The sequence below is a fragment of the Pseudonocardia parietis genome (assembly GCF_017876315.1).
In the GTDB taxonomy this organism is placed as follows: Bacteria; Actinomycetota; Actinomycetes; order Mycobacteriales; family Pseudonocardiaceae; genus Pseudonocardia; species Pseudonocardia parietis.
In genome coordinates, this window is the sequence record NZ_JAGINU010000001.1 from 4437397 (window position 1) to 4494202 (window position 56806).

A 56806-nucleotide genomic window follows, 5' to 3' on the forward strand; every position below is an offset into this window, starting at 1 on the left:
ATGCGCTTGCGCCCGACGCGCACGCCCTGGCGGCGCAGCTCCAGCCACACCCGCGGCGAGCCGTAGGTAGCGGCGTGCTCGTTCACGCTGCGCACCTTGACGATCTGCTCGAGCAGCGCCGCGTCGTCGAGCTCGCGCCGGCTCGGGGCGGCCTGGCGGGCCCGCCAGTCGTAGTAGGTCGAGGCCGGGATGCCCCGGACCCGCAGTACGAGACCGGCCGGGAAGCCATGGGCGTCGATGAAGCTCATGACCACCTCCGGGTCGGGCCGATCTCGCTGGCGAAATACGCACTCGCCGCGCGCAGGACCTCGTTGACCCGCCGCAGCTCAGCGTTCTCGGCCGCCAACCTGCGGTTCTCCTCAACCATGTCAGTGCTTGAGCGGTCATGCCGTTCGCCGGCGTCGGCCTCGGCCTGACGGACCCAGTTCCGCAAGGCCTCGGGGTGCACGTTGAGCTGCTCGGCCAGCCGCTTGAACGACGGCCGCGGCTCGGACTGTCGATACAGCCGAACCGCCCGTTCCCGCAGCTCATCGGGGTACTTCCTCGGTGCTGCCAACAGAGCCTTCCTTCCCAGTCCCTCACGATGGGACCAGTCTTCGAAGACTCCGGCGAAGCGGGGGAAGCTCATCGGGTGATCACGGAGTGTGTGCGGATCGGTGCCAGATATGGCACCGATCCGCACACACTCCGCGATCACCGGCTTCCGTCGGGCCTCGCCGGCTTCCGCCGAGCCTCGCCGGCCCTCGCCGGCCCTCGCCGGCCCTCGCCGGCCCTCGCCGGCCCTCGCCGGCCCTCGCCGAGCCTCGCCGGGTCTCACCGGGCCGGTGTTCCTCCGCCGGGACCGGCTCCGTCGTCGTTTGGTTGACGATCGGCTGGCGTCAATGAATCATTGACCACAGAGCGCCAACGCCCGCCGACGCAGGTCTCGACGACCGTGACCGGGCTCAGCGCGGCAGTCTGAAGCGCCCCGGCTCGACGAGCTCGCACCGCCCGTCGGCGACCAGGCGGGCCAGGTGCTGCTCGGCGGTGCGCCGTTCGACACTGTCCACCCAGGGCAGGTCGACATGCGGGCGGTACACGAGGCGGTGGGCCACGACGTCGTCCAGGGTGCGGGGCTCGTCGAGGAACTCCAGCAGCCGCTGTTCGCGGGTACGGATCACCTCGCGGTAGGCGCGCAGCTGGGTGCCGAACTCCGCGGCCCCGGTCACCACGCCCTTGTGGTGGAACGTGCCGTACCAGCGGGCCTGGACCTGCAGGCAGCGCTCGATCGACGCCTCGAACGCCTCCAGGTCGCTGCCCACGTCGCCGTAGTGCGGGCCGAACCGGCTCAGGTCGATGTCGCCGACGAAGAAGAAGTCGTCGGGCTCGACCAGCAGCCCGCAGTGCCCGGCCGTGTGCCCGGGCAGGTGCACCACGGTCACGGAGCGGTCGCCGAGGTCGAGCCGGGCGCCGTCGGCCAGTCCGGTCGCGTCCGGGCGGTCCACCAGCGCGAAGTCGCGCACGAGCTCCTGGCGGGTCTCCTCGTCGTGCTCCGGTGGCAGGCCGAAGCCCTCGACGAGCGCGTCCACCGAGCGCACCGCGGCCAGGTCCGCCTCGTGTGCGTGCACCGTGGCGCCGGGGAACCGGTGCAACCCGGCCAGGTGGTCCTCGTGTCCGTGGCTGACCACGACCGTGTCCACCCGGTCCCCGTCGAGCCCCTGCTCCCCCACCGCCAGGGACGGGTCGACCAGCACGGTCTGCGCGCTGCCCCGGATCAGCAGCGAGTTGCCGTACGGGTAGCGACCCCCGTTCTCGGGCACCAGGACGCCGACGGCGCCGTGATCGTGACGGCTCAGACCGGCCATTCGCACCTCCGTAGCACTGACTGCTCCGGACCCGACCCTAGTGCGGTGGTGCCACGCCGGTCACTGTCGCTCGCCGGCGTCGGCACGCTTGCAGTCCTCGACGGGGACGCGGGCGCGGCCCGGATGCTCCTATGGATGTCAAGCGGCGGGTTCGAGGTCGTGGGTGGTGAGTAGGGCGCGGTAGATGTCTCGGGCGATGTAGCGCTTGAGGCAGCGGATGATCTCTTTCTTGCTCATGCCTTCGGCGGTGCGGCGGTCGGCGTAGTCGCGGGTGCGTGGGTCCCAGCGCAGTCGGCAGAGCACGATCCGGTAGAGCGCGGCGTTGGCTTGTCGGTCCCCGCCGCGGTTGAGTCGGTGGCGGTGGGTGCGCCCGGACGACGCGGGCAGTGGTGCGGCCCCGCAGAGCATCGCGAACGCGGCCTCGGACCGCAGTCGGTGCGGGTTCTCGCCCGCGGTGACCAGGAGCTGTCCGGCGACGTCGGGACCAACCCCGTGCATCGCAGCCAGGCTCGGGTTGATCGCGGTCACCAGCGGCGCGATCAACGACTCGATGTCGTCGATCTCGGTGGTCAGCTCGCGGTGGCGGCGGGCCAGGCTGCGCAGCGCGATCAGAGTCGCGGTCTCGGGCTGGTCGGCGTGGGCGGGGTCGGGGCGTCGGGTGGCGCAGTGGGTCAGCAGCTCCCGCAGCCTCATGGGCGCGAGATGGGTGCGCAGCTCGTCGAGGGCAGTGATCAGCAGTGATCGGATCTGGGTCTGGGCCTCGGCGCGGGCGGCGACCGCGGAGCGGCGAGCCACGCGCAGCGCCCGCAGGGCTTCGACTCGTCCGTCGCGCTGCTTGGGGACACCGGTGGCGCGTCCGGCCAGGGCGGCGCGGGCGGCGGCCTCGGCGTCGACCGGGTCGGACTTGCCTTGCCAGCGGCGGGTCTTGCGGTCCGGGCGGTCGACCTCGACCACGGTGATCGCGGCGGTGTGTAGGTGGCGGGCCAGGCCGGCGCCGTAGACGCCGGTGCCCTCGACCCCGACCCGGACCAGCAGCCCGAAGGTCTGCAGCCAGGACACCAGCGCGGCGTAGCCGGCTGCGGTGGCCGGGAACTGGGCGTGTCCCAGTAGCTGGCCGGTGGCCTGGTCGAGGGCGGCGGCGGTGTGGGTGTCTTTGTGGGTGTCGACCCCGCCGGTGACCTGGCGGGGCTCGCCGGGGACGGCGGTGTCAGCGGGGTGGGGGTGTGTCATCGTGGGCATGACCGTCCTGTACTCGTTCGACCGGGCAGGGCGGCACGCACCAGCCGGGGCGAGCGGACAAGACAGTGATGGGTGCCTGCTGGCACAGGCTCCTATGAGGTCACAACCGCCGTCTGGTGAGTGCAAGCGAGCCCCGCAGCGGACCGGCCGACAGATCCGGTTGAGGACCAGGAGTCAGTCAGGCGGTGGGTCAGACCGACCGCTGCGGGGCTCACCTACATCATCCTCACTGTCAGGCGGGCAGCGAGTCGGTGTGCCGCTCCCACGCCCGGTGCAGGCCGAGCACCTCGCAGAAGGCGTCGACGAACTCGTCGGGCACCGAGTCCGTCACGGCCGGGGCCGAGACGACCCCGAGGTCGGTGCTGACCCGGTCGCCCTCGGCCTCGACCCTGGCCGTCCCGTTCGCCGCCCGCGCGACCAGGCGTGTCCCGGCACCGAGGGCGCCGATCGCCTTGGCGTGCTTGATCGCCTCGGTGACGAAGTGCGTCGCGTAGCCGTCCTGCCCGAGCGTCTCGGCGGAGTCCGGGCCGCCGGGCACGACCACCGCGTCGTAGACCACCGAGGCCATCGAGTTGATCGCCCGGTCGACCGCGACGTCCGCACCCTGCGAGTCGCGCACCGGGCCCGCGGTGGGCGCGAGCAGCTCGGGCAGCGCACCGCGCGCGCTCAGGGCCCGGGCCAGCTCGGCCGCGGCGGGGTCGGCGCCGTCGGCGACCAGGATCGCGACCTTGCGCGAGAGCACCGAGCCGAACGTGGTGTTGGCCTGGCTCAGCGCGGGCGAGGTGTGGCCGTGGTTGGGCTTCGGTACGTCGGCCGGGGCCGTGACGCCGACGCCCTCGGCGACGGCGACCGCCAGGTCGTGGTCGATGTGGTTGAGCTGCTCGATCTGCTGCTCCCGCACGTGCATGTGGTCGCATTTGTTCAGCTCGAAGCGGTAGGCGGCGACGATGTGCTCGCGCTCCCAGCCGGCCATGCTGTTCCAGAACAGCGTGGCCTGGCTGTAGTACTCCTGGAAGCTCGGGCTGCGCTTGCGGATCTTCTCGCCGTCCACCCGCTCCTGGTAGTGCCGGAACACCTCGCTGTCGGCGATCGCCGGGCAGCCGCCCTGGAGCGAGTTCTTGTAGTACGGCGCGCGTCCCTGGTGGATCTGCATCTGCATGAACCCGTCGCGCTGGTTGTTGCTGACCGGGGCGACCGCCCGGTTGACCGGCAAGTGATGGAAGTTCGCCGAGCCGAACCGGTTGAGCTGGGTGTCCAGATAGGAGAAGTTGCGGGTCTGCAGCAGCGGGTCGTTGGTGAAGTCGATGCCGGGCACGATGTTCGCCGTGTGGAACGCGACCTGCTCGGTCTCGGCGAAGAAGTTGTCCGGGTTGCGGTTGAGCACCATCTTCCCCACCGGGCGCACCGGCACCTGCTCCTCGGGGATGATCTTCGTCGCGTCCAGCAGGTCGAAGTCGAAGTTGTGCTCGTCGGACTCGGGCACCAGCTGCACGCCCAGCTCGTACTCCGGGAAGGCACCCTTCTCGATGGCCTCCCACAGGTCCCGGCGGTTGAAGTCCGGGTCCTTGCCCTGGATCTTCTGCGCCTCGTCCCACACCAGCGAGTGCGTGCCCAGCACCGGTGTCCAGTGGAACTTCACGAACGTGCCCTGCCCGTCGGCGTTGACGAAGCGGAACGTGTGCACCCCGAACCCCTGCATCGTCCGGTAGCTGCGCGGGATCGCCCGGTCCGACATCAGCCACATGATCGCGTGCTGCGCCTCGGGCTGCAGCGACACGAAGTCCCACAACGTGTCGTGCGCGGACTGCGCCTGCGGGATCGCGGCCTGTGGCTCCGGCTTCACCGCGTGCACGAAGTCCGGGAACTTGATCCCGTCGTGGATGAAGAAGACCGGGAAGTTGTTGCCGACCAGGTCGTAGTTGCCCTGCGCGGTGTAGAACTTCGTCGCGAACCCGCGCACGTCGCGCACCGTGTCGCCGGAGCCCTTGAACCCGGCCACCGTGGAGAACCGCACGAACACCGGCGTCTGCACAGCCGGCTCGGTGAGGAACCGGGCGACCGTGTACTCGGACAGCCGGTCGTCGTAGGGCTGGAAGTAGCCGTACGCCCCGGACCCCCTGGCGTGCACCACCCGCTCCGGGATCCGCTCGTGGTCGAAGTGCATGATCTTCTCGCGGGCGTGGAAGTCCTCGAGCAGCGTCGGGCCGCGCTCGCCGACGGTCAGCGAGTCATCGGTGTGGTCGACCCGCACCCCCTGGTTCGTGGTGAGGGCGGTGTCCTGCGGGTCGTACCGGGCACCGTCGAGCTGGCGCTGCTTGTCCTCGCCCCCGCTCCGCGGGTCCGGGTCGGGGATCGACTGGAACGACGTGGCCATCGGTGGGTTTCCTTCGCTGTCGCGCTTCGGGTCTCGGCTACCTGCTACCCGGCGCGACACGGAAATCACGTGGTGCCGCGGAGTCCGCACGTTCGTGGGGCCGTGAAGATCCCTGTTCCGGGAGCGCGGCGTACGCCCGGACGCACCCGGACGGGGATCATCGGCGCGTGTCGGTTCCCGCCCGGGCCCGGCCGTCCGGCACGATCGTCGGCGATGGCCGATCCCGCTGCGCTCACCCTGCTCTCCGCGCTGCCCCGCCGCCCGGAGCCCGAGGTCCCCGGGCCGCACACCGGGCCGGACTCGGACTGGCCCGGCGTCGACGACCCCGGGGCACTGCGCACCCTGGTCGCCCGCTGGCTGGCCGGTTACGGCGCGGCGCAGACCCGGCGCACCTACGCCTACGCGCTGGGCCTGCCGCCGGAGTGGGCCGACGCCGTCACCGGCGCCGACCGGTCCGTGCCCGAGAGGGACGGCGGCGGGCGCACCCCACCCCCGGCCCGCCGCGGACGGCTGCACCACCTGGCGTACTTCCGCTGGTGCGCCGGCCACGCGCTGGACCCGCGGGCGGCGACGGCCGCGCACGTCACGACCTGGCTGCACGCACTCGACGCCGCAGGCGCCGGCAAGCGGACCCGGGCCCGAATGCTGTCGACGGTGTCGGCGTTCTACGGGTTCCTGGCCGAGGACGGCGTGATCGACGCCAACCCGGCCGCGCTGCACCGGGGGCGGCTCGGCCTCACCGGGACGTCGCGGGACCCGTCCCCGACGATCCGGCTCACGGCCCCCCAGGTCCGTGCCCTGTGGACCTCGGCGGCCCAGCTGCCCAACCGCACCCGGCACCGCGAGCTCTACGCCCAACGGGCCGTCGCCTACGTCGCACTGCTCACCCTGGGCCTGCGGATCTCCGAGATCACCGGGCTGGACCGCGCCGACCTCGTCGTGACCGGTGGCGAGCGGGTGCTGCGGGTCCGCGGCAAGGGCGGCACGGAGCGCGAGGTGTTCCCCGGGGCGGCGACCGTCGACGCCCTGACCGCGTACCTGCTGCTGCGCGACCGCGAGTACGGCGACACGCTGCCGGCCCGCACCGCGGGTGCCCGCCGCTCCCCCATGCTCGCCACCCGCGACGGCGGCCGGTGCTCGCGGCACGACCTGTACCTGCTGCTGCGCCGGATCGCCCGCAACGCGGGCCCGGAGCTGGCCGACGTCGCCGAGCGGGTGCACCCGCACACGCTGCGCCACGCCTACGTCACCCTGGCCCTGGAGGCGGGCGCGCCGATCCAGCACGTCCAGGCCGACGTCGGGCACGCCAGCATCGCCACCACCCGGCACTACGACCGCTCGCTGCGCACCCGCTCCGGCAGTGCGGCCGACCTGGTCACCGGGCTCGTCACCGGTCCCACCGGCTGAGCCCGGCGCCCGGGGTCGCGGGTCAGGAGGGTTCGCGCTCCCGCTGCTCGACGACCTCGCCGTCCTCGATCTTCCGGCGGAACTTCCGCACCTCCTGCTTCACCACCGGAGCGAGGATGTAGAGCCCGAGGATGTTGAACAGCGCCAGCAGGAACAGCACCGCGTCGGCGAAGTTCAGCACGCTGTCCAGCGTGAGCACCGAGCCGACGACGATGAAGAAGCAGAACACGCCCTGGTAGATCCGCTCGGAGAGCAGGCTCTTGCCGAACAGGTACGTCCAGGCCTTCTGCCCGTAGTACCCCCAGGTGATCATCGTGGAGATCGCGAACAGCGCGACGGCCACCACCAGCACGTACGGGAACCAGGGCACGACGGTCTCGAACGCACTCGACGTGACCACGACGCCGTCGGGTTCCGTCCCGGTCGCCAGGTAGGTCGCCTGGGCCTCGTTCCAGAACGCCGAGCCGGCGATGATGATCGTCAGCGCGGTCATGGTGCAGATGATGACGGTGTCGACGAACGGTTCGAGCAACGCGACGTAGCCCTCGGTGACCGGGTTGTCGGTGCGCACCGCGGAGTGCGCGATCGGGGCCGAACCGAGACCGGCCTCGTTGGAGAACGCCGCCCGGGTGAACCCGACGATCATGGCGCCGACGATCCCGCCGACGACCCCCTCGGCGGCGAAGGCACCCGCGAAGATCGCTCCGATCGCCGCGGGGACCTGGTCGATGTTGACCAGGATGACGGTCAGGCATCCGAGCACGTAGATGATGCCCATCGCCGGCACGAGCCGGCTGGTGACCTTGCCGATCACCTTGATCCCGCCGAAGATCACGGCGCCGACCACGGCCGCGAGCACGACCCCGAAGATCGTGGCCGAACCCGCACCGCCGAGCAGTCCCTCCTCGCCGCCGGTGACGTCCTCCAGCAGGGCGAACGTCTGGTTGGCCTGGAACATGTTGCCGCCGCCGATGCCGAAACACAGCAGGAAGATCGCGGCGAGCACGGCGAGGGTCTTGCCCAACATCGCGCCGAAGCGGTTCGGGATCCGCTCGGCGACGCCCTTGCGCAGGTAGTGCATCGGCCCGCCGGATACGGTGCCGTCCTCGTGGATCTCGCGATACCGGACGCCGAGGGTGCACTCGACGAACTTGGTGCACATACCGAACAGGCCGGCCAGGACCATCCAGAAGGTCGCGCCCGGCCCGCCGATCGTCATCGCGACGCCGACACCGGCGATGTTGCCGAGCCCGACCGTCCCGGACAGCGCGGAGGACAGGGCCTGGAAGTGCGTGATCTCGCCCTGCTCGTCCTTGCGCGTGTACCTGCCGCGGACGATCTTCAACGCGAGCCCGAAGCTGCGCGCCTGGACGAACCCGAAGTAGACGGTGAACACGACTGCCGCGAGGATCAGCCAGGCGACGATCCAGGGGAACGTGGTACCGCCGACCGGGAAGCCCACGTCGAACACGAAGGTCGATACCGCGTCGGAGATCGGGGTGAAAGCGCTGTTGATCGCGTTCTCGATGGCGCCGAGCACCCCGGGTTGCGAGGACTCCTGCGCGAGAACGTCGGTGAGCGGCGGCGGGGTCGGAACCGCGGCCGCTGATGTGACGGGCGACATGGACCGGAACCTCAGCGGACAACCGGACGAGAGGCAACACTCACCCGGAACGGTTACCGAATCGTAGGCTCGCGGCGGCTTGAGCTGAACCCCGGTCGAGGTCGCAGGCTGTCCGCATGGAGTCCACACCACAGCCCGACTTCTTCGACCGCGCTTACGCCGAGGGCGATCCGCCCTGGGTGATCGGCGAGCCGCAGCCCGCCGTCGTCGCCCTCGCCGACCGCGGGGAACTCACCGGCCGGATTCTCGAGCCCGGCTGCGGGACCGGCGAGCACACCGTCCACCTCACCCGGCTCGGCCTGGACGTGCTGGGCACCGACGCCTCCCCCACCGCGATCGCCCGTGCCCGGGACCGGGCCCGCGACCACGGCGTCGCGGCCCGGTTCGCCGTCACCGACGCCCTGGACCCGGGCGACCTCGGCCGGTTCGACACCGTGCTCGACAGCGCCCTGTTCCACGTGTTCGACCCCGGCGACCAGGCCCGCTACGCCCGCGGGCTGGCCGGGCTCGTGCGCTCCGGCGGGGTCGTGCACCTGCTGGCGCTCGCCCGTACCGGCGCGGCCGCCGAGTTCGGGCCGGTGATCGACGCCGCCGCGATCCGGGCGGCGTTCACGGGTCCGGTGTGGACGGTCGAGGAGATCGCCTCCACCACCTACCGCGGCATCGTCACCACCGACCTCGCCGACGCCTACGGTCAACCGCCCGGCACGGTGGTGGACGTCCCCGCGCACCTGGCCCGCATCGTCCGCACCTGAGTACACAGCCTCCGTCCGGGACCTCGCCCCGCCGGGGTACCTCGCACCGGGTGCAGTCGGTGCGAGGTCGGCCGACGGGGTGCGACGTGCCGCACGCCGGGTACGGGGCGCGGGTCCGGGGGCGGCGTCAGCTCGGGCGCGCGGGGCGCTTCTGCGGCAGGCAGCAGTCCACGGCGCAGGGCGCGCCGTTGCGGGTGCAGCCGGTCGACGGCACGGAGCCGAGCCGGCGCACGTCCCCGCCGTCGGTGTGCTCGCGGACCAGCTCGATCACCATGTCGGCGAAGCGCGGGTCCGGCCCGGCAGTCGCCGCCCGGGCGAAGCCCATGCCGTGCTCGGCGGCGCGCTCGGCGGCCTCGGTGTCGAGGTCCCAGATGACCTCGACGTGGTCGGAGACGAACCCCACCGGCGCGACGACGACCGCCGGGACGCCCTTGGCGGCCAGGTCGTCGATGTGGTCGACCACGTCCGGCTCCAGCCACGGCACCTGCGGCGGGCCGGAGCGGGACTGCCAGACGACGTCGAAGTCGTCGGTCCCCAGCTCCGCGGCGACCAGCGCGGCCGCCTCGCCGACCTGGCGGGAGTAGCGGTGCCCGCCCTCGGCCGGGGTGCCGGCGGCGGCGTCGGCGGAGTTCGGGATCGAGTGCGCGGTGAACACCAGCCGGGCGGTGTCGCGCTGCTCCTCGGGCAGCTCCTGCAGGGCGGCGCGGACGCCGTCGGCGTTCGCGCGGACGAAGTCGGGGTGGTCGTGGAAGTGCCGCAGCTTCACCAGCTCCGGCGCGTCGTCCCCGGTCGCGGCCCGGGCCCGGGCGATGTCCTCGTGGTACTGGCGGCACGCCGAGTAGCCGCCGTAGGCGCTGGTGGCGAACACCAGCGCCCGGCCGATCCCGGCGCCGGCCATCTCGCGGACGGTGTCCTCGGCGAACGGGTGCCAGTTCCGGTTCCCGAAGTACACCGGGAGCTCGGTGCGGGCGGCGATCGCCAGGACCAGCTCCCGGTTGCGGGCGTTGATCGGTGAGACGCCGCCGAAGTGCTGGTAGTGCTCCTCGACGGCGTCGAGCCGCTCGGGCGGTACGCCGCGGCCCCGGGTCACGTTCTCCAGGAACGACCGGACCTCGTCGGGGGCCTCGGGCCCACCGAAGGACAGCACCAGGATGGCGTCGAACTGTTCGGGCACGTGTCCGATTATCGACCCCGCCCCGCGGCGCCGCCCGCGGGCCTCAGACCCCGACCGCGTGCACCCCGCCGTCGGCCATCACCATCGAGCCGGTGGTGGTCGGCATCCAGTCCGAGAGCACCGCGCAGACGGTCTTGGCGACCGGCACCGGGTCGTTCATGTCCCAGCCGAGCGGGGCCCGGGCGTCCCAGACGTCCTCGAACGCGTCGAAGCCCGGGATCGACTTGGCGGCCATCGTCTTCACCGGGCCGGCGGCGACCAGGTTGACCCGGATGCCGTCGCGGCCCAGGTCACGGGCCAGGTAGCGGGTGACCGACTCCAGCGCCGACTTCGCGACGCCCATCCAGTCGTAGGCCGGCCAGGCCTGCCGGTTGTCGAAGTCCATCCCGACGATCGAGCTGCCGGGTCCGAGCAGCGGCTTGCACGCCATCGCCAGGGACTTCAGCGAGAAGGCGCTGACCTGGATGGTGGTCGCGACGTCCGCCCACTCGGCCTTGAGGAACGCGCCCTCCCCCAGCGCACCGGGCGGGGCGAACCCGATCGAGTGCAGCACGCCGTCGAGCCGCGGGTCGTCCCCGAGGTGCGGCGTGACCCGCTCGACCAGCGAGTCCAGCTGCTCCTGGTCCGACACGTCCAGCTCGACGACCGGTGCGGGCTTCGGCAGCCGCTGCGCGATCCGCTCGACCAGCCGCATCCGGCCGAAGCCGGTGAGCACCACCTCGGCGCCCTGCTCCTGGGCGATCTTGGCGGAGTGGAAGGCGAGCGAGGCATCGGTGATCACACCGGTGATCAGCAGCCGCTTGCCGTCGAGCAGTCCCATGACGTCCTTTCGAAGTTCCGTGCGGGCCTACGTGACCGGGGCGTAGGTGACCCCGGCCTAGTGACCCATGCCCAGGCCGCCGTCGACCGGGACGACCGCCCCGGTCACGTAGCCGGCGCCCGGCGAGGCGAGGAAGGTGACGACCGAGGCGACCTCGTCGGCGTCGGCGTAGCGGGCCAGCGGGATCGTCCCGAGGATCTCGTCGCGCCGCTTCTCGGGCAGCGCGCGGGTCATGTCGGTGTCGACGAACCCGGGGGCGACGACGTTCGCGGTGATGCCCCGGCTGCCGAGCTCGCGGGCCACCGAGCGGGCCAGGCCGACGAGCCCGGACTTCGAGGCCGCGTAGTTGACCTGCCCCGCCGAGCCGGACAGCCCGACCACCGACGAGATGAAGATCATCCGCCCGCCCTTGGCCTTCAGCATCCCCCGTGACGCGCGCTTGGCGACCCGGTAGGCGGCGGTCAGGTTGGCGTCGACGACCCCGGTGAACGACTCCTCGCTCATCCGCATGAGCAGGCCGTCGTCGTTGATCCCGGCGTTGGACACCAGCACCTCGACCGGTCCGTGCGCGGCCTCGACCTCGGTGAAGGCGGCGTCCACCGACGCGGCGTCGGTCACGTCGCAGTGCACCGGCAGCAGGTCGTCCCCGACGCCGTCCTTCCCGGAGCGGTAGGTCACCGCCACCCGGTCCCCCTGGGCGGCGAACGCACTCGCGATCGCCAGTCCGATACCGCGGTTGCCTCCGGTCACGAGCACGCTGCGTCCCACGCCGGAGAACTTAACGTACGGCCTCCGGGCGCCGCGGAGGTCGGACCCGGCTCACGGCAACCGGCGCCCGAGCAGGATCCCCGCCCCGAGCCCGCTGATCAGCAGGAGGAACCCGCCGATCATCCACGGCCGGCTGGCGTCGACCTCGCGTTCCTCGTATCCGAGCTCCTCGGACAGGTCGGAGTAGACCGCACGCAGCTCGGATTCCGTGGCGGCGGTGAAGAACCGGCCGCCGGACAGCGTCGCGATGCGTTCCATCGAGGCGTCGTCGACGGCCACCGGGGTGCGCCCGCCGTCGAGCTCGATCGAGCCGTAGCTGGTCCCGAACGAGATCGTCGAGACCGGGATCCCCCGGGCCGCAGCCTCGGACGCGGCGGTGAACGAACCCCGCGGCTCGTTCTCGCCGTCGGGGCCGGGGACGGTCTGGGTGCCGTCGGAGAGCAGCACGACCCGCGACGGCGGGGGCACGCCCTCCTGGTCCGGCCCGCCCTGCAGGGACCGGGAGAAGGTGTCGATCGACTGCATCGCGGTGAAGATCGCCTCGCCGGTCGCGGTGGACTCGGCGAGCGCGAGGTTGTCCACGCCGTTCTTCACGCCGGCGCGGTCGGTGGTCGGCGACACCAGGACCGCGGCGGTCCCGGCGAACGAGACCAGGCCCAGGTTGACGCCCGGGGTGAGCTGGTCGGCGAACTGTTTGGCCGCCGACTGCGCGGCGGCCAGCCGGCTGGGTGCGACGTCGGTCGCCTTCATCGACAGCGACACGTCGATCACCAGCATCACGGTGGCCCGGTTGCGCGGGACCTTCGCCATCGCCTGCGGGCCGGCCAGGGCGACCGTCAGCACCGCCAGCGCCGCGATCATCGCGATCGCCGGGAGGTGCCGCAGCCGGCCGGGGCGCTTCGGGGCGACCGTCTCGAGCAGCTCCAGGTTGGTGAACCGGACGACGTCGCGGCGGCGCCGGCGCAGCAGCCACACGTACCCGCCGACCATCGCCGCGACGACGAGCAGCCCGAGCAGCCACCACGGGCTCGCGAACGTCATGCCGGCCTCCCGGCGCGCGGCGCCCCGCCCCCGGACCAGGCGTGCTTGCGCGCGACGGCGAACCGCACGATGTCGGCCACCCAGTCCCGGTCGGTCCGCAGGGTCAGCTGCGCCGCGCCGCAGCGGCGCAGCGCGGCGGCGACCCGGTCGCGGTGCGCGGACGCGGCCGCGGCGAACTCGCGGCGCAGCAGCGGCGTCGTCTCCACCTCGCGCTGGCGCCCGGTCTCCGGGTCGGCGAGCACGACGGTGCCGACGTCGGGCAGCTCCAGCTCACGCGGGTCGACGAGCTCGATCGCGAGCAGGTCGTGCCGGCCGGACAGCGCGCGCAGCGACCGCTCCCACACCGGCTCGCCGAGGAAGTCGGAGACCACCGCGACCAGGCCGCGGCGGCGCGGTGGGCGGCGCAGCTGGTCCAGCGCGTCGGTGAGGTCGCCGCGGACACCCTCGGGCGCGGGCGGCATCGTCGCCACCCGGCGGAGCAGCCCGCGTGCGTGCGCCAGGCCTCCGCGGGCGGGCAGCCGCAGCGTCTGCTCCCCGTTCGCGACGACGGCGCCGATCCGGTTCCCGCCACCCACGGTGAGCTGGGCGACGGCGGTGAGCCCGGCCAGCGCGAGGTGGCGCTTGTCGGTGCCCGCGGTGCCGAAGTCGAGGCTGCGGGACAGGTCGACGACCGCCCAGGTCTCCAGCTCGCGGTCGGCGACGGTCTCGCGGACGTGCGGGCTGGTGGTGCGGGCGGTGACCGACCAGTCCATCCGGCGGACGTCGTCGCCGGGCTGGTAGAGCCGGGCCTCCCCCGGCTCGCTGCCCGGTCCGGGCAGCAGGCCGACGTGGTTGCCCTGCAGCAACCCGTCGAGCCGGCGGCGCACGGTCAGCTCCAGGGACTTGAGCGACGCCTCGAGCCGCACGAGATCGGGCGTCGAGCCGTCACCGCGGCCGGGCGCCGCGCCGGCCCCGGCCGCCGGGCCGCCGGGTTCCGACCCGTCGGGTTCCGGTCTGCCGGGTTCCGGTCTGCCGGGTTCCGGTCCGCCGGGCGTGCCCGCCGGGGTCTCGGCCGTCACGCCGGGCCACCTGCCGGGCCGCCCGCCGATCCGGTGCCGGGAGCGGGCTGGTCCGCCGGCTGTGCCTCCGGCCACGCCGGGCCCGCCGGGGCCGCGGCCGGCGCGGGCACCGTGCCGGGGCGGGCGCTGACCTGCGGCAGCGGCACGGTCTGCAGCACCCGGGAGACGATGTGGTCGACCGGGACCTGGTCGGCGACGGCGTCGTAGGACAGCACGAGACGGTGCCGCAGCGCGTCCGGCGCGACCTCCAGCACGTCCTGCGGGAGCACGTAGTCCCGGCCCCGCACGAGTGCGAGCGCGCGGGCGGCGGCCACGATGCCCAGCGACGCGCGGGGCGAGGCGCCGTAGGCGATCCACGAGGCCACGTCGGAGAGCCCGTGCTCGCCCGGGTGCCGGGTCGCGACGACGAGGCGGACCACGTAGTCGACCAGGGCGTGGTGGACGAAGACGTCGGCGGCGGTGCGCTGCAGGTGCACCAGCTCGGCCGGGGAGAGGATCTGCGTGGGCTCCGGCGGGGTCGACCCCATCCGGTAGATGATCTCGCGCTCCTCCTCGATCCCCGGGTACTCGATGAGCAGCTTGAACAGGAAGCGGTCGCGCTGCGCCTCGGGCAGCGGGTAGACGCCCTCGTTCTCGATCGGGTTCTGGGTGGCGAGCACCAGGAACGGGTCCGGCATCGGGTGGTCGCGGCCGCCGAGGGAGAGCTTGCGCTCGGCCATCACCTCGAGCATCGCGGACTGCACCTTGGCCGGCGCGCGGTTGATCTCGTCGGCGAGCACGAAGTTCGCGACGACCGGGCCGAGCTCGATGTCGAACTCCTCGCGCCCCTGCCGGTAGATGCGGGTACCCAGGATGTCGGCGGGCACCAGGTCGGGGGTGAACTGCAGGCGCGAGAAGCTCCCGCCGACGACCCGGGCGAACGTCTCCACCGCCAGGGTCTTCGCGACGCCGGGGACGCCCTCGAGCAGCAGGTGTCCCTTGGCCAGCAGGCCGACGAGCATCCGCTCGACCAGCCGGTCCTGGCCGACGATCACCCGCTTGACCTCGAGCACCGCTCGCTCGAGCCGCTCGGCGTCCGAGGCCGGGGTGGTCGGGGCGCCGGTCGCGGAGATGTCGTTCGACCCAGTCGTGCTCACCGTGCCATCCCATCGCGCGGCCCGTGTGACTCCGGTGAAACTTCCCCTGGCCGTGGCTCGGTCCGGTCAGGCCAGGGCGTGCAGCACCGCGGCGGTGAGCGCCGTCTGCCGGACCACGCCGGACACCAGCGCGTGTTCGTGCCGGGCGTGCGCGCCGCCACCGTGCGCGCCGAGCCCGTCCAGCACGCCGAGGCCGAGCGCGGCGAGGAAGTTCGCGTCGCTGGCCCCGCCGACGGCGATCTCGGACAGATCCACCCCGATCCCGGACGCCGCCGCCGTGGCGATGCCGTAGAGCCCGGCGGTCTGCGGGGTCCGTTCCATCACCGGCCGGTTCCACTCCCCCGTGACCCGCACGGCCGCGTCCGGGTGCCGGGCCGCCAGGCCGTCGAGCACCCGCTCGATCCGGGTGATCTCGGCGGCGCTCGACACCCGGACGTCGAACTCGCCCCAGGCGTGCCCGGCCGTCACGTTGGTGCGGCTGCCGCCACCGACGACGCCGACGTTCACGCTGGTCCCGGCGTCGAGATCGGCCGCGGAGTGCAGGTCGAGCACCAGCCGGGCGAGCTCGTCGACGGCGCTCGCCCCGGCCGTCGGGTCCAGCCCGGCGTGCGCCTCGACGCCGTCGACGTCGACCCGGAAGATCCCGACGCCCTTGCGCGCGGTCTTCACCGCCCCGCCCGGGCCTGCCGGCTCGAACACCAGCCCGGCCCGGGCACCGACGGCGGCCTTCTCGATCACCGGCCGGGACACCGGCGAACCGATCTCCTCGTCGCCGGTCAGCAGCAGCCGGATCGGCGGCAGCGCGAGGCCGGCCTCGCGGGCGATCCGGGCCGCCCACAGCGCCTGGACCAGCCCGGCCTTCATGTCGAACACCCCGGGCCCGGTGATCCGGTCGCCGTCGACCGCGAACGGCATCCCGGCCAGGGTCCCGACCGGCCACACGGTGTCGTAGTGGGCCAGCAGCAGCACCGGGTCGGCGGCCGAGCCGTCGAACTCCAGGAGCCGGACGTCGCCGAACTCCCCACCCTCCACTGTGGACGACGACGTGGCGGGGCCCACCCGCTCGGTGACCAGACCGTCCAACCAGGACAGGCCGGTCGCCAGCGCGGCCCGGTCGTCGCTCGGGGTCTCGATCTCGACGTAACCGCGCAGGTCCGCGAGCATCGACGGCAGCGCCGCCCGCGCGGCGTCCAGCAGAGTCATGCGGCTCCCACTTCCTCCAGCACCCGCAGGTGGTCCTCATCTCCTGAGCATGATCACGCGTTCGTAGTGGATAGGTGCCGGATCTGGCACCTATCCACTACGAACGGCTGATCACCGGCCGAGCCACACGGTGCCGCCTCGCCCCGCACCGGGCTGGCAGGATCACCACATGGCGAAGAACCTGAAGTGGCGCGACCTCGGCACCGGCGGGCGGATCCTGGTGGCGCTCACCGCGATCCTGCAGTTCGGGCTGCTCGGCGCGGCGTGGGCGGACCTCGCGCGCCGTCGACCGGCCGAGGTGAACGGCCCGCGCTGGGCGTGGGCGCTCGCCGCGCTGGTCAACTTCGCCGGCCCGATCGCCTACTTCGCCCGCGGCCGCAGGCGCTGACCGCCTCAGCAGGTGCCGTCGCCGTCCAGCAGGCAGGTTCCGTCGCCGTCCAGCAGGCAGGTCCCGTCGCCGTCCAGCAGCTCGACCATGGCGCGCAGCGCAGGGCCCGGGTCGTCCTCGCGCCAGGCGAGGGCGAGCGGGACCTCCGGACCGCCGGAGAGCGGCACGAGCACGACGCCGGGCACCTTCAGATGCCTGGCGGTCTCGAGCACCAGCCCGACCCCGCGACCCGCCCCGGCCAGGACCATGGCCGTGTGCATGTCCGGCGCCTCCTGACGGATCGTCGGGCTCATCCCGTGCCGGTGGAACGCACCGTGGATCGCCGTGGTGAGCACGGAGCCCCGGCGGGCGGGATACCCGATCAGCGGCTGGTCCCGGAGATCCGGAACGGTGATCTCGGTGCGGTCGGCGAACCGGTGGTCGGCCGGCAGGGCCACCAGGAAGCGCTCCCGGGTGATCTCGCGGACCCGGAGCCCGGTGGTCGATACGGGCAGGCGGACCAGCGCCGCGTCGATCTCACCCCGGTGCAGCATCTCCAGTAGCTCACCGGTCAGGTAGGGCGCGACCGTCTCGAGCCGGACCCCGGGTCGTTGTTCGCGGAACCGGCGCGCCAGATCCAGCAGTACCTGGTACGAGCCGGGGCCGGTGAAGCCCAGCCGGACGTGCCCGGAGTGACCGGCCGCCGCCTCCCGTGCGCGGTCGCTCGCGGCCTGCACCGCGTCCAGCGCGCGCCGGGCCTCGACCAGGAAGGCCGCGCCCGCAGCGGTGAGCGTGACCCGCCGGGTCGTGCGCTGCAGCAGGGTGGTCCCGACCCCGCGCTCCAGCTTCTTGATCATCTGGGACAGCGGCGGCTGCGAGATGCCCAGCCGCTCGGCGGCGCGCCGGAAGTTGAGCTCCTCGGCGACGACCACGAACGCTCGCAGGTGCCTGAGTTCCACTCGATCCCACCCGTGGTCGCCGGTGCCGCCGCACCGAACGGCGTTCGCCCAGGTCATCGCCGATTGATTCGCACCAGCGAATCAACTGTAGCGCCAAGTCGTGTTGGTCGGCACACAATCGCGCCCGTAGCGTGCCGTCCGCGGGTCCGGTGCGAGACGCAACACACACCGTCCCTCCGGCCCCGCTACCGGGCCGCGGCACACCCCGCCCGCGGTTCTGCGCGCCGATGACGTCCGCGACAGATGAGAGACGAGCACATGCCGATCACCGGTCGCTTGCGCGACGACGAGAAGATGGCCCGGAAGGCGGGCTGGGCGTCCTTCGTGGGCACCACGGTCGAGTGGTACGACTTCTACATCTACGGTCTGGCGTCCGCGCTGGTCTTCGCGCCGCTGTTCTTCGCCGAGGTCCCGCCGTCGGTCGGGATCCTGCTCTCGTTCGCCACGTTCTGGATCGGTTTCCTGTCCCGGCCGATCGGCGCGATCGTCTTCGGGCACCTCGGTGACCGGGTGGGGCGCAAAAAGGCTCTGGTCACGACGCTGCTGCTGATGGGGGTCAGCACGGTCGGCATCGGCCTGCTCCCGACCTACGCCGACGTGGGCATGCTCGCGCCGATCCTGCTGTGTGTGCTCCGCGCCGTGCAGGGTCTGGCCGTCGGTGGCGAGTGGGGCGGCGCCGTGCTGATCGCCACCGAGCACGTGAAGAAGGAACGCGGATTCCTGTTCGGCGCGTTCGCCCAGCAGGGCTCACCCGCCGGGCGGATCCTCGCGACGATCTCGTTCCTCGCCATCAGCCAGCTGCCCAGCGAGGCGGTGCTCGGCTGGGCGTGGCGGCTGCCGTTCCTGGCGTCCGCGGTCCTGGTGCTCGTCGGGCTCGTCATCCGGCTCAAGCTGGAGGAGTCGCCCGAGTTCGCGGCGATGAAGTCCTCCCGCCGGACCGAGCGGATCCCGCTGCTCACGCTCGTCCGCGGGCACACGCGCCCGGTGCTGCTCGGCGTGGCCGCGATCCTCGTCGTCTTCGCGCTCACCTATGCACGGGACACCTTCGCGCTGGCCTGGGCCACCAGCGAGCTCGGTTTCGAGCGCGAGGGCTTCCTGACGATCATCCTCGTCTCCAGCGTGGTCCAGTTCGTCGTCCAGCCGTTCGGAGCGGTGCTGGCGACGCGGTGGAACGTCCGCACGGTCGTCACCGTGCTGCTCGCGCTCGAGGTCGTCGCCCTGCCGCTGATGTTCGTGCTCATCGGCACCGGCAGCTACCCGCTCGCGATGCTCGGCGCCGTCATCGCGACGATCCCGGACGTCATGTACTACGCGATCATGGCGGGGATGCTCGCCCAGGCGTTCCCGCCGAGCGTGCGCTACACCGGGATCGCCGGCACCTACGCACTGACCGGCATGATCGGCGGCGCCCTGCCGCTCATCCTGCAGTCCCTGCTCACCGGGACCGGGACGATCTGGACGTCGATCGGCTTCGTCGCGGTCTGCTGCCTGGCGTCGCTGTTCGGGGCACGTGCCCTGCTCACGCTGTCCGCGCGTCGCGACGCGGCGGAGGCCGAGGCGGCGGCCACCGGAGCGGAGTCGCGGTAGTCACGCGCCGGGCCCGTCGCCGGGTGGTCCCTGTTCCACGAACCGCAGGGTCAGGGCGAGGTAGTCGCGCAGCGGGACCGTGCGCGGCGCCCGCCGGTGCTGTGCCCAGATCGCGTTGAGCGTGGACGGCGTCAGGCTGCGTGCACGCAGGACCGCAGCGCGCGCCTCGGCGGCACCGATCTCCCGGCCGGCCAGCCCGGCGAACGCCACGAGCAGCCCGGCCGCCGACTCCTCGTCCACCTGCTCTGCCCTCCGCCCCGGCGTGCCGGGACACAGCAGAGCACGAACCACCGACAGTCCATGGCCGGCCGTGGTTGCGCTGCCGGGGCCTACCCCACGACGAGGACGGCCACCGCGGCGACGCCGATCACGATGATCACCGCGCGGAGCAGTGCCGGCGGCAGCCTGCGCCCGACCTTCGCCCCGAGCAGGCCGCCCACGATGGAGCTCGCCGCGATGATCCCGACGACCGTCCAGTCCACCGGCGCGACGAACGCGTAGATCACCCCGGCGACCAGGTTGACCACCGAGGCCAGGGTGTTCTTGAAGGCGTTGAGGCGCTGCAGCGGGTCGGCCACGAGCAGGCCCATCACGCCGACCAGCATGATCCCCTGCGCGGCGGTGAAGTAGCCGCCGTAGGTGCCGACCAGGAAGATCAGCAGGTAGAGCCCCGGCGACGACGTCCGGCTGCGCTGCTCCCGGTTGCGCAGCCGTCGCGCGAGCACCGGCTGCGCCATGACCAGCAGCACCGAGAGCCCGACGAGGACCGGCACGATCGTCTCGAACGCGTCCGGCGGCAGCGAGAGCAGCAGCACGGCGCCGAGGATCGCGCCGAAGAACGAGGCGATGCCGTAGCGCAGCAGGCGCGGGCCGTGCCCCGCGAGTTCCTTCCGGTAGCCGATCGCGCCCGTGATGGATCCGCTGATGAGACCGATGGCGTTCGACGTCGTCGCCGTCACCGGCGGGAATCCGAGCGCCACCAGTACCGGGAAGGTCACCAGCGTCCCGGACCCGACGACGGTGTTGATCAGCCCGGCCCAGAGCCCGGCCAGGGCGATGACCGCGACCTCCCACAACTCCACTGCGACCACACTACGAAGCGGTCGTCGCGCCCCTGACAGGGAGGGTTGCGTAAGGCTTACACCATCTGTGTAAGGCCACATACGCAGAGCGTATGCTCACCATCTCATGACGTCCGATCCGCGCTGGTCTCCCCCGCCCGCCCCCGTCCGCCGGGCGCTGGACCGGGTGTCGATCGTCGCCACCGCGCTCGACGTCGCCGATGCCGACGGGCTGGCCGCGGTGTCCATGCCCCGGCTGGCCCGCGAGCTGGGCACCGCGCCGATGTCGCTGTACCGGCACGTCCCGGGCAAGGACGCACTGGTCGATCTGCTCCTCGACACCGCGCTGGGCGCACCGCCGGACCTGCACGGCTGCGGGCTGCGGCTCGGCTGCGAGATCTGGGCGACGGCGCTGCGCGACGTCCTCGGCGAGCATCCGTGGGCGGTCGGGCTACTGGCCGGCGACCGCACCGCCGGGCCGGCCGAATGCGCCTGGGCGGAGGCACTGCTCGCGCACGTCGTGGCCACCGGGCACCCGCTGCACGCCGCGGTCGAGATCCTGCATCTCGTGCACGGCTACGTCCGCGGCTCGGCCGCACTGGCCGGGGACCGGTTGCCCACCGCGGCCGACCTGGAACGCTCCGGCCGGGCCGCGGAGCTGCCCGTCCTGGCCCGGCTGCTCGGCGGAGCGGTCGTGCGTGGCCCCGGCGGCGCCGAGCCGCTGTTCGAGAGCGGCCTGCGCCGCACCCTCGACGCCGTCGAGGCCACGCTGTGACACCCGCCGTCGCACACGGTCACCGCACGCCCGCCTCCGCCCGTCGCCGGGCCAGGAAGCGCCGTTCCACCGGGTTGGTGGTCCGCGCCAGCGCCTGCTCGTAGGCCACCGCGGCCTCGCCGGCCCGGCCGAGCCGCGCGAGCAGGTCGGCGCGCGCGGCGGGCAGGTACGGGTAGGTCCCGAGCTCGGACGCCAGTGCGTCGATCTCGGCCAGGACCGCCGCCGGGTCCGCCCCGGGCAGCCGGCCGCGCGCCACCGCCCGGTTGAGCGCGACGACCGGGGACGGCCAGACCCGCAGCAAGGCGTCGTAGGTGGTCAGGATCTGCGCCCAGTCGGTCTCCGCCCAGCTCGGTGCGACGGCGTGCAGGCCCGCGACGCCCGCCTGCAGCGCGAAGCGTCCGTCCGGCCCGGCGCGCAACGCCGCGGTGACCAGCGCGAGCCCTTCCCGGATGAGCCCACGGTCCCAGCCGGACCTGTCCTGGTCGGGTAGCAGGACGAGCTCACCGTCGCTGCCGGTGCGGGCGCTGCCGCGGGCCTCGGTCAGCAGCATCAGCCCGAGCAGGGCCCGCGGCTCCGGCTCCCCGGGCAGCAGCGCGACGAGCATCCGGGCCAGCTCGATCGCCCGCCCGGTCAGCCCGGTGTCACGCAACCCGGACTCGCGCGGCCCGGAGCCGGGCCCGACGTGCCCGGCGGTGTAGACGAGGTGCACGACGGTGAGCACGGCGTCGAGCCGGGCCGGCAGCTCGTCGTCGGGCGGGACGCGGAACGGCACCCGCGCCGCGGCGATCTTGTTCTTGGCCCGGGTGATCCGCCGCGCGACGCCCGCCTCGCCGGTCAGCAGCACCGCGGCGATCGCGGCGACGTCCACCCCGCACACCAGCCGCAGGGTCAGCGCCACCTGCGACTCGCGGGCGAGCGCGGGATGGCAGCAGGTGAACACCAGCCGGAGCGGGTCGGTCGGCTCCGGGCCGCCGTCGTCGTCGCCGGACGGGGCTTCCACGAGCAGCGGGAGCGTGCGACGCAGCGTCGCCTCCCGCCGGAGCCGGTCCACCGCGATCCGGCGGGCGGTGGTGGTCAGCCAGGCCGCCGGGTTGTCCGGGACCCCGGCCCAGCCCGGCCAGCTCCGCAGGGCCCGCTCGACGGCCTCCTGCGCGCAGTCCTCGGCCAGGTCGAGGTCCCGGGTGAACCGCGCGGTGGACGCGACGACCACCGGCCACGCCGCGCGGAACACCTCCTCGAGACCGGTCATCCGGCGTCGTCGGGCATCTCCATGACCGGGCGCACCTCGACGTTGCCCGCGGGGCAGAACGCGGCGAGGCGCAGCGCGACGTCCAGGTCGGGCGCCTCGATCACGTAGAAGCCGCCGAGTGCCTCCTTGGTGTCGGCGAACGGCCCGTCGGTCACCAGCGGGCCGGTCTGCCCACCGGAGCCGCGGCGCACGGTGCTCGCGGTGGACGACCGTTCGAGGGCCTCCCCGCCGGTCACGCTCGCCCCGGCCGCCACCACGGCGGCCATGAACTCCTCGTGCAGCCGGAACTCGTCGGCGACACCCTCGGCGTCGACGGTGTCGTGCCAGTCCTCGGAGTCGTACATCAGGAACACGTAGCGGGCCATGGCGGCGATCCCTTCCGGTGTGAGCTGCGCGGTCACACTCCTGACGAACGGGCCGGGCCGGATCGGACACCGGTGTCGCGACATTCTCCACCGAGTTCCCGCCGCGGCCAGCCCGCCAGGTCCCGCAACAGCTGCCGGTCGTGCGTGGCGACGACGACCGCGGCGCCCGTCCCGCGGATCGCCTCGGTCAGCTCGTCGACCAGCGCCGACGACAGGTGGTTCGTCGGTTCGTCCAGCAGGATCGTCCCGGGCCGCCCGGCCAGGGCCAGCGCGAGATCGAGCCGGCGCTGCTGACCCTGCGACATCCGGCCCACCGGGGCGGTCAGGGCGTCGCGATCCAGCAGGCCGAGCGAGCCCAGCGGTACGACGTCGGCGTCGCGGAGCACCCCGCGGGCGACCAGGCGTCCCACGTATCGGGCGTGCACCTCACGGGCCGTGAGCCGGGGATCCTGCGCGGCGGTCTCCTGCTCGAGCCGGACGACCCGGGCGCCACTCGCCGTCCGGACGTACCCCTCGGTCGGCTCGAGCGAACCCGCCAGCACCGCGAGCAACGTCGACTTCCCGGCCCCGTTCGGCCCCGTGACCAGCAGCCGGTCACCGCCGTCGAGGGTGAGGTCGACCGGCCCGGCCAGCCGCCCCGCCACCACGATGCCGTGCGCCCGCAGCTGCGCCGCGCCCGGCCGTACACCGAGATCGGGCCAGCGCAGTGACGGCGGCGGCGCCGGGACGTCGAGCCGGTGCGCCTCGAGGGCGTCCTGCCGGCGGTGCAGCGCCTGCACGACGCCCGGGGCCCGGGACTGGCGCTGGTGCTTGCCGGTCCCCTTGTCCGGGCGCCACCCGGTGGTGAGCCGGTCGCGAGCCTTCGACACCGCGTCCTGCAGGCGCCGGTGCTCGGCCTGCTGCTCGGCGAAGTCGCGCTCCCAGTGCTCGCGCTCGCGACGCCGGGCGTCCTGCCAGGCGTCGTAGCCACCCGTGTACAACCGCGGCTTCCCGTCCCGGGTGGGGTCGAGATCGAGGAACTTCTCGGCGACGTCGCGCAGCAGCGCACGGTCGTGGCTGACGACGGCGATGCCTCCGGCGTGCTCGCGCAGAGTGCGGGTCAGGAAGTCCAGGCCGCCCGCGTCGAGGTGGTTGGTCGGCTCGTCGAGCAGCAGGACGTCGTGCCGGGCACCGAGCAGGCACGCCAGCCGGACCCGGTAGCGCTGCCCGACCGACAGCGTCGAGAGTGGACGGTCGCGGTCGGTGCAGGCGCCGAGGGCGTCGAGGGCGACGTCGACGCGGCGCTCGGCGTCCCACGCGTCGAGCCGGGTGGCCGCCTCGAGCGCGGCGGCGAACCGGTCGCCCGCCGTCTCGCCGCACACCGCCGCGCCGCCGGCTACCGCGCCGCCGGCTGCCGCGCCGCCGCCTGCCGCGTTGCCGGCCGCCTCGCTGCCGGCCGCCTCGCTGCCGGCCGCCTCGCTGCCGGCTACCGCGCTGCCCTCGGCCAGGGCGACGGTCGCCTCGTCGAGCGCCTGCAACGCGGAGAGGCTCGCTGCGAGGGCCTCGGAGGTGAGCGTGCCGACGGTCTCGCCGTCGCGGGCGGCCAGCTCCTGGCGGGCCAGCCCGATCGTGCCCGCCCGGTGCACGACGCCGTCGTCCGGCGCGATCAGCCCGGCGAGCACGTGCAGCAGCGTCGTCTTGCCGCGGCCGTTCTCGCCGACGACCGCGATCCGCGACCGGGCCGGGACGGTGACCGTGACGTCGTCCAGGACGCGCCGGGACCCGCGGGTGACGGTCACGCCCTCGGCCCGGACGTGGGCGCTACCGCCCGCCTCGACGGCGGTAGCGGGCAGGGCGGATTCGGGGGTGGGGTTCAACGGGTGCTCCGCAGCTCGCAGTGGAGCCGGGCAGCAGAAACGGGCCGCCCGGCGGGAACCGGAACGGCGAGCGCTGATTCGGGTGGGAGAAGGCGCCGCCGTCAGCGGGCGGAGCGGACCTTCTGCGACCAGATGCCTCGTGCCATGACGATCAGGCTAACGACGCGGGCGCGCGGCGGCATCCCGATTTCCGCCCGGCTCGCACGGCCGCACGTGTCGGCCGTGAGCGGAGCGACCTCGCTCAGCTTCCGTCGCGTGGTGGCGGGCCGCCCCAGCTCTCGTCGAGCAGGGAGAGCACCCCGCTCACGGCGGTGTGCGCCTCCGCCTGCGGGTCGTCGGGCCGGATCGCGAGCACCTCGGCTGCCAGACGCTGGATCAGCGCGTCGTCGCCGAAGCGGTGGCCGAACTCGGCGTAGGCCCGGAGCTCGCGGTGGACGAGTTCGCCCACCGGACCCGGGATCACCCGGCGGGCGTGCCCGGCCGCCGCTCGGTAATGCCCCTGCTCCCGGAGCGCGAGCCGAGGAGCGTCACCGGAGATCCCGGGTGGTCCCGGGAACAGTCTGATCGTCACGACGACCTCCCGTGCCTGCGAGATGCCGAGAAGTGTCCACCCGCAGCCCGGGACGACTCCTCGCCACGTTTGAGGATGAAACGAACGGCGCGCCGACAGGCACCCGACCTCGCACTACCGAGCTGCGACCACCCGGTGCGGGTGAGGCCGGGGCGCTCGGCCGGTCCTAGCTTCACTCCTCGTGAACTCGACCGCCACGGCGTACACCGGGGGTCTGCGGGGTCCCGGTGGGGCCGTCCCGTCCCGGCCCCTTCCGCGCGCGTTGATCATTCTGCTCGGCGCCGCGTCGGTGGTGATCGTCCTGACCGGGGCGCGGGCCGTGGCGTGGCTGATCGGCCCGGCCGCTCTCGCCCTGATCATCGTGATCGCGGTCGCCCCGGTCCGTAGCCGGCTGCATCGGATGGGTCTGCCGGGCTGGCTGAGCACGCTGGTGCTCGTACTGGCGGTCTACGCGATCATGATCGGGCTCGCCCTCGGGATCGTCGTCTCGGTCGCCCGGCTCGCCACCGAACTGCCGAACTACACCGGGCAGGCCGACGCGATGCTCCGGTCGGCGTCATCCGGGCTCACCGCGCTGGGTATCGGCCCGGAGCAGCTCGCGGCGGCGCGGGAGTCGCTGGACCTGGGCAAGGTGGCGGCGCTGCTGGGAGCGCTGGTCAGCAGCGTGGCGGGGCTGGCGTCCAACCTGGTGTTCCTGCTGGCGCTGCTGCTGTTCCTGGGGCTGGAGACCTCCGGGGCGACCGACCGGCTCGCGTCGATCGCCGTGGACCGGGCGCCCGTCGCCGACGCCCTGCGGAACTTCGCGCGCGGCTCGCGGCAGTACCTGCTCGTGACCACGGTCTTCGGGCTCATCGTCGCGGTGCTCGACACGATCGCACTCGCCATGCTGGGGGTCCCGCTCGCCATCACCTGGGGGCTGCTGGCCTTCATCACCAACTACATCCCCAACGTCGGCTTCCTCATCGGCGTGATCCCGCCCGCACTGCTGGCACTGTTCGTCGGCGGACCGGGACTGGCGGTCACCGTCGTGGTCGTCTACATGGTGCTGAACTTCGTCGTGCAGTCGTTGATCCAGCCGCGATTCATCGGGGACGCGGTGGGCCTCTCGGTCACGGTCACGTTCCTGTCGCTGATGTTCTGGGCCTGGCTCCTCGGCCCGCTCGGCGCGATCCTCGCCGTCCCGCTGACGCTGTTCTGCAAGGCGGTCCTGGTGGACATCGACCCGCGGGTCGGCTGGGCCGACGCGCTGCTGCGGTCGACCCCGGGTGACGCCGCGGTGAGCACAGCAGATGAGGTGGAGGAGATGCCACCGCAGGCGAGCGCGCCCGTGGACGGCCCCGGGGGGAACGGCGCACGGGCAGCCGATGCGGGCCCGGTCGCCCTGCCCGACGCCTCCGGGGAACCGCCCAGGACCGCGCCGCTCGGGTGAGTGCCCGCCTCTCCCCTGCTCCCGGCGCGAGGCGCGGTCACCGCCGCTCGGCGTAGCGCTGCCGCGCGCCCGGGCGACCGTGACCGTGTCCGTCGTCAAGCCTGACGATGTGATCTTGTCGCGCGAGGCGCATTCTGCGATGCGCACCGTCCGTGACCGCCCGTGGTGAACGAGACCTGCACGGGTCCGGGCCGGTGCGGGTCGCACGCCGTGCGGCCACCGGTGACAGCAGGACAGAGGGCGCCAGATGAAGCTCAGAACCCTGCACGAGGTACCGCTCGACGGAGTCGACGTTCCGTCCCCGGCCAGGTATCCGTGGAGCCACGACGGCTGCCCCAGGCCGCCCACGATCCCGCGCATCCCGCGCGTCAAGATCACTGTCCCGCCGCTCCCGTCCCGGTTCCTGAGGCGTGCCGGGTTGAACGACGCCCTCGACGCGGGAGCGTCGGCGGACTTCTCGCTCGTCTCCGCGCCCGCCGGGTACGGCAAGACGACGCTGCTCGCCGACTGGTCACGGAGCACGGGTCTCACCGACACCGCCTGGATCGCCGTCGACGGTGACGACAACGAACCCGGCAGGCTCTGGGCGTCGATCGTGGCATCACTCGCCCGCTGTGCCGCGGTCCCTCCCGGCAACCGGGTCCGTTCCGGGCCGGTGTGGCGGCCGGGCGCCGTTCCCGAGCTCGTCGCCGAGCTCGCCGACGCGTTGACGACGCTGCCGCAGCCCGTCCGACTGGTCCTCGACGACGTGCACGAGCTCGTCGACCCGGTGGCTGTGCACATCGTCCGGAGCCTGGTCCGGAGCATGCCGGCGACCGTCCGCATCGTTCTGGCCGCCCGGCTGGACCCTCCGCTGTCGCTGCCCCGCCTGCGCCTCGGCGGCCGGTTGCAGGAACTCCGCATGGAGCACCTCGCCTTCTCGAGTCAGGAGGTGGCGGCCCTGCTGGAAGCCTCGGGACTGCACCTGGCACCGGCGCAGGTCGATCTCCTGCACCGCCGCACGGACGGTTGGGCCGCCGGGCTGCAGCTCGCCGTGCGCGGTCTCGAGCAGGCCGCCGACCGCGACACCTACCTGGCGCAGTTCTCGGGCGCCGAACGTTCGGTGTCCGACTACCTCGCCGACGAGATCGTGGCCGGCCTGCCGGACGACGTTCACGACTTCCTGCGCCTGGTCAGCGTCAGCGACCCGGTGCCCACCGGGCTCGCCGCCGAGCTCACCGGGCGGGACGACGCCGGCAGCATGCTCGACCGGATCGCGCACCGGACGGCGCTGGTCACCACCACCGGGCAGGAGCCCGGCACGTACGGCGTCCACGAGCTCCTGCGCACCCACCTGCTCGCCGACCTCGAGCGCCGGGGCGGCCACCGGGCGACGCAGCTGCACGCGGTGGCCGCTCGATGGTGGGCGGAGCGCGACGAGTCCCGCCCTGCCCTCGACCATGCCGCACGCAGCGCCGACCCGGCCCTGCTCGGCGAGATGCTCCGTCGCTTCGCCGTGCCGCTGCTGCTGCGCGGAGACCGCCGACAGCTACGACACGCGTTGACGCGGGCCGGCTCCGACGCCGTCGCGGCGGACCCCTGGTTGTCCCTCGCCTCCTCGCTCGGCCACCTCGGGACCGGCGAGACGGCGGCCGCGCAGGCGGATCTCGCCTCGGCGCGTCGTTGCCTGCCGGACCGGGCCCCCACCGAGCTCGTCGTGCTCCGGACCGTGGCCGAGCAGTTCTGCGGCGGGGCGGCCGGCGCCGCCGCGGCCGCACTCCCGGACGCCGACCGGCCGTTGCCCGGGCCACAGACCGGGCCGCAGACCGAGGCGCTCGTGCGTCTCGCCCGGGGAAACGAACGCCTCGCGCACCGCGACCGGGCGGGCGCGCGGGCCGAGTTCACCGCCACACTGGAGCTGAGCCGCCGCCACGATCTCGGCTTCCTGCAGGAGCTTTCCCTCGTCCTGCTGGGGGTCGTTGCCGTCTCCTCCGGCGACCTGCGCACCACCCGGACGGTGTGCAGAGAGGTACTCGGCGCCGCGGGCGGCCACGACGACACGCCCGTGCCGGTCGCGGCCGCCGCCATGCTCGCGTACGCCGAGCTCGTGAGCGGCGAGACCGTCGGCGCCGAACGGGTGGCCGCCGACGGCCTCGACGCGGGTACCGGCGTGGCGTCACCGCCGCTGCGGTTCGCCCTGCGGGCCGTCCACGGTGCGGCGGGCTTCGACCTGGGAGACCGGGCGGGCGGGCTGGTCGAGCTCCAGCGGGCACGCTCGGACTTCGGCACCGAGGAGGCGAGCCCCGAGCAGTGCGCCGCGATGGCGATGCTCGAGTTCCGGGCCGCCCTGCTGCTCGGGCACCAGGCCGCCGCGCAGAGCGCACTCGCGTGGTTCGCGCAGCGGACCGGGGAGTCGGGCGAGCTGCTGATGATGCGTGCGTGGTCCGAAGCAGCGGGTTGCCACCGCGACCGCGCACGCAGCCTGGTCCGTCCGGTCCTGGAGGGCTCGGTCCCGGTGCTGCTCCCCGCCACGGTGGTCGACGCCTGGCTGCTGGAGACGGCCGTCGCCCTGTGGTCGAGCGAGCGGGTCGCGGCACGCCACGGGCTGGCGGCTGCCCTGGCCGCGGCGGAACCGCTCGACGCGCTGCGGCCGTTCACCCTGGCCGAGCCGGACGTCCGCACGCTGCTCATCCGCCATCACGGCAGCTTCGGGCCGTGGGACGACATCGCGAGCCGCGCGCTCGACGCCGGTCCCGGGGCGCCCCAGCAGGAGCTGCTGAGCGATCGGGAGCTCACGGTGCTCGGACTGCTCCCGTCCCTGCTGTCGCTCGAGGAGGTCGCCGCCGACCTCACCGTCTCGGTGAACACGGTCAAGAGCCACGTCCGGTCGATCTACGGCAAGCTCGGGGTGAGCAGCCGCCGCCAGGCCGTGGCCGTGGCCCGCCAGCGTGGCCTGCTCGGCGGCGCGGTCTGCGTGGCGGCCGGACCGCGCTGAAATGACAGCGCTGAGCGGACGGCCGGTCAGGCGTCCGGTTCCGGGCGGTCGTCCGCCGTGCCCTCGGCGCGCGTCGCGGAGTGCGGCCGGACGAGCTCGGCACTGGCGACCGCGGACACGACCAGGAGCAGGCCCAGCACGAGCAGCCAGGACAGCAGTGCCACGGCGACACCGGCCATCCCGTAGCGGGCGGCCTCCCGGTTCACCGCCCCGGGGAGGTAGTACCCGGACACGAGGATCACCGCGACCTGCCCGCCACCGGTGAGGGCGGCGCCCGGCAGCAGCGTTCGCCAGCCGACGGTGCCGCCGAGCAGCAGGTACAGGATCGGCCACCACAGCAGGACCGCCGCCACCGCCCGTACGACGATCCCGGTCACCGTGCCGTCCAGGACGCCGGCGAAGACCGGGCCGAGCAGCGCGAGCAGGGCGAACTCGCCGACCAGGGCGACCGCGGCGAGCAACCCGTGCAGGAGACCCCGGGCCCCGTGCGGCGGCACCTCCCAGCCGGCCAGGTAGGCGCGCTGCAGGGTCCGGGTGAAGCCGAGCACCGCCAGCACGAGCAGGATCGAGCTGAGCACGGTCAGCGGCTCGACCCCCGGCGGCTCCTCGAACAACCCGGCCAGCGCCGACTCCGCCTGTCCGGACGGGTCCAGGCCGGACACGAGCTCCCGGCCGGCGGCGCTGTGCTCCGGGACGAGGGCGGCGACCATCACGACGACCGGGACGAGTGCGACGAACGCCTGCGCGGACAGGGCGAGTGCGCGGTCGTACCCACCGATCGCGACCATCCGCCGGGGCACCCGCAGCACGAGCGAGTCCCCGTAGCGCAGCACGGCCCGGTCACGAAGTTCGAGCAGGTTCGCCATGATCACGCGGCACCCATCCGCACACCATGACGCGGCTCCGTCGCCGGCAGCTCACCCTCCGCGGGTGAGGAGGATCCACTCCCGGGGCACGACGCTGACCACACCTTTCTCGTCCCCTGCCCCGGGAGGTCCCGGATGTCTCTGTCCCAGAAACCAACGTCCCCCGAGTTCAAGGAGGTCCATCCGAACTCCGATGCGGGCCCGCTCGGCCTGCGCCGGTCGGCCTGGACGACCGGCCTGGCGTTCTTCGCCGGAATCCTCATGATCACCGCAGGCGTCTTCGGGGCGCTGCAGGGCATCGTGGCGCTGTTCCGCAACGAGGTCTACGTCGTCGGGCCGGAGTACGTCTTCGCCTTCGACCTCACGACGTGGGGCTGGGCGCACCTCGTCGTCGGCATCCTGCTCGCCGCCGCCGGCGCCGCTCTGCTCACCGGCCGGACCTGGGGCCGGGCGGTCGGGATCGGGATCGCGGTGCTGAGCATGCTCGCGAACTTCCTGTTCATCCCCTACTACCCCGTGTGGTCGATCGTGATCATCATCCTGAACGTCTTCGTGATCATGGCGCTGTGCGCCTACAACCGGGATCTCGCCAGGACCTGATCCCAGACCTGATCCCACTGCCACGACGCCGGGGGCACGCCTGCGGCGGCGCGGCGGGGTCCGCTCGACCCCACCGCGCCGTCGCAGGCCCGTCCCAGCTCAGACACCCGCAGGCAGGCCACCGGTCTCGGTGACCCGGCCACCGGCCCCGGCGGCGATCCGGCCGTCACCGATCGCGTCCACCAGCGCCCGATGGTCACGCTCGTTCTGATCGGCGTAGGCACGGGCGAACTCCCCGACGGCCCGGTCGAAGGAGGGCCCGGAACCGAGGTAGGCGGCGATGGCGATGCGGTCGCCGGAGCGGGCGTGCGCCTTGGCCAGGGTCCAGCCACACACCTCGCCGTAGATCCGCATCGCCTTCGGGCCCAGCGTCTCGATCTCCGCGGATCCCTTCCAGTCCCGCAGCTGGCGCAGGTAGAAGTCCCGGCGGTGCCCGTCGAAGCCCTGCACCCGCACCCAGCCGAGGAAGATGTCGCTGACGGTCTGCATGAGCCGCTGCCCGACCACGATCCGTCGGCCCTCGTTGCCGAACCCGCTCGGCCCGAGGAACGGCTCCAGCACGGACGGCGCCGCCTCCTTCGCCTGCAGGAAGAGCGGGTCCCGCCCGCCGTCACCGAGCAGCAGCGCCATGTACGTGCGGGCACCCACGCTGCCGACGCCGACGACCTTGCGGGCGACGTCCGCGAGCTCGTAGCGGTCGAACAGAACCCTGCGTTCCGGCTCGAGGTTCGCCCGATAGGCGCCCAGGACGTCCCGCAGGTCCGCGAGCACGTCGGTGCCCCGGTAGCCGTCACCGACGAGATCACGGGCGGGCGTGACCAGTGGCGGATCCGCGACGATGTAGGAGCGGCCCCCGTCGGAGCCGGCGAACCGTTCGAGCGCCCCGAGGTTGTCCTTGGTGTAGGCCTTGGCGATGGTGCGGGCGACCCGCTTGCGCCGATCGCCGCCGAGCCGCGGTGCCAGCTTCGCCTGCAGTGCGGCGACGTCGGCCACGGCGTACCAGACGTCGAGCACGGGCCGCTCGGCGAAGTCGCGCATCGCGCGCCGGTACGCGGCGACCGCCGCGACAACGCTCTCCCGACGCCGGGCCGCCCGGTGGCCGTTCTCCCGCCCGGCGATCTCCAGGCTGGTCGCCAGCCGCTTGACGTCCCACTCCCACGGCCCGGACATGGTCTCGTCGAAGTCGTTGATGTCGAAGACCAGGCGCCGCTCCGGAGAGCCGAAGACGCCGAAGTTGCCCAGGTGGGCGTCGCCGCACACCTGCACGTCCAGTCCGCTGCGGGGGGTGTCGGCGAGATCGCTCGCCATCGGCAGCGCCGCACCCCGGAAGTAACTGAACGGCGAGACGGCCATCCGGCTGTAGCGGATCGGGACCAGCTCGGGCACCCGCGTCGTGGCCTGCTGTTGCAGCAGGGTGAGCGGCTCGGGCCGGGTCGGGTTTCGGGTGAACTCCGCGTGGCCGGCGCGGGGAGCCTCGCCACGAGCGGACCTCCCGCGCGCCACGCTCTGCTGACGGGTCATCGCCTCCACCTCCATGGTGCGGGCCGCGGCTCAGTCGAGATGGGGCTCGGGCGCCCCGGACAGCGCCGCCCTGATCCACCGGTAGGCACCGGGCTCCACCGGGAGGTCGGCGACGTCCGCCGGGTCGAACCAGGCGACCTCGATCGTCTCGTGCAGGTCCGGCGCGGGGACGCCCCGCACGGGCCAGGCGTGCACGCACACCACGAACTGCTGGCGGACCTCACCGCCCGCGCTCACGACGACGAGCGACGGATCGGTGAACAGCCCGACCATCCCGGTGACCCGGACCAGCAGGCCGGACTCCTCCACCGTCTCGCGTACCGCCGCCTCGAGCAGGCTCTCGCCGACGTCGACACGGCCGCCCGGCAGCTCCCAGGCCCCGCTGTCCGCGCGGCGCACCAGCAACAGGCGGCTCCGGTCGTCCCGGACGGCGACGAACACCGACGGGGACACCACGGTGGCGACCGGAGCGCTCCGGTCCCGGAAGTGGACCCGGCGGACGCGGCCGACGCCGTCGGGCACGGTCCCGGGTTCGGTCGTCGTCCCGCTCACCCTGTCCCCCGATCCCCCGCCGCGACTCCGGCGCCGGGAACGTGGATCGTCGCCGGACCGGTGTCGCGGGGGCATCCCCCGCGCCGGGTGAGCAGCAGTCATCCGGCCGGGGTGACGCGGTGGACGGCGGACGGCGGCCATGGTCGGCCCGTGACCATCCCGAGCAGTGCGGACGTCCCCGGCCCCGCGGTCCCTGCCGTGTCGATGTCGCGGCCTGCGCCGCCGTCGGTCCCCCGCCGTCTCGCCGCCGCCGGCGCGGTGCTCGCCCTGCTCGCCGCCGGCGCGCTCGCGCTCGGCGCGGCGCTGCGGGACCCGCTGCGGGCGGTGCTGCTGCCGGTGCTCGTCGTCGCCTGCGTGATGGCCGCGTGGACGGCGGTGGTCAACCAGGGCCGGCGGCGGGTGGCCGCCGCCGTGGTGGCGCTCGCGGCCCTCGCGATGCTCGTGGTGATGCTGCTGACCGGGTCGCCGGTGCGGCTCGTGGTCGTGGTCGTGCTGGTCGTGGCCGCTGCGGGGGCGGCGCGCGTGGCCGTGGCCCACGATCTCGCGCCCGCACCGGGCGTCGCCCGTGCGGTCGGGCCCGCGCGCCACGGTGTGCTGATCATGAACCCGTTGTCGGGTGCGGGGAAGGTCGTCCGGTCCGACCTGGCCGCACGGGCACGCGGCGCGGGCGTCGAGCCGGTACTGCTGGAGCGCGGGGACGACCTGCGCGCGCTGGCCGAGCGGGCGATCGCCCACGGAGCCGACGTGATCGGGATGGCGGGCGGCGACGGGTCGCAGGCCCTGGTCGCCGATGTCGCCCGGCGCCACGACGTCGCGTTCGTCTGTGTTCCCGCCGGCACCCGCAACCACTTCGCACTCGATCTCGGGCTCGACCGCGCCGACGTGGCGGCCGCGCTGGACGCCTACGGCGACGCCGTCGAACGGCGGGTCGACCTGGCGGTGATCGGCGATCGCGTCTTCGTCAACAACGCCTCGCTGGGGGTGTACGCCACGGTCGTCCGGTCCGACGCCTACCGCGACGCGAAGCTGGCGACCACCGCCCGGATGCTGCCCGAGCTGCTCGGCCCGGACGCACCGACCTTCGACCTGCGCTTCACGCTGCCCGCCGGTGGCACCGCCGCCACGACGGACGTCCTGCTCGTCTCCAACGGCCCGTACCGCCTCGGCAGCCTCAACGGGTTCGGCACCCGTGCGCGGCTGGACACCGGGCGCCTCGGCATCGTGACGGTGACCGTGGACCGGGCGCGGGACCTGCCGGTCCTGCTGGCCGCCGAGGCGCGGGGGCGCCTCGAGAGCTTCCACGGCTACCGGGAGTGGACGACGCCGGTGTTCCGGGTCGACTCCGCGCAACCCCTGGTCGACGTCGGCGTCGACGGTGAGGCGTTGCGGCTCGTCCCGCCGCTGGAGTTCCGCTCGCTGCCGGGTGCGCTGCGGGTGCGGGTCCCGGTGCACGCGCCGGGCGCACCGCCCGCCGCCGTGGCCCCGGCCGGGCCCGGCGAGGCCGCCACCGCCCTGGTCCGGGTGCTCGCCGGGCGCCCGGCGCGCTGAGGGTTACCGGGAGGCCCGGGCCCGGTGCGCCTGCTTCGACGGCGCGTGCTCCGCCGGCGCCGGGTCCGCGGCGGGAATCTCCACGGGGCTCTGGGCGGGGGCCGGCGCCGTCGACCACGTCAGCTCGATCTCCAGCTCGACCTCGTCGCCCTCCACCTCGACCTCGACCTCGCACCGCACCTGGTCGGGGACGTGCAGCACGAGCGTGCTCGCGCCCAGTGCCACCTCGGCCCGGCCGCTGTCGGCCAGGGCGGCGGCCAGGGCCGCGAGCCGGCGGGCGGCCTCCTGGCGGCTGAGGGTCTCGGTGCGGCTGACTTCGACATCCGGCACGGGAGTGCTCCGTTCACGATGAGTGGGGCGGGATCCGGACGAGCAGTCTGCGCAGCGCACCGGGCCGGCAGCGCCACCCCTTTCAGATGATCGGCCCGGGCCGGTGGCCGCGTCCCCCGCGCCGGGTGCGGCATCCGCGACCCGCCGCGACCGCGGCGAGCTCGGGCAGCGGCCCGCGCTCGCCCGTCACGGGTGATGCCGGGCCGCCGCGACCGGACGACGGTGGTGCCGTCGGCGACCCCGCGATGCGGCGGCCCGTGCGGCACGAACGGAGGAGCGTGGCGATGTCGTTCTGGGACGTGGTGCTGTCCATCTTCTGGTTCATGATCCTGTTCACCTGGATCTGGTTGCTGATCGCGATCCTCGGCGACATCTTCCGGGACCACCAGCTGTCGGGCTGGGGCAAGGCGCTCTGGACGTTGTTCCTGGTCGTCGTGCCGTGGCTCGGAGCGCTGGTCTACCTGATCGCGCGCGGCCGGTCGATGAACGAGCGCGCCGCCGCCCAGGCCCGGCAGTCCGAGGAGGCCTTCGGCCGCTACGTCCGGGATGCCGCGGCGAGCGGCGGGACGAGCACCGCCGACGAGATCGCGAAGCTCGTCGCGCTGCGGGAGCGCGGCACCCTGTCGGCCGAGGAGTTCCAGCAGGCCAAGAGCGCGGTGCTCGGCACGGGATCCGGCCCGGCGGCACCGGGACGTGCGGACGTGCACGCCATCGGGTCCGCGACACCCGTGAGCTGACGGCCGGGCGCACCCACGACCTCGCGCCGGAGCCGGCATGAGCAGCAGCGCGATGACGGGACGGGCGTACGACGAGCTGAGCCGCTCGGAGCGCAGGTGGGTCCTGATCACGACGACGCTCCGGTCCGTCGCGTCGGTGACACTGCTGACGGTCGCGTACTACGTCGTCCCGCTGGACCGGTCGCTCGACGCCGGCACCGCGGTCCGGTTCGTGCTGGGCCTGCTGCTCGTCGCCGGCGTCCTCGGCTGGGGGGTGCGCGCCGTCCTCACCTCCGGCACGCCGCGGCTGCGCGTGATCCGGGCGGTGGCGGCCGGGCTGCCGGCGCTGTTGCTGTTGTTCGCCGCGACCTACGTCCTGATCTCGCAGAGCGTCCCGGGCAGCTTCAGCGAGCCGCTCGACCGGACCGATGCGCTCTACTTCACCGTCACCGTTTTCGCCACCGTCGGATTCGGCGACATCGCCCCCGTCGACGAGGTGGCCCGCGTCATCACGACGATCCAGATGGTGGTGAACCTGATCGCCGTCGGGGTGATCGCGAAGGTCCTGTTCGGCGCGGCGGACCTGGCGGTGCAGCGCCGCGCACGGGGCGACGAGCCGTCCCGGCCGGCCCCCTGACGACGGGCTCAGAGCAGCCGGGTGACCTTGTTCAGCCCGTCGTAGCGGACCGGCGAGATCTTCACCCGCGCCCCGGAGTACGGCGCCTCGATCATCTTGCCGTCGCCCAGGTACATGGCGATGTGGTAGGTCCGGCCGTCCTCGGCCCAGGAGAGCATGTCGCCGCGCTGCATGTCGTCGACGTCGACCTGCTCGCCGGCGTTCGCCTGGTTGCCGCTGTAGCGCGGCAGGTCGATGCCGACGCCGGCGAAGGCGAAGAGCATCAGGCCCGAGCAGTCGAACCCGACCTTGCGGTAGTCGCCGTGCTCGTCGGCGACACCGCCGTCGCGGATGCCGCGGCTCGGGCCCCGCGCGTTGCCCCCGCCCCAGGCGTAGATGGTGCCGATCTGGGCGGTCGCCCGGTCGATCACCGTCTCGATCGCGGACGAGCCCGACCGGCGCGCCGGGGCCCCGTCCGAGGGAGCCGCCTCCTGCGCGACACGGGCCCTGGCCTCGTCGCGGGCCCGCTGCTCGGCCGCGGCCCGCGCCCGCTCCTGCTCGGCCTGCCAGGCGAGGTAGCGCTGGCGCTGGGCGCGCAGGCCCGCGTCGGAGTTCGCCGCGGCGTCGAGCCGGGCCTCCACGTCGGCGCGCTCGGCCCGGACGGCGTCGAGCCTGCCCTGCTGCTCGTCGGCGGCGGCCGCGGCGGACACCAGGGCCTGGTCGGCGGCCGCGGAGGCCTGCTCGGCGGCGTCGCGGCGCCGGTCGGCCTCCTCCTGCGCGGCGCGGGCGAGCGAGTCGGCGTTGGCCTGCGCGATCCGGGCCTGCTGCAGCTGTTCCAGCACCGCGCCCTGGTCCTCGCTCAGCGCGTCGGTCAGCCGGGCCCGGTCCATCAGGTCCTGCGGGTCGGTGGCCCGCGACAGCAGTCCGAGCGGGCCGAGATCGAGCCCGTGGGTGTAGACGTCGCCGACGAAGGCGTCGATCCGGGTGCGGGCGTCGTCGACGGCCTTGCCCGCCTGTTCGGTGGCCAGTCGCGCCTCGAACGCGCGGGCCGCGGCCGACTCGGCCTCGCGGCCCGCGGCGTCCGCGGTGTCGCGGGCCTCGAGGGCCTGCTCGTTGCGGGCGGCGACCTGGATCTGCAGCTGCTCGGCCTGCGCGTCCAGCTCGGCCAGCCGGGCGGTGAGCCGCCCGACCTCCGCCGCCCGGTCCTGCACGGTCTGCCGGCTCTGGTCGAGCTCGTCGTCGCCGGGGTTCGGAGGCGGGGGCGGTGCCGGCTGGGCCGGCCAGGTCGGCTGCGCCGGTTGGGCCGGTTGGGCCGGTGCGGTGGTGGCGGCGGCCGGCAGCACCGAGGCGGCGCCCACGGCCGGCGTGGCGAGCAGCACGGCGGCGAGCACCGCCAGCACGCCGACCGCCGTCGGCATCCGCCTGCGCGTCACTCGTCGTCCTCCCGGGAGCGGTGTCCGCCCGCGGCCCACGGGCCGCCGGGCGCGATCGCCGCGCAGCCTCCCACTCACGCCACGCGAGCACCGCGCGACACACCGGACACAGAGCCCACGTCCGCCGCACGAGCGACGCGACCACCGCCACACCCACCTCGCGCGACTTATAGGACGCGCGTACTATTTGAGCTACGAGGGTCCGCGCTGCCGCCGGCGAGGCGGTGCGCGAGACTCCGGGAGACGCCGGTGAGCCCGCACGGCGGGCGCTCACCGAAACCGGACTCAGACACGCCCACCACCACGGGGAGGACCATCAAGTGGCCAGCACCGACAGCTTCGGCGCCAGAGGACAGCTCGACGTCGGGGGCACGGGTTACGAGATCTTCCGGCTCTCCGCGGTGGAGGGCTCGCAGCGCCTGCCGTTCAGCCTGAAGGTCCTGCTCGAGAACCTGCTCCGCACCGAGGACGGCGCCAACGTCACGGCGGACCACGTCAACGCCCTGGCGAACTGGGACCCGAAGGCCGAGCCGGAGACCGAGATCCAGTTCACCCCGGCGCGGGTGATCATGCAGGACTTCACCGGTGTCCCGTGCGTGGTGGACCTGGCGACGATGCGCGAGGCCGTCACCGAGATGGGCGGCGAGCCCTCGAAGGTCAACCCGCTCGCGCCCGCCGAGCTGGTCATCGACCACTCGGTGATGATCGACTTCTTCGGGACCGCCGACGCCTTCGAGAAGAACATCGAGTTCGAGTACGGCCGCAACAAGGAGCGTTACCAGTTCCTGCGCTGGGGCCAGGGTGCCTTCGACGAGTTCAAGGTCGTCCCGCCCGGCACCGGCATCGTGCACCAGGTCAACATCGAGAACCTGGCCCGCGTCGTGATGCCCCGGGGCGGGCAGGCGTACCCCGACACCCTGGTCGGCACCGACTCGCACACCACCATGGTCAACGGCCTGGGTGTGCTGGGCTGGGGCGTCGGCGGCATCGAGGCCGAGGCCGCGATGCTCGGCCAGCCGGTCTCGATGCTCATCCCGCAGGTCCTGGGCTTCAAGCTGTCCGGCGAGATCCCGACCGGCGTGACCGCCACCGACGTGGTGCTGACGATCACCGAGATGCTGCGCCGCAAGGGCGTCGTCGGCAAGTTCGTCGAGTTCTACGGCGAGGGCGTCGGCGCGGTGCCGCTGGCCAACCGCGCCACGATCGGCAACATGAGCCCGGAGTTCGGCTCCACCGCGGCGATCTTCCCGATCGACGACGAGACCGTCCGCTACCTGAAGCTGACCGGCCGCTCCGCCGAGCAGATCGCGCTGGTCGAGGCCTACGCCAAGGAGCAGGGCCTCTGGCACGACCCGGCCCGCGAGCCGGTCTTCTCCGAGACCCTGGAGCTGGACCTGTCGACGGTCGTCCCGTCGATCGCCGGCCCGAAGCGCCCGCAGGACCGGATCGCGCTGTCGCAGGCCAAGGAGGCGTTCCGCTCCGCGCTGGGTGACTACGCCCAGCACAGCGAGTCGTCGGTGGACGAGGCCGGGGAGGAGAGCTTCCCGGCCAGCGACCCGGCCGCACCCGTCCACGACGGCAACGGCGGCGGCGCGCCGCGGGCGCCGATCTCGGCCGCGGCCGGCGCAGGCGGGCGGACCAGCAAGCCGACGACGGTCTCGCTGAACGGGGCCGAGATCGAGATCGACCACGGCGCCGTCGTGATCGCCTCGATCACCTCGTGCACGAACACCTCGAACCCGTCGGTGATGCTCGGCGCCGCCCTGCTCGCGAAGAACGCGGTCGACAAGGGCCTGACCGTCAAGCCGTGGGTGAAGACCTCCATGGCGCCCGGTTCGCAGGTCGTCACCGACTACTACGAGAAGGCCGGACTCTGGCCCTACCTCGACAAGCTCGGCTACAACCTGGTCGGCTACGGCTGCACCACCTGCATCGGCAACTCCGGCCCGCTGCCGGAGGAGATCTCGCAGGCGGTCAACGAGGCCGACCTCGCCGTGGCGTCGGTGCTGTCGGGCAACCGGAACTTCGAGGGCCGGATCAACCCGGACGTCAAGATGAACTACCTGGCGTCCCCGCCGCTGGTCATCGCCTACGCGCTGGCCGGGACGATGGACTTCGACTTCGAGACCCAGCCCCTGGGCCGCGACACCGCCGGGAACGACGTCTTCCTGCGCGACATCTGGCCCTCCACCGAGGACATCAACGACGTCGTCGACTCGTCGATCACCTCGGAGATGTTCACCAAGAGCTACTCCGACGTGTTCCGCGGCGACGACCGCTGGCGCGCGCTGCCCACCCCGGAGGGCCAGACCTTCGAGTGGGACCAGCAGTCCACCTACGTCCGCAAGCCCCCGTACTTCGAGGGCATGTCGCGGACCCCGGACCCGGTGACCGACATCTCCGGCGCCCGGGTGCTCGCGCTGCTCGGCGACTCGGTCACCACCGACCACATCTCGCCGGCCGGTGCGATCAAGCCGGGGACCCCGGCCGCCCAGTACCTCGACGAGAACGGCATCGACAAGAAGGACTTCAACTCCTTCGGCTCGCGGCGCGGCAACCACGAGGTGATGATCCGCGGCACGTTCGCGAACATCCGGCTGCGCAACCTGCTGCTCGACGCGATCGTCGACGGCGGGGTCGCCGGTGGGTACACCCGCGACTTCACCGCCGAGGGCGCACCGCAGGCGTTCATCTACGACGCCGCGCAGAACTACGCCGCACAGGGCACCCCGCTGGTCGTGCTGGGCGGCAAGGAGTACGGCTCCGGGTCGTCGCGTGACTGGGCGGCGAAGGGCACCGCGCTGCTCGGCGTCAAGGCCGTCATCGTGGAGTCCTTCGAGCGGATCCACCGGTCGAACCTGATCGGCATGGGCGTGGTCCCGCTGCAGTTCCCCGAGGGCGAGTCGGCGTCGAGCCTCGGGCTCGACGGCACCGAGACCTTCGACATCGCCGGCATCACCGAGCTGAACGACGGGAAGACCCCGAAGTCGGTGAAGGTGACCGCCACCAAGGAGTCGGGCGAGACCGTGGAGTTCGATGCCAAGGTGCGCATCGACACCCCCGGTGAGGCGGACTACTACCGCAACGGCGGCATCCTGCAGTACGTCCTGCGGGGCATGCTGGCGAGCTGACGCACGCTCACCACCACACGGAGCCCGTCGCCCTCCCGGGGGCGGCGGGCTCCGTCGCGTGTCGGGCCCGTGACCGGCCCTGCGAGGGGCACGTGCGAGCTGTTCGATCGTGCGATCGGAGCACTGGTGTGCCTCTCGCATCGTCGGCGCGTACCACGCGCACCACACGCACCACGCGCACTGCCCGCGCCGCCCGCACCGCGCGGGCTCCGCGCGCACCGCGGGGCTCCGCTCAGACGGGGGCGCCGAGCTCGCGGGAGATGCGGTGGGCGGCGTCGGCGGCGCCGCGGCCGTGGGTGTCGAACACGTCGGCGGTCATCCGCACGGTGGGGCCGGAGACCGAGAGTGCCCCGACCGGCCGGCCGTCGGCGCCGATGATCGCGGCGCCGACCGCGGCGATGCCCTCGCTGAGCCCCTCCGGGTTCACCGACCAGCCCCGCGCCCGGACCTCGGCGAGGCGCGAGCGCAGCGCGTCCGGGTCGGTGACCGTCGACGACGTGCGCGGCGGCAGCGGCCCGCCGGCGAGGTAGGCGTCGACGACGGCGTCGGTGCTCGCCGCGAGGTAGGCCTGACCGGTCGCCGAGGCGTTGAGCGGGATCCGGTGCCCCAGCGGCAGGAACGCCCGCAGGCTGTGCGCGGTGTCGAGCCGCTCGACCAGTACCAGCTCGCGGCCGTCCGGCGCGGCCAGGTGGATCGTCTCCCCCGTCGCCAGCTGCAGCTCGTGCAGCACCGGCAGCGCCCGCACGCGCAGCTCGTCGGCGTCGCGGGCCTGGTTGCCGACGGCGAACGCGCGGTAGGTCAGCCGCCAGCGCGACGCGTCGTCGGCACCGCACCAGCCGACCTCGGCCAGTGTCAGCAGGGTCCGCTGCACGGTGCTCTTCGGCAGCCCGACGGCCCGGGCGAGTTCGGAGAGCCCGACCGGCTGCCGCTCCCCCACCGCCTCCAGCACGCGGATCGCCGAGACCACGCTGTTCGTCGCCGCCATCTACTTGACCTCTCCCGAACGGGCGATCTACGGTCCTCCCGCAACCGGTCCATTGTGTGAACCACTGTGCCACGTGATGGACCGATACGACAAGGCGCATACCGATGGGGGTACGCACGTGGCGGTCCAGATCATCGCGTTGGTGGTGTTCGCGGCGGTGTTCGTGATCGCCGAGGTGCGGCGCTCGCACATCGGCATCGTGATGTTCGCCGCCGCCACCGGGATGGGACTGCTCGTCGCCGGTCTCGCGCTCGACGACATCGTCTCGGGCTTCCCGATCGACATCCTGATCCTGCTCGTCGGCGTCACCTTCTTCTTCGGCATCGCCAAGTCCAACGGCACCATCGGGCGGCTGGTCGACCGGGCGCTGCGACTCGTCGGGGGCAACACCGCCGCGCTGCCGCTGACGTTCTTCGTCCTCACCGGTGTCGTCTCCGCGATGGGCTCCCCGCTGGGCGGCCTGGTGATGGCCCCGATCGGGATGTCGGTCGCGCACCGGCGCGGGATCGACCCGATGCTCATGGCGCTGGCGATCGGGACCGGGCTGTCCGCGGGCGGGTTCGCGCCGACGTCGCTGTTCGGGATCGTCACCTGGGGCACCGCGAGCTCGGCCGGGATCGCGCTGAACCCGCTCACCCTGTTCGCCATCGCGATCGTCGCGAACCTGATCCTGCTCGCCGTCTCCTACCTGCTGTTCGGTGCCCGCAGCCGCACCCGGACGACGGTGCCGGCCGGCGGGGCAGGCGGCGGGACGGCCGGCGGGCCGGTTCCGGACGACGACGGGCCGGTCGAGCGCGAGCCCTTCCGCGGCGTCCAGCTGATCACCGTGATCGCGATGCTCGGCCTGGTCGCGGCGGTGATCGTGCTCGCCGTGCTCGGCAACGAGCCCGACGTCGGCGTGCTCGCCTTCGCCTTCGGTGCCGCGCTGACGCTGATCGACCCGGAGAACGGCCGCGGCGCGCTGAAGGAGATCGACTGGTCGACGGTGCTGCTGGTCGGCGGGATCATCACCTACGTCGGCGTGCTGCAGGAGGTCGGCGCCGTCGACCTGCTCGGCGACCTCGCCGCGAGCCTGACCGTGCCGGTGCTCGCCGCCCTGGTGATCTGCGCGGTCTGCGGGCTGGTGTCGGCGTTCGCCTCCACGACCGGCATCCTCGCCGCCCTGGTCCCGCTCGCGATCCCGCTGATCGCGCAGGGCGGCCTGCCGGGGTGGGCGCTGATCTGCGCGCTCGGCGTGTGCTCGTCCGTCGTGGACGTCTCGCCGTTCTCGACGGTGGGTGCGACCCTGGTCGCGACCACCGTCGACCCCGACGAGCGGCCGCGGATGACCGCGCTGCTGACCCGCTGGGGCATGTCCATGGTCGTGATCGGCCCGCTCGCACTGGTCGGTGCGCTCGTGCTGCCCGCGATGGTCATCCAGTAACGAGTCCGTAGGAGTTCGACGTTGTTCCTCACCTCGCTCACGTCCGCGCACGACCTCGACCGCGCGGTCGTCGTCGGTGACGACGCACTGTCCCGGGCCGAGCTCGTCGACCGGGCCGGGCGCTTCGCCGCCGGCATCCCCGGCGACGGCCCGGTCGCGGTGCACGCCACGCCGTCGCTCGACACGGTCGTCGCGATCACCGGCGCCATCCTCGCCGGCGTGCCCGTGGTGCCGGTGCCACCCGACTCCGGCCCGGCCGAGCGCGGGCACGTGCTGCGCGACTCGGGCGCGACCGCGTGGGCCGGGGACCGCCCCGAGGGCGTCGACCTGCCCCTGGTGGTCCCGGGACGGGCGCCGGTCGCGCCGCGCGAGATCGACCCGGAGCGCACCGCGATGCTGCTCTACACCTCCGGCACGACCGGTGCCCCGAAGGGCGCCCAGCTGTCCGGGCGGGCGATCGCGGCCGGCCTGGACGGCCTGTTCGAGGTCTGGGACTGGACGCCCGACGACACCGTCGCGCACGGCCTGCCGCTGTTCCACGTGCACGGCCTGATCCTCGGGGTGCTCGGCTCGCTGCGGCTCGGGTCGCGCGTGGTGCACACGATCAAGCCGCAGCCCGCCCGGTACGCGGCGGCCGAGGCGAGCATGTACTTCGGCGTCCCGACCGTCTGGAACCGGATCGTCGAGGACCCGGAGTCGGCACGGGCGCTCGGCAAGGCCCGGCTGCTGGTCTCGGGCAGCGCGCCGCTGCCGGCGTCGCTGTTCGAGCGGATCGCCGGGCTGACCGGCCAGGCGCCGGTCGAGCGCTACGGCATGACCGAGACCATGATCACGCTGAGCGCGCGGGCGGCCGGAGAACGCCGCGCGGGCTGGGTCGGGCTGCCCGTCCCGGGCGCCGAGACCCGGCTGCTGCCCGCCGAGGACGGCGCCGGCGCGGACGCCCGTGTCCCCGACGACGGCGAGACCGTCGGCAAGCTCCAGGTGCGCGGGTCGATGTTGTTCGGCGGCTACCTCAACCGGCCCGACGCGAACGACGAGTGCTGGGCGGGCGACGGCTGGTTCCGCACCGGCGACCTGGCCGTGCGCGACGCGGACGGGTTCCACCGGATCGTCGGCCGCGAGTCCACCGACCTGATCAAGTCCGGTGGGTACCGGATCGGGTCGGGCGAGATCGAGGCGGTGCTGCTGGACCACCCGTCGGTCGCCGAGGTCGCCGTCGTCGGGCTGCCGGACCCGGACCTGGGGCAGAAGATCGTCGCGTTCGTCGTGGGCGACGGCGGCGACGGCCAGGTCCTCATCGACCACGTCGCCTCCCAGCTGTCCTGGCACAAGCGGCCGCGCGAGGTGCGCTTCGTGGACGCGCTGCCCCGCAACCCGATGGGGAAGGTGCAGAAGAAACTGCTGCTCGGAACCTGATCGGGGGCTCGACGGGGCGCTAGGTTGCGCATCATGCCCGGTGCGCACTCGCCCTCGGAGGACCACGGCCACGACCGCGGGGTGGCGGTGAACCCCGTGTTCACGGCGGAACCCGTCGTCATCCCGCGCTTCGCCCTGCCCGACGGCGGCCTCGACCCGCAGGTCGCCTACCAGGTCGTCCACGACGAGCTGATGCTCGACGGCAACGCCCGGCTCAACCTGGCCACGTTCGTCACCACCTGGGCGGAACCGCAGGCCGAACGGCTGATGGCCGAGTCGATCGACAAGAACATGATCGACAAGGACGAGTACCCGCGCACCGCCGACCTCGAGCAGCGGTGCGTGCGGATGCTCGCCGATCTCTGGCACGCGCCGGACCCCGGCCGGGCGATCGGCTGCTCGACGACCGGCTCGTCGGAGGCGTGCATGCTCGGCGGCCTGGCGCTCAAACGGCGCTGGCAGCACCGCCGCCGGGCCGCCGGTCTCGACGCCTCACGGCCGAACATCGTCATGGGGATCGACGTCCAGATCTGCTGGGACAAGTTCGCCAACTACTTCGACGTCGAGCCGCGGCTGGTCCCGATGGACGGCGACCGGCTGCACCTGGGCGTCGAGGAGGCGCTCGCGCGCTGCGACGAGAACACCATCGGCGTCGTCGCGATCCTCGGGTCCACCTTCGACGGCAGCTACGAGCCGGTCGAGCAGCTGTGCGCGGCGCTGGACGACCTGCAGTCGAGGACCGGGCTCGACGTGCCGGTGCACGTCGACGGTGCGTCCGGGGCCATGGTCGCCCCGTTCTGCGACCCGGACCTGGTGTGGGACTTCCGGCTCGAGCGGGTCGCGTCGATCAACACCTCCGGGCACAAGTACGGGCTGGTGCACCCGGGCGTCGGGTGGGCGGTGTGGCGCGACCTCGACACGCTGCCCGAGGACCTGGTGTTCCGGGTGAACTACCTCGGCGGGGACATGCCGACCTTCGCGCTGAACTTCTCCCGGCCCGGCGGTCAGGTGATCGCGCAGTACTACCAGTTCCTGCGCCTGGGCCGCGAGGGCTACGCCCGCGTGCAGGGCACCTGCCGCGACGTCGCGACCACCCTCGCGGGCCGGATCGCCGACACCGGTGCGTTCCGGCTGCTCACCGACGGGTCGCAGCTACCGGTGTTCGCGTTCACCGTCGCCGACGGCGAGCCGTTCTCGGTGTTCGACGTGTCCGCCGCGCTGCGCGAGAGCGGCTGGCTGGTGCCGGCGTACACGTTCCCGGCGAACCGGACCGACCTGTCCGCGCTGCGGATCGTCGTGCGCAACGGGTTCGGCCACGACCTCGCCGGGCTGCTGCTCGACGACCTGCAGCGCGCCCTGGACCGGCTGCGCAGCCAGGCCGCGCCGGTTCGCGGGCCGGAGGCGGCCGGGTTCGCGCACGGAACACGCTCGCCGTCGTCGTGAGCCGCTGATAATCTCTCGGCGCGCCCCCGATGGGCCCAGCCGGAAGGAGCTCTCCCCCGCCGACGCCACGCGTCGGCATTCCCGCACGGGCCCGCGGGCGCACTCCTTCTCGTCCACGCGTCATGGCGGTCCCGTTCCTGCACGTACTTCCAGGAGACCACCATGACCTGCACGTTCAACCACACCATCGTCGCCGCCCGGGACCGCACGGTGTCGGCGGCGTTCTTCCGCCACGTCTTCGAGGCCGCCGAGGCCCCGTCCTGGGGCCCGTTCACCAACGTGTCCCTCGACGGCGGCGTGCTGATCCAGTTCGCCGACCTGCCGGAGGACGCGTTCCCGGAGATCCAGAACCAGCACTACGCGTTCCGGGTCGACGACGACCTGTTCGACCGGGCCCACGCCCGGCTGGTCGCCGACGGCGTCGAGCACTGGGCCGACCCGCAGCAGCAGCGCCCGGGCGAGATCAACCACGGGCACGGCGGGCGCGGGGTGTACTTCCGCGACCCCGCCGGGCACTTCCTGGAGATGCTCACCGGCTCCTACGTGTGAGCATCCCGCTCTGACTGGCGCGGCGAAATCCGCTGGCCGCGGGCCGGACGGGCGATTACCCTGCTCGACCATGCCCGGTTGACGTACTCTCCCGCCCCCGGCCCGCACACTGGTGCGCCTGTTGCTGCTGCGGCAGGTGCTGCACCACGCGGTGCCGCTGTTCTCGCTCTACGCGCTGCTCTTCGACACCGCCGGACTGAGCCTGGCCGAGATCTCCGCGCTGTTCGTGATCTGGTCCGTCGCCGGGATGGCCCTCGAGGTGCCCTCCGGTGTGCTCGCCGACCGCTGGTCGCGGCGCGGGGCGCTGGTGGCCGACGGCCTGCTCACCGGTGCCGGGTTCGCGGTGTGGCTGCTCGCGCCCGGGTTCACCGGCTTCGCCGCCGGGTTCGTGCTCTGGTCCGCGGGCGGGGCGCTCGCCTCCGGCGCGCTGGAGGCCCTGACCTACGACGGGCTGGCCGCGCACGGCGCCGCGGCGCAGTACCCGCGCGTGCTGGCAGCGCTGGAGACGGCCGCCCAGCTGGCCCAGGTCCCGGCGGCCGCCGCGGCGACGCTGCTGCTCGTCGGCCCGGACGCCGCGGCGGGGCCGCAGGCCTACGCGGTGGTCGGCTGGGTGAGCGTGGCGGTGTGCGGCGCGTCGGCCGCGGTCTCGCTCGCGGTGCCGCACCGGTTCCCGCCCGCCGCCCCCGGTTCCGGCCCGGGTTCCGGCCCCGGTGGCTCCGACGGCAGCGACGGCGGTGGCGACGGCGGTGGCGACGGCGGTGGCGACGGCGGTGGCGACGGCGGCGAAACCGGCGGCGACGGCGTGGCCGCGGGGCTGCGGATCGCCTGGCGCACCCGCGGGCTGCGGATGCCGCTGCTCGCCGTCGCGGCGGTCGGCGGGATCGACGCGGCCGAGGAGTACTTCCCGCTGCAGGCCGCGGCGTCGGGGGTGCCGGTCGCGCTGGTCCCGGTGGCGCTGCTGGCGGTCCCGCTGGCCGGGGCGGTCGGGTCCGCGGCGGGCGGGTGGCTGGCCGGGCGCCCCGTGCTGGCCGCGCCGGCGCTGCTCGGCTCCGCGGCAGGCCTGGCGCTGTCCGGGGTGGCGACGCCGGTCGGCCCGCTGGCGCTGCTGGGGTGCTGGGGCCTGTTCCAGGCGGTGAAGGTGGTGACCGGGGCCCGGCTGCAGGCCGCGATCACCGGTCCGGCCCGGGCGACGGTCACCTCGGTCGCCGGGCTGGGCGTCGAGGTGTGCGGCATCGCGGTGTTCGCCGTGTGGGCACTCGGCGGTCCGGTCGCGGCCGCCGTGCTGTGCGCGGCCGGGGCGCTGCCGCTGCTGCCCGCCCGGAGGATCAGGCAGCCGGGTGCCCGGGGTCGACCCACGGCACGTGCTCGGGATCGGTGACGCCGTCGATGTCCAGGTTCACCACGATCGGCTCCTGCCCGGAGCGGGTCAGCACGCACTCGAGGGGCTCGTCGTCGAGCGCGTTGATCTCCTGGTGCGGCACGTACGGCGGCACGAAGATGAACCCGCCCGGCCCGGCCTCCGCGGTGAACTCCAGGTTCTCGCCCCAGCGCATCCGGGCCCGGCCGCGGACCACGTAGATCACGCTCTCCAGCTCGCCGTGGTGGTGCGCGCCGGTCCGGGCGCCCGGGTGGATGGTGACCGTGCCGGCCCACAGTTTCTGCGAGCCGACCCGGTCGTGGGTGACCGCGGCGGCCCGGTGCATGCCCGGGGTCTGCGCGGTGTTCGTGTCGAGGGCGTCCCCGGGGACGACGCGGACGCCGTCGTGGCGCCAGTCGGTGGCCATCCGCCGATCCTGTCAGGCCGGCCGGGTGGCACGGAACCGGAACGAGCGCTGCCCCAGCTCGGTGCCCGGCTCGGCCAGCCCGGCCGCGGACAACCGGCCCGGCAGCCCGGCCGGGTCCACGACCGTCATCGTGTCGCCGATGTGGATCAGCCGGAAGCGCAGCGAGAGCCGCGTGTCGATCCCGGCGAACGTCCCGCCCGGGCGCAGCACCCGGGCGGCCTCGGTGAACAGCCGGTCCTGCTCGGCGGGCGTCGGGACGTGGTGCAGCATCGTGAAGCAGACGACGGTGTCGAAGCTGCCGTCCGGGAACGGCAGGGCGGCACCGTCGCCGTGGCGGACGTCGACGCCCAGCTCACGGCCCAGCCCGTCGCGCAGGTCGGCCGCCATCGCCGGGTCGACCTCGAGCGCGGTGAGCGCGCCGGCCCGTGGGGCCAGCCAGCGGGTGGTGACGCCGTAGCCGGGCCCGATCTCGAGAACCTCCCCGGCCAGGTCGACGTCGCCGGTGGCCCACGGCAGCGTCGTCCCGTGCATCCGGTCGGCCCAGGAGTCGGAACGGCAGATCCGCCGGTGCAACGCGTTCATCGCCATGGCGCGACGGTAGCGGGGTGTTCAGATCATCAGCGATATTCCGACGACCGCGGCGAGCCCGCCCACGCCCAGCACCAGGGAGAACCCGGCGTTGGTCCACCGCCCGGCGGCCCCGGTGCCACGGTCGGACTCCCAGGAGCGTCGGCGGGCGACGGCCAGCCCGAGCCCGGCGCCTGCCAGCAGGCATCCCAGCATCCAGAACGGCACCCAGGCCCAGCTCACCGCGCCGGACGTCCACGCGATGACCAGGAAGAACAGCCCGGTGCCCGCACCCGAGAGGACGTCGGTCCGGCGGACCGGCCGGGGCCTGCGGCCCCAGCCACCGCGGGCCGCACCGAGCATGGTGGCCCCGCCCAGCAGCGGGAAGACGACCGCGATCAGCACGGTGACCAGGCCTCGGACGTCGGTGCCGTCGTCGGAGGAGGCGGTGAACGGTGACGGGACGCCCAGGAGCTCGGCGGCGATCCGGTCCACCCCGGCCGTGGAGTTTCCCAGCACGATCGCGGTACGACCGGTGGCGGGATCGGACAGCACCGACGACGACACGCCGCCGGATCCGCCGTTCTTCCAGATCAGCATGTGCCCGCCGACCTCGACGGTGTACCAGCCGTAGCCGATCCGGCCGAACTCCGACGGGTGACGCAGCTGTGCGGCGGCGGCGACCGGGGAGCCCGGCTGCTCCAGCGCGGCCGTGTACCGGACCAGGTCGGTCGCGGTGGACCAGACCCCGGTGCCCGCGGGCGCGTCGCCCTCGCTGATCCACGGTGCGACGGCGTTGCCGGACTCGTCGTGCCCCACCGCCGCCCCGGCCGGTGGTGCCGCCGGCATCCCGGTCGCGGACATGGCGAGCGGATCGGTCACGTACTGCGCCACCAGCTCCGGGTACGGCGTACCGGTGCGGGTGGCGAGCAGCTGCCCGAGCAGCGAGTTGGCCAGGTTGGAGTACAGCGGCTCGCCGCGGTCCCCCAGCGGGGTGCCCGCGGCGATGTCGAGCACCTCCTGCGGCGTGTGCGCGGCGACGGGCAGCCCGAAGTAGAGGTTGCCGAGCCCGGTGACGAGCTCACCGACACCGCCCGGCTCGCGGGGCAGCCCGGACAGGTGCGCGGCGAGCTCGCCCAGCGTCACGTCCCCGACCTCGCCCCACTCACGGTCCGGCACGACGTCGCGGACCCGGTCGGTGCCGCGGACGACACCGTCGCGCTCGAGCCCGGCGAGCACGGCACCGGTCATGGTCTTGGTGACCGACCCGATCTCGAACGGCGTGTCCCGGGTGACCGGCGTGCCCCGGCCGTCGTGCCCGATCCCGGCGTAGGTGGCGTCGCCGTCCTCGACGAGCGCGGCGACCAGGCCGTACTGCCCGGGCCCCGCCGCCGACCGCAGCCGCTGGGCCAGCTCGGGGTCACCGGTGCTCTGCGGCCCTGGCGTGGACGGTGCCGGGGCGAGCACCCAGCCGAGCAGGCCGGCCAGCACCACCCCGGCCAGCACGGCGACGAGCACCCGGCGGCCGGGTCCGGCAGGCGTGTACGAGGGCTCGGTGGCGACCATGCCCCTACGTTATTCCGTAATTACGTCAATTTGCAAACTCGGACGACGGTCAGCGACTCACCCGGCGGTCAGCAGGCTGAGCGCGAAGCGGTGGTCCGGGTCGATCCAGCGCCGGGTCGGCTCGAACCCGGCCGCGGCCACGAACTCGTCGACCACCTCCGTGCGGAACTTCGCCGAGATCTCGGTGACGATCTCGTCCCCGGCCAGGAAGGACACGTCGAGATCCAGACCGGCCACCCGGACGTGCATGTCCCGGGTGGCGCGCAACCGCATCTCGATCCAGGAGTTCGCGGCGTCCCACAGCGCGACGTGGTCGAAGGCGTCGACGTCGAAGTCGGCCCCGAGCTCGCGGTTGAGCACCCACAGCACGTTGCGGTTGAACTCGGCGGTGACACCGGCGGCGTCGTCGTAGGCGGGGACCATCACGTCCGGGTCGGTGACCAGGCCGGTCCCGAGCAGCAGCTGCTCCCCCGGCTCCAGCACGCTGCGCACGTGGCACAGGAACGCGTGCCGCGCCGCGGGGAGCAGGTTGCCGATCGTCCCGCCGAGGAAGGCGATCATCCGCTTGCCGCCGGGCTCGGCACCGGGCAGCCGGTGCAGGTCCTTCGTGAAGTCCCCGACCACGCCGTGCAGCGCCAGCGCCGGGTAGTCGCGGTGCAGCTCGTCCATCGCACCGCGCAGCGCGGCCTCGCTGACGTCCTGCGGGACGTAGCGGTGCAGCGTGCCCGCCGCGCCGAACGCATCGAGCAGCAGCCGGGTCTTGGTCGACGAGCCGGATCCCAGCTCGACCACGGTGTCCGCGCCCGAGGAACGCGCGATGTCGTCGACGGAGTCGGTGAGCAGGGCCCGCTCGGTGCGGAACGGGTAGTACTCGGGCAGCTCGGTGATCTTCTCGAACAGCGCGGAACCGCGGGCGTCGTAGAACCACTTCGGCGGTAGCTCCTTGGGGCGTGCCCGCAGGCCGTGGAGCACGTCCGCGCGCAGGGCGGCGTCGGCGTCGGCGTCGGTGAGATGGACGTCCAGCTGGATGGTGCCGGGTGTGGACACACTGCTCCTCACGTCGGTCTCCCCCGCCCGGGGTCATGGCCCGGGCAGCGGGTGGAGGTCGTGGTGGCCCGGGCGGGCCACCACCAGATGCCGGTCGGGCACCCGGGTCCAGTCGGGGAACGCATGGGTGGGTTCGGAGGCGACGGTGACGGCGCCGTCCTGCGTGCGGACGGCGAGCGCGTGCCGCCAGGTCGTGGCCCAGATCGTCGTGCCGTCGCTCAGCAGCAGGTTCAGCCGGGATCCGGGGGCGTCGCGCTCGACCGTGCGGCAGAGGTCGGCGAGCACCGCGGCCGGGTCCTGTCCCGCGCCCAGCCGGGCCCGGACCAGGGCCCACAGCACCGCCGAGTCGGTCGGCGCGTCGAGGGTGAGCAGGTCCTCGACCGGCAGCGCGGACGCCTGCTCCGCCAGCGACCCGGGCCATCCCCGCACGACGCCGTTGTGGCTGAACAGCCACCGGCCGTCGGTGAACGGGGCGGCCGCCGTCTCCACCACCGGCATGCCGACGGTGGCCGAGCGGACGGCCGCCAGCATCGCGCCGGACGAGGTCCCGCCGGCCAGCACGGCGAACGACGGATCCGCCCAGAGCGGCTGCGCCGACCGGACGCGCACGGGAGCACCACACGGCTCGTCGGCGGGCCACCAGCCGGCCCCGTAGCCGTCGGCGTTGATCGTGCCGCCGCCACGCATGTCGGCCGGCGCGTAGGACTGCGCCAGCAGCCCGTGCTCAGGTTCGAGGAGCACCGAGGCCAGCGTGCGGGACGGGCCGAGGTAGGCCAGATGCCTGCACACCGTCAGAGCTCGGCACCGGGGCGGGCGTCGCGCGCCAGTCGGAACCCGGAGAAGATCTGCCGCCGGACCGGGTGGTCCCAGTTCCGGAAGGTCGCCCGGATCGCCGCCGGGTCGGTGCCGAACGACCCGCCGCGCAGCACCGCGTAGTCCCCACCGAAGAAGACCTCCGAGTACTCCGGGTACGGGAACATCCGGAAGCCCGGATACGGGTGCCAGCCGGAGTCGCACCACTCCCACACGTCGCCGAGCAGCTGGTGCACGCCCAGCGCGGAGGCTCCCGCGGGGTAGGCGCCCACCGGTGCGGGCCGCAGATGCCGCTGGCCGAGGTTCGCGTGCTCCGCGCCCGGCTCCGCGTCGCCCCACGGGAAGCGGCGCGAGCGCCCGGTCACCGGGTCGAAGCGGGCCGCCTTCTCCCACTCGGCCTCGGTCGGCAGCCGCCCACCCGCCCAGCGGGCGAAGGCCCGTGCCTCGTGGAAGCTCACGTGCACGACCGGCTCGTCGTGCGGGAGCTTCTCCACGACGCCGAACCGGCGCCGCCACCAGGTGCCGTCGGTGTCGCGGGACCAGAACCGCGGCGCGGTCAGGTCCTCCGCGACCCGGTACGCCCAGCCGGTGTCGGTCCACAGCCGACGGTCGTCGTAGCCGCCCGCCTCGACGAACGCGAGGTAGCGCCCGTTGGTCACGGGATAGGTGTCGATCACGAACGCGGGCACGTCGACGGTGTGTGCCGGCCGCTCGTTGTCCAGCGCCCACGGCTCGGCCGAGGTACCCATCTCGAACGGGCCGCCGGGCACCAGGACCTCGGCGCCGGGGTCGGCGGGCGTCGCGGGCCGGGGCGGCGCGGGGGCGTCGAGCACGGGGCCGCCCGCCCGCAGCTGGTGGGTGGCCAGCATCGTCTCGTCGTGCTGCTGCTCGTGCTGCACGATCATGCCGAAGGCGAAGCCCTCGTGCTCCAGCGGACGGCCGCGCAGCGGGCTGCGGTGCAGCGCGTCGAGCGCCTTGTCCCGCACCTCGCCGACGTAGGTGCGCGCCTCGGACGGCGTGAGCAGCGGCAGCTCCACCCGGGAGGCGCGGGTGTGCTGGAAGGCATCGTAGAGGCCGTCGATCTCGGGGCGCAGCGGCTCGCGGCCGCCGACGTCGCGGACCAGCCACAGCTCCTCCTGGGAGCCGATGTGGGCGAGGTCCCAGACCAGCGGGGACATCAGCGGCGAGTGCTGGGCGACCAGCTCGCCGTCGTCCAGGGCGGTCAGCCGGGTGCTGCGCTCGCGGGAGCGGCCGAGCAGCACGGCCACCCGCTCGCGCATCGCCTCGGGACTCTCGCCCGGCGCGGCCGGGCCGGTGCTGGGCTGCAGGTTCGGCGAAGCGGTCACCGGACACCCTCCTCGATGCGGTGCGGTCTCGGCGTCGTGGCGGGACCGGCGGCCCGGTCCCGCTGTTCGGGTACCTCGCCCAGGTACAGCCCGGGCGGGAAGGGCAACGTGGTCGGGGCGCAGCCCTCCTCCAGCGCGATGCGCTCGTCCGCCGGGCACCGCCCGCGCAGCACCCGGTGCTCGGTCACCTCGCGCAGCCGGGCCAGTACCGGCCCCGGTGCGGTGACCAGCGGGTCCCCGCCCGCGCGCAGCACGTCGTGCGCGAGCGGGAACAGCTGCGCCGCCGCGGCGGCCAGCGCCGGGTCGGCGAGTGCGTCGCGGGCGGCGGGCACCCACGCGTCGCGCACCGGTTCGCAGATCTGACGGACCCGGTCGACGACGGCGGGCGACGAGGTCAGCGCCAGCAGCACCGCGACCGGCAGCACCCAGTCGTCACCGGGCTGGCCGTCGAGGTAACGCACCTCGAGATGGCCGTGCGGGCGGACCGGAGGAAACAGCGTGGAGACGTGGTAGTCGAGGTCCGCGAGCGTCGGTGGCCTGCCGAGGACACCGTCGCCGACCGCCCCGGACGCCCAGTCGGCGAAGGTCACACCCGGCGGCACGGCCCAGGACCCGGCGCCCCGCACGCACAGCAGCGGGGTGTCGACGACCCGGGCGGCCCAGGTCCCGGCGGGGTCCCGGTCCGGCACCGGTGCCGCGGGCGGCGCGGTGCGGGCGGGATCGAGGCTCAGCCAGCAGGCCTGGCGCGACGACTTCCATCCGGTGTGCCTGCCGTGCTGGACCGGCGAGTTCGCGAACGCCGCGACGAGCACGGGGCCGAGCTCGTGCAGCACCGCCCACCGGTCGGCGACCGCGTCGGCGGGACCGGCGTCCAGGCAGACCTGGACGGCGGCGGTGGAGCACATCCCGCTGCGGCCGTGCGGTCCGACCCGGTCGAACATGCCCTCCATGGCGACGTAGCGGGGGAGGTCGAGCACGCGGCGCGCCGGGCGGACCGGGTCGGCGGCACGCTCGTGCGGCCGCAGCCCGTAGCGGGCGAGCAGGTCGTGCAGGTGGGCGGCGTCGGCGGTGACGCCGTCGATCAACGGGCTCAGCCCGGCCGAGGGGGAACTGGAGATCTCGATCTGACCCCCGGGCTCGACGGTGACGACACCGCCTGCGGGGAGCCGCTGCCCGAGCGACGACGGCTCGAGGGCGGGTGGGGTGTGCGCGCCGAGTGCGGCGCGCAGGGTGTCCGGGTCGACCGGCTCACCCGGCCGGTCGGGGTGGTGGAACATCCACTCGATCTCGACACCCACCAGGCTCGGGGGCCCGTGCTTGAAGCAGACCGAGGCGACGTACGCCTCCGCCGCAGCCCGGCTCCGGATCACCCCGTCCCCCTGCGCGGTGCTCGGGTCGTCCGCTCTCACCCCGATGACGCTACCCCGGGCCACCGACACCCGCAGCTCGATCGAACGGCCCCGCGGCCCGGCGCGCCCGGCCCGGCCGGTGTTCCACGGCAAGCCGGACAACCGTACGGAATACTGGGGCCATGCCCCGCGTCAGCACGGACCAGCTCGCCGCCCGCCGGCGGCAGATCCTGGACGGCGCACGCACGTGCTTCGCCGACCACGGCTACGAGGGCGCGACCGTGCGGCGCCTGGAGCAGTACACCGGGCTGTCCCGCGGCGCGATCTTCCACTACTTCCGGGACAAGGAGGCGCTGTTCCTCGCCCTGGCCGAGCAGGACGCGGGCCGGATGGCCGACGTCGTCGCCGAACAGGGCCTGGTCCAGGTGATGCGGGACCTGCTCGACGCCGACGGGGACCGCAGCTGGCTCGGCACCCGCCTCGAGGTGTCCCGGCGGCTGCGCACCGACCCGGAGTTCCGGGCCCGCTGGCAGGAGCACTCCGGCGCGCTCACGGCCGCGACCAGGGCCCGGCTCGAGCGGCAGGCCGCGGCCGGCGCGCTGCGCGACGACGTGCCGGTCCCGGTGCTGGCCCAGTACCTGGAACTGGTGCTGGAGGGCCTGGTCTCGCACCTGGCGATGGGCCTGCCCACCGGCGATCTCGGCGCGGTCCTCGACGTCGTGGAGAACGGGGTCCGGGCCGCCGCCCACACCACCCGCTGATGCACCGGCGGCCGGGCCGGGAGGATGATCGTGCCCATGCCGTTCCCCTTCCACCCGGCCGCGGACGATCCGGTCCCCACGGCCGTCCGCGGGTTCGCCCGGGCGCACGCCGATCTCGTCGAGCTGCGCGAGGACCCGATCCACCTCGTCGCCCGGCACCGGGCACCCGGGCGCCGGACCGGGCTCGTCTCCGGTGGTGGCTCCGGCCACGAACCGCTGCACGCCGGCTTCCTCGGCCGCGGGATGCTCGACGCCGTCGCGCCCGGTCCCGTGTTCACCTCACCGCACAACAAGGCCGTGCTGCACGCCTCGCGGGCCGCCGCCGGGCCCGAGGGCGTGATCCACGTCGTCAAGAACTACACCGGCGACCGGATCAACTTCGGGATCGCCGCCGAACGGCTGCGGATGGAGGGCATCGACGTCCGGCGCGTCCTGGTCGACGACGACCTCGCCACCGACGGCCTCGACACCGCCACCGGCCGGCGCGGGACCGGCGCGACCGTCGTCGTGGAGAAGATCCTCGGCGCCGCCGCCGACACCGGCGCGGGTCTGGAGGAGCTCGCCACGCTGGGCGCCGAGGTGGCGGCCGCGTCGCGCAGCCTCGCCGTGGCGTCGCGCGCGCAGACCTCGGCACGCACCGGGGAGCCGGCGTTCGCCCTGGACGGCGAGCTGGACTACGGCGTGGGCATCCACGGCGAACGGGCCCGTGCATCGATCCCGCGCCCGCCGACCGAGGACCTCGTGGAGCGGATGCTCGACGAGATCCTCGCCGGGCTGCCCGAGGGCGGCGACGACTGCGTGCTGGTCG

52 protein-coding genes (2 of these 52 running past the window's edge) are annotated in these 56806 nt (G+C 73.7%); 19 read left to right on the top strand and 33 right to left on the bottom strand.

Annotated elements, in window-relative coordinates; genetic code table 11:
- From JOF36_RS21025 to JOF36_RS21045, 5 genes are all read right to left on the bottom strand, one after another.
- Positions 1–248, bottom strand: partial view of an IS3 family transposase gene (locus tag JOF36_RS21025; RefSeq protein WP_210029735.1) — the start only. The gene continues 649 nt to the left of window position 1, outside the view; only the first 248 of its 897 coding nucleotides appear in the window; the start codon lies at positions 246–248; its stop codon lies beyond the left edge, outside the window.
- Positions 245–556: a transposase gene (locus JOF36_RS21030; RefSeq protein ID WP_210029743.1), complete on the bottom strand. Its 312-nt coding sequence runs from the start codon at positions 554–556 to the stop codon at positions 245–247. Before JOF36_RS21030 ends, JOF36_RS21025 begins: the two co-directional genes overlap by 4 nt.
- Positions 557–944: 388 nt before the next feature.
- Positions 945–1844 carry an MBL fold metallo-hydrolase gene (locus tag JOF36_RS21035; protein WP_210029878.1) on the bottom strand — a complete coding sequence of 300 codons (900 nt, stop codon included), beginning with the start codon at positions 1842–1844 and terminating at the stop codon, positions 945–947.
- Between the two features lie 138 nt (positions 1845–1982).
- Positions 1983–3074 carry an IS110 family RNA-guided transposase gene (locus JOF36_RS21040; RefSeq protein ID WP_210036003.1) on the bottom strand — a complete coding sequence of 364 codons (1092 nt, stop codon included), beginning with the start codon at positions 3072–3074 and terminating at the stop codon, positions 1983–1985.
- Positions 3075–3315: 241 nt separating this feature from the next.
- Positions 3316–5457 carry a catalase gene (locus tag JOF36_RS21045; protein WP_210029880.1) on the bottom strand — a complete coding sequence of 714 codons (2142 nt, stop codon included), beginning with the start codon at positions 5455–5457 and terminating at the stop codon, positions 3316–3318.
- A gap of 213 nt (positions 5458–5670) precedes the next feature.
- On the opposite strand from JOF36_RS21045, the gene JOF36_RS21050 reads away from it, so the two are divergent.
- On the top strand, positions 5671–6864 hold the full coding sequence (locus tag JOF36_RS21050; RefSeq protein ID WP_210029882.1) for a tyrosine-type recombinase/integrase: 1194 nt from the start codon (positions 5671–5673) through the stop codon (positions 6862–6864).
- 22 nt (positions 6865–6886) lie between these two features.
- Here JOF36_RS21050 and JOF36_RS21055 read toward each other — a convergent pair whose 3' ends face one another.
- Positions 6887–8488, bottom strand: a complete 1602-nt coding sequence (locus JOF36_RS21055; protein WP_210029890.1) for an alanine/glycine:cation symporter family protein — start codon at positions 8486–8488, stop codon at positions 6887–6889.
- Positions 8489–8604: 116 nt separating this feature from the next.
- Here JOF36_RS21055 and JOF36_RS21060 point away from each other — a divergent pair, with 116 nt between their 5' ends.
- Positions 8605–9243: a class I SAM-dependent methyltransferase gene (locus JOF36_RS21060; RefSeq protein WP_210029898.1), complete on the top strand. Its 639-nt coding sequence runs from the start codon at positions 8605–8607 to the stop codon at positions 9241–9243.
- Positions 9244–9370: 127 nt separating this feature from the next.
- Here JOF36_RS21060 and JOF36_RS21065 read toward each other — a convergent pair whose 3' ends face one another.
- The 7 genes from JOF36_RS21065 to JOF36_RS21095 form a co-directional block, all read right to left on the bottom strand.
- The gene (locus tag JOF36_RS21065) at positions 9371–10417 is read right to left on the bottom strand and encodes a ferrochelatase (protein ID WP_210029900.1); all 1047 of its coding nucleotides are present in this window, start codon (positions 10415–10417) and stop codon (positions 9371–9373) included.
- A 43-nt stretch (positions 10418–10460) separates the two neighbouring features.
- Entirely contained in the window at positions 10461–11237 is a 777-nt protein-coding gene (fabI, locus tag JOF36_RS21070) for an enoyl-ACP reductase FabI (RefSeq protein ID WP_210029902.1), read from the bottom strand.
- Between the two features lie 57 nt (positions 11238–11294).
- Positions 11295–12005, bottom strand: a complete 711-nt coding sequence (fabG, locus tag JOF36_RS21075; protein ID WP_210029910.1) for a 3-oxoacyl-ACP reductase FabG — start codon at positions 12003–12005, stop codon at positions 11295–11297.
- Positions 12006–12056: 51 nt separating this feature from the next.
- Complete coding sequence (locus JOF36_RS21080; protein WP_210029912.1) at positions 12057–13046, bottom strand: VWA domain-containing protein; 990 nt, start codon at positions 13044–13046, stop codon at positions 12057–12059.
- Positions 13043–13951 carry a DUF58 domain-containing protein gene (locus JOF36_RS21085; protein ID WP_210036005.1) on the bottom strand — a complete coding sequence of 303 codons (909 nt, stop codon included), beginning with the start codon at positions 13949–13951 and terminating at the stop codon, positions 13043–13045. Before JOF36_RS21085 ends, JOF36_RS21080 begins: the two co-directional genes overlap by 4 nt.
- 149 nt (positions 13952–14100) lie before the next feature.
- A complete protein-coding gene (locus JOF36_RS21090; RefSeq protein WP_307862498.1) occupies positions 14101–15240 on the bottom strand; it encodes an AAA family ATPase in 1140 nt (379 codons plus the stop codon).
- A gap of 66 nt (positions 15241–15306) precedes the next feature.
- Entirely contained in the window at positions 15307–16443 is a 1137-nt protein-coding gene (locus JOF36_RS21095; protein ID WP_210029914.1) for a M20/M25/M40 family metallo-hydrolase, read from the bottom strand.
- 169 nt (positions 16444–16612) lie between these two features.
- On the opposite strand from JOF36_RS21095, the gene JOF36_RS21100 reads away from it, so the two are divergent.
- Positions 16613–16831: a PLDc N-terminal domain-containing protein gene (locus JOF36_RS21100; protein WP_210029916.1), complete on the top strand. Its 219-nt coding sequence runs from the start codon at positions 16613–16615 to the stop codon at positions 16829–16831.
- Between the two features lie 5 nt (positions 16832–16836).
- Here JOF36_RS21100 and JOF36_RS21105 read toward each other — a convergent pair whose 3' ends face one another.
- Positions 16837–17769, bottom strand: a complete 933-nt coding sequence (locus JOF36_RS21105; protein ID WP_210029918.1) for a LysR family transcriptional regulator — start codon at positions 17767–17769, stop codon at positions 16837–16839.
- A gap of 258 nt (positions 17770–18027) precedes the next feature.
- On the opposite strand from JOF36_RS21105, the gene JOF36_RS21110 reads away from it, so the two are divergent.
- Positions 18028–19356 (top strand): MFS transporter, encoded by a 1329-nt coding sequence (locus JOF36_RS21110; protein ID WP_245350928.1) that lies wholly within the window; start codon positions 18028–18030, stop codon positions 19354–19356.
- Here JOF36_RS21110 and JOF36_RS21115 read toward each other — a convergent pair whose 3' ends face one another.
- Together JOF36_RS21115 and JOF36_RS21120 are read right to left on the bottom strand one after the other, a co-directional pair.
- A complete protein-coding gene (locus JOF36_RS21115; RefSeq protein ID WP_210029920.1) occupies positions 19357–19596 on the bottom strand; it encodes a hypothetical protein in 240 nt (79 codons plus the stop codon). It abuts the gene before it with no gap.
- An 89-nt stretch (positions 19597–19685) separates the two neighbouring features.
- The gene (locus JOF36_RS21120) at positions 19686–20438 is read right to left on the bottom strand and encodes a sulfite exporter TauE/SafE family protein (protein ID WP_307862499.1); all 753 of its coding nucleotides are present in this window, start codon (positions 20436–20438) and stop codon (positions 19686–19688) included.
- Positions 20439–20544: 106 nt separating this feature from the next.
- Here JOF36_RS21120 and JOF36_RS21125 point away from each other — a divergent pair, with 106 nt between their 5' ends.
- On the top strand, positions 20545–21192 hold the full coding sequence (locus JOF36_RS21125) for a TetR/AcrR family transcriptional regulator (RefSeq protein WP_210029924.1): 648 nt from the start codon (positions 20545–20547) through the stop codon (positions 21190–21192).
- A 19-nt stretch (positions 21193–21211) separates the two neighbouring features.
- Here JOF36_RS21125 and JOF36_RS21130 read toward each other — a convergent pair whose 3' ends face one another.
- The 4 genes from JOF36_RS21130 to JOF36_RS21145 form a co-directional block, all read right to left on the bottom strand.
- Complete coding sequence (locus tag JOF36_RS21130; RefSeq protein WP_210029926.1) at positions 21212–22441, bottom strand: RNA polymerase sigma factor; 1230 nt, start codon at positions 22439–22441, stop codon at positions 21212–21214.
- Positions 22438–22842 carry a YciI family protein gene (locus JOF36_RS21135; protein ID WP_307862500.1) on the bottom strand — a complete coding sequence of 135 codons (405 nt, stop codon included), beginning with the start codon at positions 22840–22842 and terminating at the stop codon, positions 22438–22440. Before JOF36_RS21135 ends, JOF36_RS21130 begins: the two co-directional genes overlap by 4 nt.
- The gene (locus JOF36_RS21140) at positions 22839–24662 is read right to left on the bottom strand and encodes an ABC-F family ATP-binding cassette domain-containing protein (RefSeq protein WP_210029928.1); all 1824 of its coding nucleotides are present in this window, start codon (positions 24660–24662) and stop codon (positions 22839–22841) included. The genes JOF36_RS21135 and JOF36_RS21140 overlap by 4 nt, the downstream gene beginning before the upstream one ends.
- A 241-nt stretch (positions 24663–24903) precedes the next feature.
- Positions 24904–25233, bottom strand: a complete 330-nt coding sequence (locus tag JOF36_RS21145; protein WP_210029930.1) for a hypothetical protein — start codon at positions 25231–25233, stop codon at positions 24904–24906.
- Between the two features lie 181 nt (positions 25234–25414).
- Between JOF36_RS21145 and JOF36_RS21150 the strand changes: the two genes are divergently transcribed.
- Both JOF36_RS21150 and JOF36_RS21155 read left to right on the top strand, forming a co-directional pair.
- A complete protein-coding gene (locus tag JOF36_RS21150) occupies positions 25415–26662 on the top strand; it encodes an AI-2E family transporter (RefSeq protein ID WP_307862501.1) in 1248 nt (415 codons plus the stop codon).
- Between the two features lie 247 nt (positions 26663–26909).
- A complete protein-coding gene (locus JOF36_RS21155) occupies positions 26910–29636 on the top strand; it encodes a winged helix-turn-helix domain-containing protein (RefSeq protein ID WP_210029932.1) in 2727 nt (908 codons plus the stop codon).
- 26 nt (positions 29637–29662) lie between these two features.
- Here JOF36_RS21155 and JOF36_RS21160 read toward each other — a convergent pair whose 3' ends face one another.
- Positions 29663–30502, bottom strand: a complete 840-nt coding sequence (locus JOF36_RS21160) for a YhjD/YihY/BrkB family envelope integrity protein (RefSeq protein WP_245352306.1) — start codon at positions 30500–30502, stop codon at positions 29663–29665.
- Between the two features lie 135 nt (positions 30503–30637).
- Here JOF36_RS21160 and JOF36_RS21165 point away from each other — a divergent pair, with 135 nt between their 5' ends.
- The gene (locus JOF36_RS21165) at positions 30638–31102 is read left to right on the top strand and encodes a DUF7144 family membrane protein (RefSeq protein WP_210029950.1); all 465 of its coding nucleotides are present in this window, start codon (positions 30638–30640) and stop codon (positions 31100–31102) included.
- Positions 31103–31201: 99 nt separating this feature from the next.
- On the opposite strand, the gene JOF36_RS21170 is transcribed toward JOF36_RS21165, so the two are convergent.
- Entirely contained in the window at positions 31202–32623 is a 1422-nt protein-coding gene (locus JOF36_RS21170; protein WP_245350929.1) for a DUF2252 domain-containing protein, read from the bottom strand.
- Between the two features lie 30 nt (positions 32624–32653).
- Entirely contained in the window at positions 32654–33175 is a 522-nt protein-coding gene (locus JOF36_RS21175) for an NUDIX hydrolase (RefSeq protein ID WP_307862502.1), read from the bottom strand.
- 150 nt (positions 33176–33325) lie between these two features.
- On the opposite strand from JOF36_RS21175, the gene JOF36_RS21180 reads away from it, so the two are divergent.
- On the top strand, positions 33326–34723 hold the full coding sequence (locus tag JOF36_RS21180; RefSeq protein ID WP_307862503.1) for a diacylglycerol/lipid kinase family protein: 1398 nt from the start codon (positions 33326–33328) through the stop codon (positions 34721–34723).
- A 3-nt stretch (positions 34724–34726) separates the two neighbouring features.
- Here JOF36_RS21180 and JOF36_RS21185 read toward each other — a convergent pair whose 3' ends face one another.
- Positions 34727–35053, bottom strand: a complete 327-nt coding sequence (locus tag JOF36_RS21185; RefSeq protein WP_210029955.1) for an amphi-Trp domain-containing protein — start codon at positions 35051–35053, stop codon at positions 34727–34729.
- 284 nt (positions 35054–35337) lie between these two features.
- Here JOF36_RS21185 and JOF36_RS21190 point away from each other — a divergent pair, with 284 nt between their 5' ends.
- Positions 35338–35790 carry an SHOCT domain-containing protein gene (locus tag JOF36_RS21190; protein WP_210029957.1) on the top strand — a complete coding sequence of 151 codons (453 nt, stop codon included), beginning with the start codon at positions 35338–35340 and terminating at the stop codon, positions 35788–35790.
- A gap of 37 nt (positions 35791–35827) precedes the next feature.
- Positions 35828–36406 carry a potassium channel family protein gene (locus tag JOF36_RS21195; RefSeq protein ID WP_245350930.1) on the top strand — a complete coding sequence of 193 codons (579 nt, stop codon included), beginning with the start codon at positions 35828–35830 and terminating at the stop codon, positions 36404–36406.
- A gap of 8 nt (positions 36407–36414) precedes the next feature.
- Here the strand turns inward: JOF36_RS21195 and JOF36_RS41000 are convergent, their stop codons facing one another.
- The gene (locus tag JOF36_RS41000) at positions 36415–37818 is read right to left on the bottom strand and encodes a C40 family peptidase (RefSeq protein ID WP_210029959.1); all 1404 of its coding nucleotides are present in this window, start codon (positions 37816–37818) and stop codon (positions 36415–36417) included.
- Positions 37819–38138: 320 nt separating this feature from the next.
- Between JOF36_RS41000 and JOF36_RS21205 the strand changes: the two genes are divergently transcribed.
- On the top strand, positions 38139–40949 hold the full coding sequence (locus JOF36_RS21205; RefSeq protein ID WP_210029962.1) for an aconitate hydratase: 2811 nt from the start codon (positions 38139–38141) through the stop codon (positions 40947–40949).
- A gap of 232 nt (positions 40950–41181) precedes the next feature.
- Here the strand turns inward: JOF36_RS21205 and JOF36_RS21210 are convergent, their stop codons facing one another.
- Positions 41182–41934, bottom strand: a complete 753-nt coding sequence (locus JOF36_RS21210; protein WP_210029964.1) for an IclR family transcriptional regulator — start codon at positions 41932–41934, stop codon at positions 41182–41184.
- A 118-nt stretch (positions 41935–42052) separates the two neighbouring features.
- Here JOF36_RS21210 and JOF36_RS21215 point away from each other — a divergent pair, with 118 nt between their 5' ends.
- From JOF36_RS21215 to JOF36_RS21235, 5 genes are all read left to right on the top strand, one after another.
- Entirely contained in the window at positions 42053–43357 is a 1305-nt protein-coding gene (locus tag JOF36_RS21215) for an ArsB/NhaD family transporter (RefSeq protein ID WP_210029966.1), read from the top strand.
- A gap of 21 nt (positions 43358–43378) precedes the next feature.
- Positions 43379–44773: an acyl-CoA synthetase gene (locus JOF36_RS21220; RefSeq protein WP_210029974.1), complete on the top strand. Its 1395-nt coding sequence runs from the start codon at positions 43379–43381 to the stop codon at positions 44771–44773.
- Between the two features lie 33 nt (positions 44774–44806).
- Positions 44807–46216: a glutamate decarboxylase gene (gene gad / locus JOF36_RS21225; RefSeq protein WP_210029976.1), complete on the top strand. Its 1410-nt coding sequence runs from the start codon at positions 44807–44809 to the stop codon at positions 46214–46216.
- Between the two features lie 162 nt (positions 46217–46378).
- Positions 46379–46765 carry a VOC family protein gene (locus tag JOF36_RS21230; RefSeq protein ID WP_210029978.1) on the top strand — a complete coding sequence of 129 codons (387 nt, stop codon included), beginning with the start codon at positions 46379–46381 and terminating at the stop codon, positions 46763–46765.
- A gap of 121 nt (positions 46766–46886) precedes the next feature.
- Entirely contained in the window at positions 46887–48143 is a 1257-nt protein-coding gene (locus JOF36_RS21235) for an MFS transporter (protein WP_210029980.1), read from the top strand.
- Here JOF36_RS21235 and JOF36_RS21240 read toward each other — a convergent pair.
- The 7 genes from JOF36_RS21240 to egtA all read right to left on the bottom strand — a co-directional run bounded on the left by JOF36_RS21240 (position 48091) and on the right by egtA (position 55297).
- Entirely contained in the window at positions 48091–48549 is a 459-nt protein-coding gene (locus JOF36_RS21240) for a cupin domain-containing protein (protein WP_210029990.1), read from the bottom strand. The two genes, JOF36_RS21235 and JOF36_RS21240, sit on opposite strands and share 53 nt — an antisense overlap.
- A gap of 12 nt (positions 48550–48561) precedes the next feature.
- Positions 48562–49137, bottom strand: coding sequence for a class I SAM-dependent methyltransferase (locus JOF36_RS21245; RefSeq protein WP_210029992.1), 576 nt, complete (start codon positions 49135–49137; stop codon positions 48562–48564).
- A 21-nt stretch (positions 49138–49158) separates the two neighbouring features.
- Positions 49159–50682, bottom strand: coding sequence for a serine hydrolase domain-containing protein (locus tag JOF36_RS21250; protein ID WP_210030001.1), 1524 nt, complete (start codon positions 50680–50682; stop codon positions 49159–49161).
- A gap of 57 nt (positions 50683–50739) precedes the next feature.
- Positions 50740–51741 (bottom strand): L-histidine N(alpha)-methyltransferase, encoded by a 1002-nt coding sequence (gene egtD, locus JOF36_RS21255; protein WP_372447397.1) that lies wholly within the window; start codon positions 51739–51741, stop codon positions 50740–50742.
- Positions 51742–51762: 21 nt separating this feature from the next.
- On the bottom strand, positions 51763–52518 hold the full coding sequence (egtC, locus tag JOF36_RS21260) for an ergothioneine biosynthesis protein EgtC (protein WP_210030003.1): 756 nt from the start codon (positions 52516–52518) through the stop codon (positions 51763–51765).
- A gap of 2 nt (positions 52519–52520) precedes the next feature.
- On the bottom strand, positions 52521–53822 hold the full coding sequence (gene egtB, locus JOF36_RS21265; protein ID WP_210036032.1) for an ergothioneine biosynthesis protein EgtB: 1302 nt from the start codon (positions 53820–53822) through the stop codon (positions 52521–52523).
- A gap of 62 nt (positions 53823–53884) precedes the next feature.
- Positions 53885–55297, bottom strand: coding sequence for an ergothioneine biosynthesis glutamate--cysteine ligase EgtA (egtA, locus tag JOF36_RS21270; RefSeq protein ID WP_307862504.1), 1413 nt, complete (start codon positions 55295–55297; stop codon positions 53885–53887).
- A gap of 122 nt (positions 55298–55419) precedes the next feature.
- Here egtA and JOF36_RS21275 point away from each other — a divergent pair, with 122 nt between their 5' ends.
- Positions 55420–55998 carry a TetR/AcrR family transcriptional regulator gene (locus JOF36_RS21275; protein WP_210030005.1) on the top strand — a complete coding sequence of 193 codons (579 nt, stop codon included), beginning with the start codon at positions 55420–55422 and terminating at the stop codon, positions 55996–55998.
- A 36-nt stretch (positions 55999–56034) separates the two neighbouring features.
- Positions 56035–56806: the 5' portion of a dihydroxyacetone kinase subunit DhaK gene (locus JOF36_RS21280; RefSeq protein WP_210030007.1), read on the top strand. It continues 239 nt past the right edge of the window; only the first 772 of its 1011 coding nucleotides appear in the window; it begins with the start codon at positions 56035–56037; the stop codon falls past the right edge of the window.

What these genes read in the sequence shown, in the direction of transcription:
- fabI (WP_210029902.1), bottom strand. Translation starts at nt 11,237, where the DNA reads ATGGGACTGCTCGACGGCAAGCGGCTGCTGATCACCGGTGTGATCACC.
- JOF36_RS21050 (WP_210029882.1), top strand. Translation starts at nt 5,671, where the DNA reads ATGGCCGATCCCGCTGCGCTCACCCTGCTCTCCGCGCTGCCCCGCCGC.
- JOF36_RS21080 (WP_210029912.1), bottom strand. Translation starts at nt 13,046, where the DNA reads ATGACGTTCGCGAGCCCGTGGTGGCTGCTCGGGCTGCTCGTCGTCGCG.
- JOF36_RS21275 (WP_210030005.1), top strand. Translation starts at nt 55,420, where the DNA reads ATGCCCCGCGTCAGCACGGACCAGCTCGCCGCCCGCCGGCGGCAGATC.
- JOF36_RS21210 (WP_210029964.1), bottom strand. Translation starts at nt 41,934, where the DNA reads ATGGCGGCGACGAACAGCGTGGTCTCGGCGATCCGCGTGCTGGAGGCG.
- JOF36_RS21045 (WP_210029880.1), bottom strand. Translation starts at nt 5,457, where the DNA reads ATGGCCACGTCGTTCCAGTCGATCCCCGACCCGGACCCGCGGAGCGGG.
- egtB (WP_210036032.1), bottom strand. Translation starts at nt 53,822, where the DNA reads ATGCGCGAGCGGGTGGCCGTGCTGCTCGGCCGCTCCCGCGAGCGCAGC.
- JOF36_RS21055 (WP_210029890.1), bottom strand. Translation starts at nt 8,488, where the DNA reads ATGTCGCCCGTCACATCAGCGGCCGCGGTTCCGACCCCGCCGCCGCTC.
- JOF36_RS21100 (WP_210029916.1), top strand. Translation starts at nt 16,613, where the DNA reads ATGGCGAAGAACCTGAAGTGGCGCGACCTCGGCACCGGCGGGCGGATC.
- JOF36_RS21190 (WP_210029957.1), top strand. Translation starts at nt 35,338, where the DNA reads ATGTCGTTCTGGGACGTGGTGCTGTCCATCTTCTGGTTCATGATCCTG.
- JOF36_RS21170 (WP_245350929.1), bottom strand. Translation starts at nt 32,623, where the DNA reads ATGACCCGTCAGCAGAGCGTGGCGCGCGGGAGGTCCGCTCGTGGCGAG.
- JOF36_RS21250 (WP_210030001.1), bottom strand. Translation starts at nt 50,682, where the DNA reads ATGGTCGCCACCGAGCCCTCGTACACGCCTGCCGGACCCGGCCGCCGG.
- gad (WP_210029976.1), top strand. Translation starts at nt 44,807, where the DNA reads ATGCCCGGTGCGCACTCGCCCTCGGAGGACCACGGCCACGACCGCGGG.
- JOF36_RS21035 (WP_210029878.1), bottom strand. Translation starts at nt 1,844, where the DNA reads ATGGCCGGTCTGAGCCGTCACGATCACGGCGCCGTCGGCGTCCTGGTG.
- JOF36_RS21130 (WP_210029926.1), bottom strand. Translation starts at nt 22,441, where the DNA reads ATGACCGGTCTCGAGGAGGTGTTCCGCGCGGCGTGGCCGGTGGTCGTC.
- JOF36_RS21160 (WP_245352306.1), bottom strand. Translation starts at nt 30,502, where the DNA reads ATGGCGAACCTGCTCGAACTTCGTGACCGGGCCGTGCTGCGCTACGGG.
- JOF36_RS21095 (WP_210029914.1), bottom strand. Translation starts at nt 16,443, where the DNA reads ATGACTCTGCTGGACGCCGCGCGGGCGGCGCTGCCGTCGATGCTCGCG.
- JOF36_RS21195 (WP_245350930.1), top strand. Translation starts at nt 35,828, where the DNA reads ATGAGCAGCAGCGCGATGACGGGACGGGCGTACGACGAGCTGAGCCGC.
- JOF36_RS21230 (WP_210029978.1), top strand. Translation starts at nt 46,379, where the DNA reads ATGACCTGCACGTTCAACCACACCATCGTCGCCGCCCGGGACCGCACG.
- JOF36_RS21040 (WP_210036003.1), bottom strand. Translation starts at nt 3,074, where the DNA reads ATGACACACCCCCACCCCGCTGACACCGCCGTCCCCGGCGAGCCCCGC.
- JOF36_RS21165 (WP_210029950.1), top strand. Translation starts at nt 30,638, where the DNA reads ATGTCTCTGTCCCAGAAACCAACGTCCCCCGAGTTCAAGGAGGTCCAT.
- JOF36_RS21155 (WP_210029932.1), top strand. Translation starts at nt 26,910, where the DNA reads ATGAAGCTCAGAACCCTGCACGAGGTACCGCTCGACGGAGTCGACGTT.
- JOF36_RS21060 (WP_210029898.1), top strand. Translation starts at nt 8,605, where the DNA reads ATGGAGTCCACACCACAGCCCGACTTCTTCGACCGCGCTTACGCCGAG.
- JOF36_RS21245 (WP_210029992.1), bottom strand. Translation starts at nt 49,137, where the DNA reads ATGGCGATGAACGCGTTGCACCGGCGGATCTGCCGTTCCGACTCCTGG.
- JOF36_RS21110 (WP_245350928.1), top strand. Translation starts at nt 18,028, where the DNA reads ATGCCGATCACCGGTCGCTTGCGCGACGACGAGAAGATGGCCCGGAAG.
- JOF36_RS21125 (WP_210029924.1), top strand. Translation starts at nt 20,545, where the DNA reads ATGACGTCCGATCCGCGCTGGTCTCCCCCGCCCGCCCCCGTCCGCCGG.
- JOF36_RS21240 (WP_210029990.1), bottom strand. Translation starts at nt 48,549, where the DNA reads ATGGCCACCGACTGGCGCCACGACGGCGTCCGCGTCGTCCCCGGGGAC.